The sequence below is a fragment of the Acinetobacter sp. MB5 genome, assembly GCF_003261585.1.
Lineage (GTDB): Bacteria > Pseudomonadota > Gammaproteobacteria > Pseudomonadales > Moraxellaceae > Acinetobacter.
On record NZ_POVU01000020.1, the window covers coordinates 1 to 42,317 of the forward strand.

Here is a 42,317-nt window from a genome sequence, read left to right on the forward strand (position 1 = left end):
GATGTGCAAGGCACGTTTCTGGGCAGTCAAACCGAGCTGCTCAAGGCTGCTGTAAATATTATTAAACACGTTTTTTTCTGCTTGGGTTTTATTTTGCGCGGTATGTTACAAGAACAAAAGAATGAAACCAACCCTTCTTTAGGATATTAACTCGCTGTTTTGTATTAAATATATAATGACCATTTAGTTAAATTACACACATATTTATGATTTTGTGAAAGAGTTTTGGTTTCTGGAGCAAGAATGTGACATTAAAATTTAGCTTTTAAATTTGTTTGATGTGATTAAATATTTGCAGCTCCAATAGGTCGGTTTTTATCCCAATATTATACCGTTATCGTTATCTATCATTTAGACAACCTTACTATCCTACCTTTATTCATTTGGGGGTATAACTGGGGGTAAAATTCAAAATACGCAGTTTTAATTTTAATTTATATCATATAGTTAATTTAAAAATATGATTCCCTCTCTCGCCAGAATTTAAAAAGGCTTAAATCTTTCGATTTAAGCCTTTTTCTTTAGTATATTTTCAGCATCACGTTGCTGAAGCTAAACGATAGTAATGATATTCAACATCTTTATCTTTATAAACGGCATAGCTGTTTTGACGGAAATCTGAAATCCACTCTGAACCTGTATACCCTGCAATATGTCCATACACATGATTGTTGGTGGCATCAATGATATAGATATCCCCTTTCTTCGGGTTATTAAATGCAGGTTTAATCTGCTTATAGCCATTTTTCTCTAAAGTATGTCCCCAATTTGCTGCTGCAATTGGGTGATTTGACACATCAGCACCCGCAGTTTGCAATGCTATACGCACATTACGTGCGCACTTCTCTTTGCTTCTACGCGCAGAAATGCTTTCAAGTTTGGTGGAGAATTTAGACACATTGATACGCTGTGCAACAGTATGATGTGTAGTCCGATGTGTTACATGATGGATAGTTTTCGCATGATGGCTTTTTGCAGCCGTGCTATGCTGCTGATGAGCATTATGTGCTTTCTTAACTGCACCACGTGAATGGCGAACGTGAACCTGAACAGAATGTGCATGGGTATCATGTGCATGAACCGCATGGTGAGCATGTATCATTACAAAAACCTATTTTTTTCCATCAAAACATCAACAGCGTGACATTCTAGTAGGAAAGTATTTAAGGTGTGTGAAAGGGTTGTAACAAAGTTTAGGCATTTCACAGGATAAAATGTACTTTTCCCACGTAAATTATCGCTATAGTTCTGATTTAAAAACGATATAACGTATCAACAAACATATTAGAAATACAATTCACACGATCAAATATTGTTCAATTTTAAATGTAACTGAATTTTTTACATCCACAAAACATCTTATTAAAAGGAATAGTATTCACGATTTGCTCACAAAATATACCAATCCTCACAAATTAAACCTATTTTATTAGCACAAATATTTTTAAGCTATTTTGAACTGCGTTTCGTTATGCCAAAGATCAAAAAGGATGATTGCTTGCTATGAAACTATGGTTTAAAAAATATGACCGACTTCTCTTAAGTGTCGGTTTGCTCAAGGTCAGTTTACTTCTAGCACTGATGCTCTCAGGCGGACACATGCGCCCCGATTTATAAAACAAAAAAACTGAACCCCTTTCGAGATTCAGTTCTTCTCATGCTTTAGTTACTTAAGCAGTAGCTGAGGTTACAGCCACGCGCTGTTTAATGAATGCATAACTCACGCCTGTTACCAAACTTCCGATTGCAATTGCCAATAAATACTGCAATGGATGATTGATTGCATTTGGAATCACCAAGGCAATAATACCGCCATGTGGCGTGACCAGTTCACATTTGAACATTGCAACTAGCGCACCTGTCACCGCTCCACCAGCAATGGTACATGGAATCACACGAATCGGGTCTTTGGCTGCAAATGGAATCGCACCTTCAGAAATGAAGCACAATCCCAAGACAATTGCTGCTTTACCTGCATCTTGCTCTGATTTCGCAAATTTATTTTTTGCCAAGAGCGTCGCGATTGCCATACCCAGTGGTGGCACCATGCCCGCGGCCATGGTAATCGCCATCGGGCCATAAGTTTGAGATGTCAGCAAACCCACCGTAAAGGCATAGGCTGCTTTATTGATCGGGCCACCCAAATCAATACACATCATACTGCCCAAGACTACGCCCATGATCATGGCATTGGTTGTACCCATCGTGGCAAGAAACTCTTTTAACAAATCAAAGAGTTCAGCAACTGGATGCCCCACGATATAAATCATGATCAGTCCAACTGCCAAACTTGCCAGTAAAGGAATAATCAAAATCGGCTTTAAGGCTTCCAAACTTGAAGGCAGTTTAACTTTTTTGGCAAGAAACAACGCAATATAACCCGCCAAGAAACCTGCAACCAAACCACCCAAGAAGCCTGCTTGCAGTTGCGCTGCCAGTAAGCCACCAATCAAACCAGGGGTCAAACCAGGACGATCAGCAATCGAATAGGCAATATAACCTGCCAGCATCGGTACCATGAGGGTAAATGCAGCAACACCAATCTGTTTTAAGGATGCTGCAAAACTACCATCAACAGGGTTTAAACCAAACATGAAAGAAATCGCGATGATTAAACCACCCGCGACGACCATTGGCAGCATGAAAGACACACCAGTCAGCAGGTGCTTATAAATGCCAACTTTTTCTTTCTTCTCCGAGCCTTCGCTGTTTGCAGTTGCTTGCTGTTTGCCTGACTCAAGTACTTTTGCTTCTTTGATCGCGCTAGCAAATGCTTTATCAGTTTGCTTGAGCGCAAAGCCTGTACCACAACGATACACGCGCTTGCCCACAAAACGGTCGGTATTGACTTCAATATCAGTCGCCAAAATCACGATATCCGCATCAGCAATGGCTTCAGCAGACAAAATATTCTTTGCGCCAACAGAACCTTGAGTTTCCACATGAATCTCATAGCCCAGTTTCGTTGCACCATGTTGTAGTGCTTCGGCCGCCATAAAGGTATGGGCAACCCCTGTTGGGCAAGCGGTAATCGCGACAAATTTGCGTGCTTCTGTGTTAGCTTGTTGCGGTTGTTCAGCAAGCTCTGTAACTGTTTTAGCAGTCGCCAAAGCCTGTTGCAATAACGCATTTGGATCTTGCTGTGCCTGATCCAAATCAATCAAGGCCACTTTTTGCGTGTCAGCAAGCTGTAAATGAGGTAATTTCTGTCCAAGCACCACAACCACATCCGCAGGCAACGAAGCGACTTGCTCAAGCTCTTCAACAACCTGAGCCTGATGCCCTGCTTTTTGAGCAGCCTGTGCAAGTTTCTTTGCCAAAATCAATGCATTGATGGATTGTTCAGCACTATGCGGCACAAATAAAATCTGATGAATGTCTGACATGGTCTTAACTCAATGAATTGATGGCAATTTGCTGTTTCAGGTTTTCAATCACGGATAAATCTGGCACTTGAAAACCAATTTGGGTCACAGCATGACTGGCAATCGCAGTCGCAGTTTTTAAAATGTCTTCGGCACTTGAATCACTCAACAAACCATGAATCATTCCTGCAACCAAAGAGTCACCTGCACCGACTGTACTTTTAACTTGTACACGTGGTGCTTGAGCATGCAATGGATGGGTTGGATGTAACCAGTTCACACCACCCTCACCCATCGAAACAAGAATATGCTCAATCTGCATATGATCCATCGATTGGAAAAGTTGCTGCTGCTCAGTATAAGTACTTGCAGGCAGATGATAGGTTTCCGTGAGCTCATCACCATTCGGTTTAATCAACCACGGATTCGCTGCAATTGCTGCACTTAACGCCTGACCACTGGTGTCTACAGCGACTTTTTTACCTTGCTGATTCAACCATTCAATCAGTTGTTTCAACTCATTGGCATCAAAACCTGGCGGCAAACTGCCTGCGATCACCACAATTTCGATCTCAGCGAGAACGCTTTGAATCTTGTCAAATAATTGCTGTTTGGCAAGGGCATCAATCTGGACGCCTTTGCCATTAATATCGGTCATACGACCTGAAGCTTCCGCAATTTTAATGTTTTGGCGGGTTTCGCCTGCCACATAGACAAACTGATTTTCAAAGCCTTCTTGGGCAAAGTGTGCATCAAAAATTTGACGATTGTCTGCACCTAGAAAGCCTGTCACGATGACATCATGCCCTAAATCTTTCAGCACTTGCGCAACATTTAAGCCTTTACCCGCAGCATGGGTTTCAACCGCATGATGGCGATTGACTTCACCGACCTGCAAGTTGTCTAGCTGCAAAGTGACATCAATCGCAGGATTGAGGGTCACTGTTAAAATTTTTGCCATACCACTTACTCAACTAAATTACGGACTGCGGTTGCAGTGTCACAAGCTAACGCACGTTGTGCCAATTGCTGACAGTCAGCAAAATTTAACTGTCGAATCTGTGCTTTGACCAATGGAATGCGGGTACTCGACATACTCAGCTCATCCACCCCAAGCCCCATCAATACTGGGACAGCTTTAGGGTCGCCTGCCAATTCACCGCAAATACCGACCCATTTACCATGCTGATGTGCAGCACGTACAGTTTGGTCAATCAGTAATAAAACGCTTGGATGCAAACCATCCGCCTCAGCCGACAACACAGGATGTCCACGGTCAATCGCCATGGTGTACTGGGTCAGGTCATTGGTGCCGATACTAAAGAAATCGACTTCCTGCGCCAAAATTGGCGAGAGCAATGCCGCCGCAGGCACTTCAATCATGATACCCACTTCAAGGTGCTCACACGGATGCGCTGCACGGACTTCATCCAAAATGGCTTTGGCTTCACGCCATTCTTCTACACGTCCAATCATCGGGAACATAATGCGTAAAGGACGATTATCCGCAGCCTTAAGCAACGCGACCAGTTGCTGACGCAGTAATTCCGGTTGACGCAAAGTCAAACGAATGCCGCGTAAACCCAAGAACGGGTTTTCTTCAGGTGCAATCGGTAAATATGGCAATGGTTTGTCACCACCGACATCGAGAGTACGCACCACCAACGGACGACCTGCCAAAGCATCAAACACCACACGATAATCTGCTTCTTGAACGGCTTCGTTTGGCGCGCTGTTATGCGACATAAATACCAATTCAGTCCGCAGTAAACCAATGGCTTCTGCACCATGTTCAACTGCTTGAGCGGTCGCTTGTACTTTGCCGATATTGGCTGCAATCTCGATTGCATGCTGATCCAGCGTAATTGCAGGTTCCAAACAATGCTGCTCGGCCTGCTCACGCAGTTGGCGTTGACGCTCACGCTCAGCAATCGCCTGTTCGATGCGCTCAGCTTCAGGCTTGACGATGAATTCGCCTGTATCGCCATCAATCAGCACAACGCTGTGATTGGGAATATTCAGCACTGCTGAGCCTGCTCCAACCACCGCAGGAATGCCTAAAGCACGGGCTACAATCGCACTATGCGCGCTCGCACCACCAACAGCCGTTAAAATCCCTGCAACACGGTCTTTGTTGAGACGTGCCACATCACTTGGCCCAACATCATGCATCACCAAAATATACGGTTCTTGCGGCTCGGTAATTTCTGGCGCACCACACAAGACCGCAAGGACACGCTCACCAATATCACGTAAGTCTGCGGCACGTTCAGCCAGCAAATGGTCATTCAGTGATTCTTGCGCTTTGGCAGCCGCTTCAATATGTTCATGCCACGCAGCGGCAGCGGATAAATTTTGCTGTACACCGCGTTGTACACTTTGGATTAAATCTGGGTCATCCAGCATTTCCAAATGTGCCATGAAAATCTGTTTGATCGCTTCAATCGAGCTTTGAGCAATAAACTGGCGAATGCTATTTTTGACCTGACGAATCGCGATATCGAGCTTTTCGCTTTCCGCTTTCAGGCTTGAACCAAAACGGTCATATTTAAACTTGCGTGGTTTCACCACATGCGCAGGGCCAAACGCCAAACCAGCCGATGCTGCAATCCCGTGACTTTGATCAGGTACTGCTTGGATTTCTTCTTCAACCACAATGCTCGGAACAGGCTGCGCTGCTGTCGCAGTTTCCTGAACTGGCTCAACTTCTTCACCCAAGCCGTGTTGAACGGCAGCAATCACACTTGCTAATCCCGCAACAGCATCGGTTTCAGGTTCAGCAATAAACGTCAGGGTTTGTCCACGTTTACAGCCCAACGACAACAATTTAGTTAGACTTTTTGCCGAAACAAACTGCCCACCATCGACAGACACCTGAATCTCACCTTGGAAAGCCTTACAGGTATTCACCAACTGCGTTGCAGGTCGTGCGTGCAACCCATGTGCATTGGCCAGTACCACGCGCTGCGATACCCAATCAGGAATAATTTCTGCACCAATCAACTGGGCAATTTGCTGCGCATCTTTTTGCTGACTCAAGCTTTGTAACTGCTCAGGATCAAAGAAAATGTCCATAAGTCGGTTAAACTGGGTCATATCGAGTTGTGGATTGCTGGCAATACACAACAACGTGCCGAGTTGCTGACCTTGATACTGAATCGGCTGTTCAGCCTGAATAATGCTGACCGCAGGGCTCAACACATGCTGGCTCGCAGTAATCGACCATAAGTCTTCACCCAAATGAATCATATTTTTGGGTTGTAACTGGCTCAGGAAGCCACATTCCACCATTTTTTGTTGTTTCAACAATTGGCTGGCTTGCCAGATAAAATCATCCAGATCAGACACAGCCACTTGAGTGGCAATCAAGTTTTCATGCAATGCCAAAGATGGCGGCTGTGCCTGTAAAAGTTCAATAATTTGCTGAGCCGATTCGGCATTTTTCACGCGCTCAGAAACATCATCGAGCAAAGCTCGGGTCAGAATTTGTAAAACTTGTAAATGTTCATCTGACTTTGCAGCAATCACCACTGCCAAATAAATTTTATTTTCACCATCCCAGACCACACCTTCAGGAAAGTGGGCTAAACGCACCCCAGTCTCTAAAATATACTGGCGCGACTGTGGTGTTCCATGCGGAATGGCAATGCCTTGCCCCAAGTAAGTTGCACTTTGTTGCTCACGTCCAAGTAAACCCTGAATATATTCAGGCGTAACCAGTTGATCTTCAACCAAAATATCCACTAGACATTGCAACGCCTGAGCTTTATCTACAGCATGCTGATTCATCCGAACATGTTGTGTATCTAGCGCTAACATAAGAATTCCTTGAAAAACATCATAAGTCGAGTTGAGGCGGTGCCTTTCTAGAGAAAAAACGAAAGGCGGATTCTACTCGGGTTTCCTCTGAAAATCAGTTTTTTTGATCATCATCGCTTGGATTTTTGCGGGGTAAAATCATAGCTTTTAAATATTAATTGAGAATTAAGCTTTTGAGTGTAACGATTGTACAAAAGCGCACCACACTTGCATCTGACTTGGCTGATTCAGGCATTTATCTATCAATCTGCAATGCTCAAGTGAAAACAGGACTATAATGCCGACATTCTTATTTGCATCAGAGTTTTGCGATGACCCCTGCCTGTAAATTACTCCAATCGAAAAAAATTACATTTAGCGTGCATGAATATGAGCACGATGCCAATGCCAAAAGCTTTGGACTTGAAGCGGCTGAAAAGCTGAATTTAGCCGTCCATGAAGTGTTTAAAACTTTATTGGTGACGGATGATAAAAATCACTTTGTGGCTATCTTGCCTGTACAACATCAGTTGAACTTAAAAAAAGTAGCGACCGCATTAGGTTGCAAAAAACTGCACATGGCAGACCCGAAAGATGCTGAACGCCTCACAGGTTACTTGGTCGGTGGAATTAGTCCATTGGGACAGAAAAAACGTCTGAAAACCGTGATTGATACCAGTGCACAAGTTTTAGGGAAAATGTATGTCAGCGGTGGCAAACGTGGTTTGGATATTGGCTTGTCCCCACAAGATTTGGCTCAATTACTCGGAGCAAACTTTGCCGATGTGGTCGATGTCTAAAACAAAAAAAGACCTCTGATGAGGTCTTTTTTTACAGCGAGTTATCTCTTAAACGAATTGTAGAAATACCCAGAATAATGAAGCAGAAAGCACCATTGCACATGGCAAGGTCAATACCCATGCCATCAGGATGCTTTTCACCGTTGCCCACTGTAAACCTGATTTGTTGGCGGTCATGGTTCCTGCCACTGCACTATTCAAAACATGCGTGGTGCTGACAGGCAAACCAAACTTATCCGCAGCAATGATCGTCCCCATCGCGACTAGCTCAGCCGACATCCCTTGACCATAAGTCAAATGCGTCTTACCAATACGCTCACCAACCGTCACCACAATACGTTTCCAACCGACCATGGTCCCTAGGCCGAGCGCCAACGCTACAGCCACTTTCACCCATGTTGGAATATATTGGGTGGCTTTATCGATATTCTGACGATAGTCATCAACCGTTGCTTTTTGCTCAGCTGACAATTGTGCCAAGTGATTACCTTTATCCAACTCTTTCAAACTGGCATTGCTCAAGTACATATCATTGCGCAAGTTGACTGTTGCTTTCTCAGGCACTTTTGACATGCTGCCATAGCTTGCAACTGCCTCACCCAAATGGTTCGACAAACTTGCAACTGCTGGCATGACTTGCTGGTTATATTGATGCGTTTGAATAAACTTGGTTAAAACATCACGGGCTTGCAGCTCAGGCATATTCGGTTGATCAGCCACCAGAATATGCGCGGTTTTTTCTGACAATGCTGCAAAAGACTGAACTTGTGCAGGATCCATGGTTTTATTGAGTGAATAGGCAAGCGGTACAATCCCGATCAAAATCAGCATGATCAAGCCCATACCCTTTTGACCATCGTTTGAACCGTGGGCAAAACTCACCCCTGTACAGGTACAAATCAGTAAAACACGTACCAAGAATGAAGGTGGTTTATTGCCCTCAGGCGCAACAAACAATTCCTTTTGGCGTTTTTTCATTACCAGCTTTAACAACAAGAACGCTGCTGCTGCTAAACCAAAACCAATCAACGGTGAGAAGAACAATGCTTTGGCAACCTTAAGCACTTGCCCCATATCAACACCACTTACCCCATCTGTTGCCGAGTGCAACAACTGGTTCATGATGCCTACACCAATAATGGAACCAATCATGGTATGTGAACTTGAAGCAGGAATCCCAAAGAACCATGTGCCCAAGTTCCAGATAATCGCTGCGATTAATAATGCAAACACCATGGCAAAACCAGCGCCACTGTCCACATGCAGAATCAACTCAACAGGCAATAACGCAATGATGCCGTAAGCCACTGCACCACTCGCGGTTAAAACACCGAGAAAGTTAAAGAATCCAGACCACATGACTGCAACAGGCGCAGGCATGGCGTTGGTATAAATCACGGTTGCAACCGCATTGGCGGTGTCATGAAAACCATTGACAAACTCAAAGCCCAAAGCAATCACCAAAGCCATACCGAGCATGATGAATGAGAACAGGCTTAAAGGTGGAACTTGAGATAAATCAAATGTGAGCTGTACACCGATATAGGTCAGTGACGCCAAAACCACCACAGCAAAAACGTATTTAAACCAGCTTGGTGAAGGAGCATGAATATTATTAGAAGAAGAATTTTTAATCGTTGGGGCAATTACTGGCGTTGAATTCGCATCAGTAATAATAGATGCCTGTTGATTCATGTGATCTGCGACATATCATAAAATTGTGCAAATTTTGCGACTGTATTATGACAATTAAATGACATTTGTAACTTAGACGACATAAAATTTTGCGAGTTAGGCAAACCTAGGTTAATAGTTCCAATAAATTTCAATTTAAAATGTCTTTTTAATGAAGATAAAGTTTAATTTAAACAATAAATTTCAAAAACTTAATTTAATTACTGATCAAAAAAACCTTATATTTTTACTTGAAAAGCAGATTATTATTTTTTTGCACCATTACAAAACATTATTCTGACACCTAAAATAGAAATCACGTCTCGCGCTTAATTTTAAAGCACAAGCTTCCCTTCAACTTTTATGCACTTATTTAGAGCAAGAATCTTTTTAATCATTTCCTCACAAAATACCCTATCTTTTTTGATGCACATCATATTTTTTGCACAATTTTGTGCCAATTTTCATATTTTTTTATAATTCACGGTGTCAAGCAAAAATATTTTTACATCACCCTATAAAATTAAATAAATTTTAATTAATTCAGTCATAATTTAAAAAAACTTGATTAGATAATCTCATGCTCGATAGTAAACAATGCCAAGCTTTTTTGGCCGTTGCCGAAACAGGTAGCTTTGAATATGCCAGCTTACAGTTACATCTAACAGCATCGGCAGTGTCTCTTCGTGTACAGGCCCTCGAACGTCAGCTCGGACAAATGCTACTGATTCGCGGACGCCCTTGTCAGACAACACCTGCTGGTGAACAGCTTTTGCAGCACCTACAACGCCAACGTTTTACAGAACAGAATTTCCTGCAAAACCTACAAGGAAAACAAGACAATTCAGAGTTCATCAAAGTCACTATTGCCAGTAATGCAGATTCTCTCGCCACTTGGTTACTGCCTGCATTGCAACAAACTGTCATTCAACAAAAAATTGCTTTAGAGATTCGCTTAGACGATCAATCTCTGACTCATACCTTACTTGAAGCTGGTCAAGTACATGCCTGCATTTCAGTTGAAGCTCATCCATTGCGGGGTTGTCTAGCCAAACCTTTGGGCTATATGCGTTACAAGATGGTCGCTACGCCTGCTTTTGTTGGAAATTGGTTTAAAAATGGCATTTCTAGACAAAGCTTAATGCAAGCTCCTGCCGTGATTTTTAATCAAAAGGATCATATGCATCACAATATCTTGCTTAAGCTCCATGGTCTCACTTCAAACTGCTATCCACACCACTTTATTCCCTCTTCAGAAACCTTTGTACATGCGATTCATCGTGGGCTCGGCTATGGCTTAGTCCCTGATTTACAAATAGGTTCTGCACTTGAACTCGGTGAATTGATTGAAATCATGCCCGAAGCGCAAACCGATATCTTGCTGTATTGGCATCATTGGCAACAACAATCTACACAACTCCAGCAGCTCACCAAACAGATTTGCCAAAATAGCCAACGTTTTTTATACCCCGCCTAACATTTAAACAAAAAATAATTTTTTTTAGATATATAACTGCTTCTGCAACAAAACCCCTCAATACCTCCATTTTTCAGGCGTTATCCTATTGTATTGTAGCGCCGAGTTATAAGGAGAGATTCATGAACAAAGTCAAAGTGGTCTTAGGGAGCTTAGCTGTCATCTCAGTATTGAGCTTATCAGGCTGTTGTCTACTAGATCCATTCTGGTGGGCAGATGGTCCACATGGTGGTGGTCATTATGATCGTGGTTATCATGATGGTGGTTATCATGGTGGTGGTCACGGTGGCCATGGCGGTGATCGCGACTAGAGGTAAGTAGATAAGTCACACTTGTCAACAGCAGTGCCTGATTGTATTTCCTACAAACGAGCACTGCTTTTTTACACTCAAAATATATTCTATAAATAATTTATATTTTTTAAAAAAATTATGAACATTTTTAAATAAAATTAAATATTATCTTTTCCCGCTATACCCTCCAAACCAACAAATAGCTAAAAAATTAAAAATAAACCAATTAAAACAAAATCTTATTTTAAATTAAAAATCCATCCTCCAACAAATAAAGACTTAATTTTTTTAAGGCTTTAGTACCAATTTTTGCATCATTTTTTTACATTGGCCCTTCCCCCTTATTTAGAAATGGCTCTCGTTTATTGGCCTCTTAAACGACAAATTAAAGTTACTGGAAGTATGCATACTCGACTGTTTGTTGTTCATCTTGTTGTAAAAAAAGCCAATTCGACTTTAGTCCAACACCATGTACAACAACACATTTGCAGGACATTTGCGCTCAAATGCGCAAAATCCTAAGTAATGAATTAAGGAAAATCTTATGACAACACATCAAGCGCTTTATGTGCATGTTGCTACAGGCAGTTGTCATTTTTGTGGTCATCGAACGACCTTTTAAGGTCGCCTCCGTTCCAATGCTGCTGTAATCACTGTCTTGCATGACTCAGTGAACCTACAGATACAACATCCTTTTCTTCTTACGACAGGATCGTTTAGGCATGTCCTTGCTGCGTACGTACACACTCATTCTGATGAGCCTGTACGTTTTATAGATTCATTTTTTTCTTTTTTTGAAGGTTGTTTATGACGCAGACAAATGAGGCCAATCCCTCCTCTCAAGATTTAAAACACGGGCTTAAGTCACGTCATCTCACCATGATCTCAATTGCTGGTGTAATTGGGGGATCATTATTTATTGGCTCAGGAAGTGTAATTTATTCTGCTGGTCCAGCTGCTGTTATTGCCTATGGATTAGGTGGCTTACTTATTCTCTTTATTATGCGTATGTTGGGTGAGATGGCTGTTCTCAACCCAGATACTGGTTCATTTTCAACGTATGCTGACCGCGCAATCGGACGTTGGGCTGGCTTTACGATTGGCTGGTTGTACTGGTGTTCATGGGCACTTCTGATGGGCTGGGAAGCCTATGTTGCAGGTAAAATCCTCAACAGCTGGTTCCCACTGATTCCTGTCTGGATCTACATGATGGCAGTCATCATCACATTAGTCCTAGTTAACCTGCAAAATGTGAAAAACTACGGTGAATTTGAATTCTGGTTTGCTCTCATCAAAGTCATTGCCATTATTATCTTCTTGGTGATTGGTAGTGCTGCTGTCATGCATATTTGGCCATGGGGTGAGGCATCTGCTCAAGGCTTTACCAACCTAACGTCTCAAGGCTTTATGCCTAACGGCTTCTCATCGATTATTACTGCACTTTTAGGTGTAATGTTCGCTTATATCGGTGCAGAAATCGTGACTGTTGCTGCAGCTGAATCAGACAACCCTTCACGTGAAATCCGCAAAGCATCTAACTCTGTAGTTTGGCGTATCCTATTGTTTTATGTAGGTTCAATGTTCATTACTGTGTGTTTGATTCCACACAACAACCCATTACTTAAAGATGCAACTTGGGGTACATACAGCGTAACGTTAACAGCATTAGGCATTCCTGGGGCACGCCATATTGTGAACTTTGTTGTACTGACTTCTGTATGTAGCTGCTTTAACTCTGCACTTTATACCTGTTCACGTATGTTGTTCTCTTTATCTAAACGTGGTGATGCGCCGAAAAACTTTGGCTCAATCAACAGTAAAGGCAGTCCTTGGGTTGGTGTATTGGTGTCTTGTACCTTTGCCGTATTTGCCGCGATTCTAACAGCAACAGGCAGTATGGATGTTTATGACATCTTCATGCTCGCAACAGGGACTGCTGCACTGTATGTTTACCTGACCATTGCCTGCTCACAACTTCGTTTGCGTAAGAAACTAGAAGCTGAAGGCCAAAAAATCGACTTTAAAATGTGGCTATTCCCTTGGTTAACCTACGGTGTGATTTTCACGATTGTGGGCGCAATTATCGCAATGCTCATTGAAGGCACGTACTTCAAAGAAGTGATCTATACTTCAGGCTTAGCTTTATTTATCGTAGCTGTTGGTTTATTGGCTCAGAAATATAACTGGGGCAAGCAGCATGAACAAAATGCAGAACTGAATTTGGATAAAACTTCAAATTAATCTGCTTGTATTTAAAAACCCACCCTGTGTGGGTTTTTTTATGTCTTTAAATATGATGTCAAGCCATCAGCCATCAGCCAAAAATAGCTTTTCCATGCACAACAAACACGAGCATCCCTTTATTTTCTGAGAAAATAGTTTCTAATTTCACTTCGCATCATTTAAGTGCATAAATAAGAAATACATCTCTAAGATTTACATTATCCTGCAATGTTTCACCCAACCAATTTTACGCACCAAAATAAAGCAAAACCAACTTCTACAGATCTGTCAACGTATTGTTAAGATGCCTGTCCTCTTATTCAGTATGCTGTCCACAATATTTCATTTTATTTGGACTTTCCCCTCAATGTGACTATAACAGCCTTCAAAAATTCGCATTTCCATCAAAATTTCTTGAGATCAAGACAAAATGTCATATTTATGCAAAAAATTTTAAGTATTTTTTTAAATGATTTTTATTTGAATTTTCACGCTTAATTAAAACCACAAAAACAATCAAGTAATTTTTTGTATATTATTAATATTAATACAAATATAAAAAACCAAACGGTCAAAACAAATAAGAAAAGTCACTCTCTTTTTATGGGTAAAGAACCAATTTGTACAGTTATTTATAGAATTGGCTCTTTCCCCATGTCGAAAAATGGCTCTAGTTTATTGATCAATGAAACGACAAATTAAAGTTACTGGATGTACACATACACAAACATGACTGTACAAAAAATTGTTTACTTCAATTTGGCGTCAGTTCAAGAATTTGTAGGATGTCTGTATTACTCATACGGCGTTCTAAATGAATTAAGGAAAATCATATGGCAACACATCAAGCTCTTTATGTGCATGCCGCTCAAAGCGGTTGCCATCTCGTAGCGACTGACCTTTTCAGTCAATCAGCTTGTTTTTTCTCTCTTGGGGTCATTGGTTCTCTCGCCAATGAAATTGCATTGCCAAGTTTAAGCAATGCAGGTTTTCTCTCTCCTTTTTCCTTGCAGAGTAGTTAAGGCTCGCCCTTGCTGCGTAACGTGTAATTCCTTCGGGCAATTGGACGTTCAATCTAGATATTTTTTAATTTGAAGGTTTTTTTATGACGCAAGCAAATCAAGCCTCTCTCTCTCAAGGCTTAAAAAATCGCCATGTCACCATGCTTTCTATTGCAGGTGCAATTGGCGCAGGTTTATTTGTCGGTTCAGGACATGCGATTGCTGCTGCTGGACCTGCTGCTATCTTGGCTTATATTCTTGCAGGAACGCTGGTCGTACTCGTGATGCGTATGCTCGGTGAAATGGCCGTTTCTCAACCAGATAGTGGTTCTTTCTCAACTTATGCTGATCGCTCAATTGGTAAATGGGCTGGATTTACCATTGGTTGGCTGTACTGGTGGTTCTGGGTATTGGTGATTCCATTTGAAGCCAATGCTGCTGCTTCCATCATTAACTCTTGGATGCCAGATGCACCTATTTGGCTACTTGCTTTCCTTATTACTGCCGCTCTGACTGTCACGAACTTATTTAGCGTAAAAAATTACGGTGAATTTGAGTTCTGGTTTGCATTAATCAAAGTTGTTTCAATCATTGCATTTATTATCTTTGGTTGCGCAGCTGTCTTTGGTTTCTCTCCAAATCCAGAAGTCAGCGGGGTTAAACACCTATGGGATCATGGTGGTTTTATGCCAAATGGTTGGGGGCCAGTCTTGGCAGCTCTTTTAACCACCATGTTCTCATTTATGGGTTCTGAAATTGTCACGATTGCTGCAAGCGAGTCAAAAGACCCTGAACATCAAATCACCAAAGCAACAAATTCTGTGATTTGGCGTATTGCATTGTTCTATATCGTATCAATCTTCATTGTAATTGCACTTGTACCGTGGAATGACCCACGCTTACCAGACATGGGTTCATATCAAACTGTATTGGCATCACTACAAGTGCCACATGCAAAACTTATGGTTGATATTGTGGTTCTGACTTCTGTTGCAAGCTGCTTGAACTCAGCACTCTACACAGCATCTCGTATGGTGTATTCATTGGGTGTTCGTGGTGATGCACCTGCATTCACCAAACGTGTGAACAAACAACATACCCCTGTCGCTGCTGTATTACTTTCAACTGCTGTGGCATTCATCTGTACCTTTGCCAACTACGCAGCACCAAAAGCCGTATTCAACTTCTTGCTTGACAGCTCTGGCGCGATTGCATTGTTGGTTTACTTGGTGATTGCATGTTCACAATTGGCAATGCGTAAGAAACTGGTTGCTGCTGGCAAACCATTGACAATGAAAATGTGGTTCTTCCCTTACTTAACTTGGGCAGTGATTGTCTTCATCATCGCAGCACTTGTGATCATGGCATTTGACCCAGCACATACCCATGAAATCACTTCAACCGCAATTCTCAGCGTACTGGTTGTGATTTCAGGTCTGATTGTGACTAAACGTCGTAGCGAAAAAACAGTTTCTGCTGCTGCCGAGAGTAAATAATCCTCTTAGCAAATTAGAGATCATCCACCCAATTCATACAGGCAGATTCTTCTGCCTGTATGCACAAGATTGATGTTAGATAAAAAGTAAATCTGTGAGGTTATTTTTTTTTAAAGTTACTGGGCTTGGCATGGGTTCAGTAATGTTAAGTCTCCAATTCCAGACTTGACGAACTGACACAGCAATTATTTTTAATGACATCAAGGCGGTCTACGGACCAAGGAAAACAAGGAGATTTGGCGATCTCCTTGTTTTTTTTATTTTAGTTCAGTGTCGGCACACCCGCTTCACGCAAGCACTGCAACAACACACCAAATGCCATCACCATGTCTTTTTCATTGACACAGGCAAAGCCCATCAGCAAACCACGCTGCGCACGCGCATGAGACTGCATATAGTATTGCGACAACGGACGTACCTTCACTCCACGTTCCAAGGCTGTCGTCGCAATCGCAACATCATCACAGTTGGTTGGAAGTTTCATCACCAAATGCAGACCTGAAGCTTCATCGTACTCATGCAAAAACTCTTTGCCTAAATAACGATAAATCAAGTCAATCAGGAATGAACGGCGCTTGCCATACAACAGACGCATACGGCGAATATGCGCTTCATAATGCCCTTCGCGAATAAATTCAGCCAATGCCTTTTGAACCAGCAAATGCCCACCGCGATACAGCTCAGCCGCCACAATTCGTAAAGGTGAAAATAATGATTTTGGCACCACCATATAACCCACGCGCAATGCCGGATAAATGGTTTTACTAAAAGTTCCCATATAAATCACAGGTGCATCAGGTTCCAAGCCTTGTAAAGATGGATACGGCTGTCCTGAAAAACGGAATTCACTGTCGTAATCATCTTCAATAATCCAACTTCCATGCTGACGTGCAATACTCAAGAGCTGCTTACGACGTGCCAGACTCAGGTGTGAGCCAAGCGGATACTGATGCGATGGCGTCACAAAAATCAGTTTGGGTGCTTGCTTTGGGTTTTCTTCAGGAATAATCCCTTCAATATCGACAGGCATTGGACGCAAGTGCAATCCGTTAATCCGTAAAGTATTACGCATTCCCCAATAAGCAGGATCTTCAATCCAAACATGATCACCAATATCACTCAGCGCACGAGAGACTAAATCAATGCCCTGATGAATGCCTTCGGTAATAATAATCTGGTCGACATCACACTGGACTGAACGCGCCACACGCAGATAATCTGCCAGAGCACTACGCAGCTCGACACAGCCCCCAGCATTACTGTAAATCAGGCGGTTAATATCTGGTTCACGGCTTAAACGGGCTTGAATTCGGCTAAAAACATGATGCGGAAATTCGGTGACATCGGGTGCACCTGGCACAAAAGCCCCCCACTGATGCGGAGATGCAGCCGCATAGCCGACCAGACTTGCACCACGGTGTGACAAGGTATAACTATGCTGTGGGAGCTCTATCTGTGGTTGGCGTTTCTTTTGCTGACTATTTAAAAACGCTTCTGGCAGTTTCTCTGCCACCCATGTGCCATGTCCTGTCCGTGCCTCAACATAACCTTCGGCTTGCAGCTGCTCATAGGCTGAAAGCACCGTATTGCGGGACACATGAATTTCACCCGCCAAATCACGCGAAGCAGGCAACCGAGTTTTAGGTTGCAATACCCCTTCCACAATGGCACTACGCAAACAACGAAACAACCGTTGATGTAGCGTACCCTCGGTGTCTTGTTGTAATCGTTGCAACAAATGATCTCCAAGCAGGCTACGCAATTGGCTCTCTCCTTCTGTATTAAAGTGGCTCTCGTTACTTGCCGCCTAAAGCGCGAAATTATAGCGATACACAGTTATTGTAAACCATCATGACTGATCATGATGCTATACATACGTACAAGCTGTAACCGATGACGAAAATGAGGGATTAACATGAGCGATAAACATACTGCACTGAACGAGCGCAAACAACAAGCGACTCCACGTGGCGTAGGTGTAATGTGTCAGTGGTATGCAGAAAAAGCAGAAAACTCAACTCTTTGGGATGCTGAAGGCAATCAATTCATCGACTTTGCTGGTGGTATCGCGGTACTGAACACGGGTCACCGTCACCCGAAAGTGATCGCTGCTGTAACTGAACAGTTAACTAAATTCACGCACACTGCTTACCAAGTTGTTCCTTACGAAAGTTATGTGGCTTTAGCTGAACGTATCAACGAACGTGCTCCAATCGAAGGCCCTGCAAAAACTACATTCTTCTCTACAGGTGCTGAAGCTGTAGAAAATGCGGTGAAAATTGCACGTGCTTACACTGGTCGTCACGGCATCATTACTTTTGGTAACGGTTTCCACGGTCGTTCTTTCATGACTATGGCAATGACTGGTAAAACTGCACCTTACAAACGTGACTTCGGTGTTATGCCTGCTGGCGTATTCCACGCACGTTACCCAGTTCCTGCAAAAGGCGTGTCTATTGATGATGCGATCGAAAGCATCGAAAACATTTTCAGTGAAGACGTTGCAGCGCATGACGTTGCAGCAATCGTTCTTGAACCAGTTCAAGGTGAAGGCGGTTTCAACGTTGTTCCTGCTGAATTCTTAAAACGTCTTCGCGCACTTTGTGACAAACACGGTATCTTAATCGTTGCTGACGAAGTTCAATCAGGTTTTGCACGTACTGGTAAATTGTTCGCAATGAACTACTACGAAACTAAAGCTGACTTGATCACTATGGCGAAAAGCTTAGGTGGTGGTTTCCCAATCTCTGGTGTTGTTGGCCGTGCCGAAGTCATGGACGCTCCAAACCCAGGTGGTTTAGGTGGTACTTACGCAGGTAGCCCAGTTGCAGTTGCTGCTGCTCACGCAGTAATTGACGTGATTGAAGGCGAAAACCTTTGCGAACGTGCAAACGAATTGGGTGCTGAGCTTGTTGCAACTTTAGAAGACATCAAAGCAGCAACTGGCGACGTCGTGACTCACATCCGTGCTTTAGGTTCAATGATTGCTGTTGAACTTGAAACTGCTGACCAAGCAAAAGCAGTTCAAAAACATGCAATGGACAACGGTCTATTGATCCTAACTTGTGGTAAATACGGTAACGTGATCCGCTTCTTGTATCCATTGACTATTCCAGTTGAACAATTCCGTCAAGGTCTAGACATCTTGAAACAAGGTTTTGCAACTTTGAACGCAACAAATGCAGCGGAGCAATCTGCATGATCCAAGCTAACTTGCAGTATTTGCTAAAGCACGCTGATATTTCGTTTGAAGCACCTGCTTCAGACGACTATATCAAAGTGAATGACGCTGCTACAGGTGAAACGCTGGCGTGGGTGAAAACCTACGACAGCGCAGCTGTTGAAGCCGCAATTTTACGTTCTGAAAAAGCACAGGCAGCTTGGAAAAAGCAAACTGTGACTGCACGTGCAGACGTACTCTGGGCATGGTACAACCTCATGCTTGCTCACAAAGAAGATTTGGCACAAATCTTAACGGCTGAGCAAGGTAAACCACTGGCTGAAGCACGTGGTGAGATTGGTTATGCAGCATCTTTCGTACGTTGGTTTGCTGAACAGGCACGTCGTATTGATGGCGAAGTTTTACCATCAACTCAACCACAACAACGCTTACTTGTGATTAAACAAGGCATTGGTGTGACGGCAGCGATTACGCCTTGGAACTTCCCAGCGGCAATGATCACCCGTAAAGCAGCGCCAGCCATTGCAGCAGGTTGTTCGATGTTGGTTAAACCAGCAGAACAAACGCCGTTAACTGCGTATGCCCTTGAAGTTCTTGCACTGCAAGCTGGCTTACCTGTAGATGTTCTGATCAACATTAGCGGTGATGCAGCAGAAGTCGGCAAAACTTTATGTGACAGCGACATCGTGCGTAAACTCAGCTTCACAGGTTCAACCCAAGTGGGTCGTATCTTGATGCAACAATGTGCACCAACCATCAAGAAACTTTCTCTTGAATTGGGCGGTAATGCACCTGTCTTGATTTTTGATGACGCAAACTTGGATCAAGCGGTTCAAGGCATCATGGCAAGTAAATACCGTAACAGCGGTCAAACTTGTGTATGTGCAAACCGTATCTATGTTCAAGATGGCATTTATGATGCATTGGCTGAACGCCTCGTTGAAACTGTGGCTAAACAGTTGAAAGTGGGTGACGGTCGTCATGAAGGTTCAACTCAAGGTCCGTTGATTGACGAAAAAGCAGTCGCTAAAGTTCAATCACACATTGATGATGCAGTGGCTAAAGGCGCTCAAATCCGCATTGGCGGTCAGCGTTCTGAGCTTGGTGCAACATTCTTTGAACCAACCGTGTTGACTGGTGTGACTCAAGACATGAAAGTCGCTAAAGAAGAAACTTTTGGTCCGCTTGCTCCATTGTTCCGCTTCAAAACTGAAGACGAAGCTGTGGCGATGGCAAACGACACTGAGTTTGGCTTGGCAGCTTACTTGTTCACTCAAAACACAGCACGTCAATGGCGTGTGGGTGAAGCACTCGAATACGGTATGGTCGGCATCAACACTGGTGCGATCTCCAACGAAATTGCACCTTTTGGCGGTGTAAAACAATCAGGTCTTGGACGTGAAGGTTCAAAGTTCGGCATCGAAGAGTATCTCGAAATGAAATACTTGTGTGTTGACCTTTCTGAATAATCGTTCAGACAGCCAATTAAAGAAACCAGTCTCGCCCATTCGATGACTGGTTTTTTTATGCTTGCTGTTTAGCTTGGTTTGATGATTGATTTTGATTTTGTTTTCGAGAAGCCACCATGGCCCAATAACTGGCCAGTGCTGGCCCCGAAATGTTATGCCACAAACTGAAAATAGCACTCGGCAAGGCCGTTAATGGCGATGCCGCAAAATGTACGGCTGCCAAGGCAACACCCAAACCTGAGTTTTGCATACCCACCTCTATCGCCACCGCTTTACTGTCAAAATAAGACAAGCCTAAAAAGCGGCTCGCGCCAAAGCCCAATAAAAACCCAAAACCATTATGTAACGCTACAATCAGCAAAACCAATAAACCTGATTGCAACAACGCCGCTTTACTGGCCGCAATAATCGCTGCGACAATCAGCACAATCGCGATGACTGAAATCAATGGCATGATTTCGACATAAGTTTTGATCTTATTTTTCAGCACTATACGTACCACCAAACCCAAAGCAATTGGACACAGCACTACCTGCAAGATTGACAGCAGCATGGAACTGGCATGAATCTCAATCCATTGACTGGCAAGCACATAGAAAATCGCTGGGGTTAAAATTGGGGCAAGCAAAGTCGAGACTGAGGTACATGCCACCGACAATGCAGTATTACCTTTTGCCATAAAGGTAATCACGTTCGAAGCGGTTCCACCAGGACAGCAACCCACCAAAATCACCCCAATTGCCAATTCAGGTGGTAACTGAAATAGCTTGCACAACAAATACGCCAGACTTGGCATCACGACAAAATGTGCAGCAACCCCAATTAGCACCGCTTTAGGATTTTGGGCGACACTTTTAAATTCGCCGAGCGTCATGGTCATGCCCATCCCGAACATGATAATCCCGAGCATGAACGGAATATAATGCGTCAGCCAGACAAAATATTGCGGCAGAGATAATGCAATGGTGGCAAACAACACCACCCACAGTGCAAAACTTTTCTGAACAAACTGAATAATGGATAAAAATAATTTCATGAAATCACGCTGCAAACGAGGCTTGCAGCATCATCTCAGAAATAAAACAGAAAGAAATATCGGTTTTTTACCGTTCGATAGAATAAAACGCAATTTTTTATCAAAAAGTATCCACCTCGGCAGAGATTAAACACGACCAAGGTGGATACTGAACATTGAATTAATGATGTTCGTCAGATGATGAACTCTCTGCTGTCGATGTCATCGGGTTGGACTGATTGGCTTGTAAACTTGGCGTATGATCGAAGAAATTCCATGGTTTCAACAAGACATTCACCCATTCGGTCGGCATCATCGGCCATTCTTCCGCACGCGCTACATGCGTTGTTCCTGTGGTTATCCAGACCACCAAATCTTGGTTATTAATATTGTCATTGTTTTTGACAAACTGTCCAAGCCCTGTGTCATGGTCAGAACGGTTTGGATACGCCCCTTCAGGATACAGCTCATTTGGATTGTATTTGGTCACCCAAATCTGCTTATCCATAAAACTTAAGCGTTTAAACAACCACTCATCTTTCGAGAAGTTCGCACCTTTGGCAACTGGATGCGTCCCACCTGCATAAGGCATGATCTGGTAAGACACAGGGTTGCCCATCGCATTTTCTTTACTGTAGTTACTAATCAGGCGAATGGTACTTGGGTCAAACTTCTCCGCGGCATCTTGTTCTTTACTAACAGTACTGGTCTCTAGCTCCATGGCACTTTTACGCAATCCTTTGCTATTTTTCACCACCACAGGATTCATACGTGTCAGGGTGTTATTGGTGCCGTCCACATCCATATCTAAACGGAAGTTATAGATATGTTGATGGGTTGTTCCCACAATATTGTGATCAATCAATGTCCCATGAACAGTATCGGCTTTGGCTGTTGCATCGTGCATGGTCCGTGATTTCACACCTTTCACCGCCTCAATGCCTGTCGCGCCAGCATTAATCCCAATCGTGCCATTTTCTGACAGTACCCAGTCAAACATATAATCATAGTTACCCACGGTACTGACCCAACGCACCACCAGTTCTCGGCGTGCCACGCTGACATTTGGCTGTCCCATTTCCTGATGCTTATAGTCAGGCCCAGAATAGCGCTCAAAGATCGCAAAGGCATTTGGAATCGTGACAGGGTTGCCCTGATAATCGGCAATCACGGCATCAAACATCACCGCATTTTCAGGGACATCAGTCCCACGGTGTAATGATGAAGTCAGCGTTCCCATACCGTATTCACCCGAATCGAGATAGGATTTGAAATACCAGCCCATGTCAGGATCACCATAAGGCACCACCATACCACCTAGGTTGCCCTCGTACATGATTTTGCGTTTAACGCCTTTATCTTTATAAGTCAGCGTCGATAACTGAATCCCGACACGTGAGTCCAGTCCAACATGGAAGCACCAGTTACCCCAATGTACATATTGTCCTGTGACGGTAAAGTTTTTGCCTTCAGGCTCAGTGATACGTAATGGCTTTTTGGCAACCACTGCCTTGTCACGACCATCATATGGACGCGCTGCCATTGGAATCGGGATTAAATCACCATCTTCAATTTTAATAATTTTTTTCTTGTCAAGATCGACCACGGCCACCAAGTTTTCAATTGGATGTGCCCAGTAGTTGCCATCGCCAGTATCTAAATACGATACGACTTTGAGCAGATTCAGCTCTTTACTTAAACCATCTTCACCACCAAAATAGCCCACGGTCAGCGGCGTTGCCACCACTTTACTGATGTCAGTCACACCGCGTTTTTTCAGTGCTGCCGCATATTCAGGACTTTCCTTAATCACTTGCTGCACCAGTTCGAAATTATCGAGTAGCACCATACCGTGAGTATTTTTAAGAATGTTCCATTGGGTGACTTTCTGGGTTTTTAGATCCACCACACCTTCAATGATGTTGTTATTTTCAAGTAAGGAAAATACCGCCTGACGATCACCCGTATACGCCTGATGGTTCAAGACACTATTCCACACCACGTTTTTATCGGGTTCTTTGAGTGCCAAACGACTAAAACGCAAGGCTTTAGGTGCACGTGCATCGGCTTTAATAATGGCTGTCACTGAACGAATTTCATCAGCTGATAAGGTATTTAACGGATGTGGGACACTTTCGACCTGAAAGGTTTGATCGAGTTTCGACTGGAAAATTTCATTGGCGAGTTCGTCAGATGCCATCGCCTGTCCATTTTTAATGATGACAGGCACACTAATTTTCAGCGGTTTGCCATTGACCAAAATAGTGTTGCTGTTCGGTTTAATCCGAACATAAGTTGAATTTTTGGTCACGGTATACACATTAGCATACTGATCTTGTTCAACATGTGCCCCAACGGCTTGCATCGCTTGAGCCAAAGGCAACATTTTAGCAGCCTGCCCGTGTGCCAAGGCATGTTGGGTCAGCAATGCCATCGACAAACCCATACCCAGCATTTTGAGCTGACCCATTCCTTTGAATCCCATCTTCCCTTTACTCCATTTCATCTGATTTCCCCAAAAGATCGTCCTGATATTGAGTAAACTTAAATTTAGACTGGAGAAAAGACATCATCCAAAAGAATGATTTTAATCGAGCGATAAGAACTGACTCATCATTTGCTGGCGACTATTCACTTGCATTTTCTGGAAAATATGCTGCACATGGGTTTTTACTGTTGGCACACACAGACAAACATTGTATTGGCAATCGCCTGATTGCTCTTCCCTAAGAATTTTCTGATTTTATAAGTGATTTAGGCCGTGTTTTCGCATGACAACCCTTGCCCAAATAAATTCTAAAAAAGTTCAATTCATTCGTAAAATAAACCATGAAATTGAGCTAACTAATTAACAAGTAAGTGTTTAATCCGACGATTTGTGCGTAACGTTTCAGACGGCGATTCAGCAAACAGGCGCTTATAATCTGATGCAAATTGCGAAAGATGCCAGAATCCAAAATTCATTGCGACATCACTAATTGAAAGCACTTCTTCGGCCTGTGCAAGAATTTTTCTCACTGTATTTAAGCGTAAATATTTCAAAAATAATGCAGGACTAATTCCCGTCACTTGTTCAAAGCAATTTTGGAGTGTTCTTCTTGAGGTATGCGTCAGGGCACATAATTCTTCAACGGATAATGATTGTTCCTGTGAGTTTTCAACTGCATCCAAAGCAAGTCTCACAACCTGATTGGCCTTTTTTGTTGAAATTCGAAAATCATTGGGATATTGATCCAGACCATTGATGTAGTCCGTAATAATTTGAAGTATCTCAGATTTAACCTGTATTCGTGCAGCTTTGGTCGCGACTAATAATGGCTGATTAAGCAATGTCGAAAAAAGTGAACATAATTTTGGATGTAATTGATTGATGACACTCGCATCTGCAAGAATTTTAGAAGAATGTTGCAACATTTCAGAGTACTGTTCCTGCAAGAGTTCTAAAGGCATACTCAGTGCAAAAAAGGTGCAATCTTGTGGCGTGTGCAACATGATTTCTTCACCAGGAATAATCGAGAGAATTTCCTTATTTTTAATTTCCTTGCCCCGCCACACCGCAGCTTTATCCAGATGAGGAAATAAACCTAGGCTAATACAGGAGGGTTTGGCTGAACCTTTTTGGAAAATAGAAGGGGAAAAACTTTCTTTATATAACTGAATTCCCTCAAAACTGAGTTCATTTAGTGAACTGATAAATTTTCCAGACGTAATCTGATTGTAAGATAAATCCCAATCTTTCAGCAGCATCGTATGATAGGACGCCTCCTGAATATTGGATGCCGTATGAAAATTTGCCCATTCGTTATTTGACATTTTAACTCACAATCAGACAATAACTTGATATAGATCAAGCAAAATACATACCAAAAACAAATCAAAAATTTATTAATAAATCACTGATTTTAAATTCAAAAAAAAGCCACCTTTTCAAATTTTGATCGGATGGCTGAGGGGGAAAGTTTTTATTAAAGGTCAGAAGAAAATATCTGTTTTTAATGAATATTATGGATGGTTAGATAAATTCTATCATTTGCCCTAAAGTCGTATAACGCTGTGGATTTTTGCGTTTTAAATATTGAACCGTGATGATGGCAATCACAAAACACAGCACAATTAACCAAGGCAACAATACAATCACAGAAGAAGACGAACCGCTGAGAACCTGAAGGTTTTTCAATACATTCCATAAAATATACATCATGCCAACCGTTGCCAGTAATGGCGCAATCAGTCTGCTCCATAAAGAGACTGGCAAGTGTTTATTGTTATAAAAGAAACGGATAGCTGCGATAGAAACGCCAATTTGTAAGGTCAATACCGTCATGCTGCCAAGCACAGATGACCAAGCAAATACATCTGTCATGGGATCAAGGTGCAACATACCAAAAACAACCAGCATGCCCATCATAAATATGCCCTGCACAATACTGGCAATATATGGGGTTTGATGTACAGGATGAGTTTTCGCGATTTTAGACCAAATCAATTGATCACGAGCCATCGTAAACAAATAACGAGACAGCGAATTATGGAAAGCTTGAGATGCAGCAAATAAACTGGTCACCAACAAAATAGACATTAACTGCACAGCCCAGCCACCCAACATTTGTTTCGCGATATTAAAAACAAATGAATTAGGATCAGCTGCTGCTATCTTCGCAATATTGTTGGCACCGAGAAATTCAACAAAAGCCCATGAGCTAAAGGCAAAGAATACCGTAATCAAAGTTACTGCAATAAAAGTTGCACGGGGAATGGTCACTTGTGGGTTTTTACATTCTTCGGAATAAATCGCTGTTGCTTCAAAACCAATAAATGAGCAAATGGCGAAAACCATGGAAATACCGAAATTGCCACTCAAAAAGGTCGATGGTGCAAAAGAACTAAACTCAAATGTATGTTGCACCAGCATGACATGCCCATCAAGCAACAGTACCACACCAATTTCACAAGCCATTAATAAGCCTAAAATTTTCCCACCAATTTCGACTTTGGCAACGCCCAGTAATACCACCACAACTTGCATTAAGATGGCATACATCCACCAAGTCAGGGGAACATTCAAGTGAAAAGACTGTACCAGTTGTTCTGTAAAGAGACCAAACATTGAGCTGATCGCCAGTTGCATACAGGTATAACCCAGCAAAGCCAAATTCAGCCCAGACAATCCACAGGTAATTCCAAGACCTTGAATAATATAGGCATAAAATGCACCTGAGTTAATCACATATCGGCTCATGGCAACAAAGCCAAAACTAAACAGAATCAACAATATGCCAGCGAGTAAAAAAACACCTGGCACGCCAGCCCCATTTCCAACAAAAAAGGCAACGGGTAATGCACCGACAACACCTGTTAAAGGCGATGCCGCAGCGATAACAAAGAAAACGATAGATAAAAGTCCAAGACTTCCCTTTTTGAGCTGATTCTCAGTTGACATTTTAATACTTCCAGAAAGGATCTTGAATTTCAGTCTAGATATCAAAACCGCAAGCTGTTATCAAAATTAGGCAAAAATCAAACCGAATAAAAGAAGTCTCAGAGTCCCATAAAGATTTGCCGTTTTTTGATAGTCAAGCCCGATGAATCAGAATAAAAGAATAAGCATGACTGACTGATCTACACCGATAAGATTCCTTTCTTAGCTCATCTTATCCAGTATTCCCAATTCCACATTTACACACGTTATAGGTCGATCCATGAAAAACTATTTCCATATCCCTTTAATATGTAGCCCATTATTGCTCACAGGGACTTTGGCACACGCAGATATCTCACTGTATAAAGATGATAGTACTGAGGTGAATGCCAATGTGAATCTTGCTCTTGCTGCTTTTCACAGTGATCGTGGATATATTCCAGGCCAAGAAAATAAAAAATATGACTGGCAAGAAGGATATATCCAATACGGTTTAGGCCTTTCTCACAAAACAGAAAATGCTGGAACAATCTATGCAAAAGCAAATCTGGTCAGCGCTGCGACATGGGGAGATGGTGATGCAGGTGGATATACAGATGGATCCGAATCTGCAACAAAGGTTGAAGATGCATATATTGGCTGGAAATCGGGCAATTTATTTCCGCTTTTAGGCGATGACGGCCTAGATATTTCGTTTGGACAACAAAGTCTTTGCCTTGGCGATGGTTTTTTAATTTGCTCAGATGCGCCGAATTTAGGAAATGCACCCGCTTATCCTCAGCAATATCATCGCAATAGCGGAGGAACCTATTATCTTGCCGCACACCGTGATTTTAAAGATACAGGTATTATTAAGTTCGGCCAAAACCTGCCTGTTTATGGCAGCATCTTCACGTTTAAATCCAATAATGCGATTCAAATGTATGCTCGTTTTACAGGAGCAAATGTCGGGTATCACAACAAAAACAATAGCCTAGAATTAACCTATCTACACAACAATTCAGTTGATCGTAGCTTGGCCGATCCAGACATTCTGGGAGCAAATGCTTTCCGTGAGAACATGAATGTCTATAGTCTACGCGGTACAACAGATTTGAATCTGAAAAACACCAGTTTTGCATTTGAATATGCTTATCAGGACAAGAAAAATGGCGATACCGCCAGTGCAGGCTATATAAAATCGCAATATGACTTTGCTGATCTAAAATGGAAACCGTCTATTTCTGCAAGATACTCCAGATTCTCTAAAAATTGGGACAATTTATTTATTGGTGCATCACAATATGGCACATGGTTTCAGGGTGAAGTTGCCTATAATTATTCTGGCCCATTCAACAATAATACCCAAATCTTTAATTTAGGCTTTAGTGTTTCTCCAGCAGAAAACCTGACCTTGGGTGTCTTAGCTTATAAATTTGATACCTTAAATAAAACCGATACGATTAATTTCTCTGGCAAAGAACTCGATCTTTACGGGGTGTGGAATATTAAGAAAAATCTGATGCTCTCCCCTGTCCTTGCATTTTATAAACCGAAATACAGTGACTTAGATGGTGGTTTTCAAAATGGCAATAACCACCTCAATGTTTATTCAGCTCTAGTCCTTACAGCCAACTTTTAAAGATTTATCCCAGTCATTCAAGTCTTGATCCAACCTTATATTGAACAACAATCTAAGGTTGATTTTGGCTTTTCAGCCCGCTGTTTATCACACAATCTCTCTAGACATTTTGGAATATAAATATGAAATACAATCAATGGGTTTCATTTGTCGACCATTTTGTTTTTTCAATCAGTAAAGCCGTTCCATTTACACGGTTCTTTGCCTATGAAGTGACTCCCGATGCTCAGCAAATCTATGCCTACCATTCAAGAAATCTGAGTGAACATGCCATCGAAGATTATCTACAAAACATGTATGAATACGATCCTGTTTATATCAAGAACAATTCAGTGCACAGCATGGAAATGGCACATTTACTGAAAAATGAAATTCCAGACCCATATCAGGATTTTTTACACAGCAATAAAGTCATTGATAATATTGAGTTATTCTTTAAAGAAGAACAGGGTTCTATCCGAGGAATTAGCCTGATTCGCTCACTAGATGAAGGACATTTTAGCGATCAAGAAATCACGATTCTGGACAGCTGTTATTCTCTCGCCAAGTTTCAAATGAAATCAGTCGAAAATCATGATGAACCAGCTTCATCGCAGTGCTTGGTCAATGACTTGACCAATAAAGAACGGAAAGTGCTGGACTTGGTTTTAAAAGGTAAAAAAAATCAAGATATTGCGAATGAAATGTTTATTAGTCTGGCAACAGTGAAAACTCACATTCAGCATATTTTCCAAAAAATGATGGTCACTAACCGTCAAGAATTAATCTTAAAAACCTTTTGTTCATGAGCTTCATGCCATCCATTCAATACAGCTTCCCCAAAAGTATTGAATGAGCCGTAGCTCATTCATTTCACATTAAAAACGATTAAATCGGTATGGATGTGGATCAACAATTGGTTGATGCCCCATCACAAGATCTGCTGCAAGCTGACCCGCCGCAGGTGATGTTCCAAATCCATGCCCAGAAAAACCTGTAGCAAGTGTCAATCCTGGAATTGAATCAACAGTATCAATCACAGGATTTGAGTCTGGTGTCACATCAATCACACCTGCCCAGCTATTGGCAATCTCCGCAGAGGAAAAACTCGGCCAAGCCGCTTTCAAGTTTGCCAGTGCTTCATTATTTAATGACTGGTTTGCAACAGGATCCATAATCCGAATTTTTTCAAATGGAGAAGTATTGTGCTCAGACCAGCGGCGGGATAAACCCAGATCATTCAAGCCATATTTACTCAATAATGAAATACGTAGAAAATCCCGTTGTCCTTTAAGCTGTTGTAAATAGCGTGTTCCAATCAATAAATGATCTAGGGTTAAAGGCGCGTCCAAAGCACCACGCTGGGTAATGATAAAACCGCCATCTTTGTGTTTACGGAATGAAAAATCTGGTGCACCAACTGCAATATCAGTTGGGCCTTGCATCGGTTTAGTTCGTAGTACTGAACATATCAATGGTAGCGTTGGTAAAGTAATGCCGAGATTGCCCAAAAAACGTCTAGACCATAACCCACCAGCCAACAACACCTGATCACAACGAATTTCACCTTTCTCTGACACAACACCACTAACTTTACCTGCAGTTAAACTCAATGTTCGCACCGCACAGTCTTCAACGATAATTGCCCCTTTCGCCATTGCTGCTTTTGCAATTGCACTAGATGCCAAGGTCGGTTCAGCACGACCATCTGAAGGTGTATAAATACCGCCCTGCCATTTTCCTTGACCTGTTGGAACAAGCTGGTCAATTTCTCTGGCAGATAATAAACGTGAATCTAAAGGCAAATGATCAACTGATTTTAACCAGTTTTCATACATCCCCATTTGCATCTCATTGCGTGCAACAAACATGATGCCAGCTTGACGATAACCGACATCGGTGCCTACACGCTCTGCCATACCTGCCCATAACTGGTCAGATGCCCGTGCCAATGGAATATCTTCAGCCAAACGACTGGTTTTACGCACCCACCCCAAGTTCCGAGAGGATTGTTCTGCCGCAATCTTGCCTTTTTCAAGCACGACAACAGGAACTCCCCGTTCAGCCAGTGTAAGTGCAGCCGTTAAACCAACAATTCCACCGCCAATAATCACAACGGTTGTTGATGAAGGAAATGATGCTGATGTTTGTATTGGAGATATCGTTGGTCGCATGGCTGAATCCTCTTTTAAACTCGTTATTTACAAAATATCAATCGGTTCAAAACATCAGACTGCGACTGTAATCTCTTCAACTTCGGCTTGTGCAGCCCCACGATATGCTGTGACTTCCAATTCAACTTTGTACACAGTCGAACCGAGTGGTGGGCATGTCACTGTTGTGGCAGGATTAATCCCTCGAAATTTTTCGCCAACAATTCCCATCACAGTTTCAGTATCAGCAGGATCTTGGATAAAAACTCGCGAAAATACGACATCTGCCAGACTAGACTGCACGGCAGCAAGTGCTTTCTCAATATTGGCAAATACCTGTAAGGTTTGTTCTTTTACATCCTCTGGAATTTGCTTGGTTTCTGGGTTTCGACCTGCCGTATTTGATACAAAAATCCAGTTATCTAACGCAACAATACGTGAATAACTGCCTTTCTCCTCAAATTTTGAACCCGTTTTTACTTTGATTAGCTTGGTCATGGAATTACCTATTTTGAAAATATGGAACAATAAGAAAGTGGTTGACGAGAAGGGCCATGCCTTCTCGCATGCGGAATTAACGTAAAGTTGGGATGTCCCAAAGATTTAATTTGACCCCAATACCTTGTTTAACGGCATTGCGATAGACCACCGTTCCCCAAGCCACATCTTCAACAGGCATACCACCAACAGACATCATGATAATTTCCTCATCATTTAAACGTCCTGGTGCTTCACCTGAAACAATTTTGCCCAAATCTTCTAATTCTTCATGAGCCATTTTCCCCTCTGCAACCATATCGAGGAATTTAACGCCAATTAATGGAATATGGACATGCGCAGGCTTTGGCACTTCCTCAAACCATGCTTCATACATGCCTGGATTATCTAGAACCTTACGGACATGTTTTTGCTTCATGTCATCATCAATATTGCAATATGCAGGCATTGCCAAATATGCACCTGGTTTAACCCATTCATATTTCACTAAAGGATATAAATCTGGATTACCTGTTTCTCCAGAATTACAGTAGGTAACGATGTCAGAATCACGAACAACGTCTTCAATAGAGTCAACAATTTGAATATTTTTAATTTGAGGGTGTTCTTTTGACAACCAATCAATAAAGTCATTGATACTGCTGGTACTACGACCTTTAATTTTAATCGTATCAAGCTCTGGGCACACCGCAACAAAAGCCGAAACTGACGTTTTACCCATCACACCTGGACCAACCAAACCAATCACTTTGGCATCTTTACGCGCTAAATGACGGGCGCCAACACCCGGAATTGCACCAGTACGATAAGCAGATAATAAGTTTGCAGACATATAAGCCATCGGTGCGCCAGTATCTGCATCGTTTAAGGTAAACATCAAAATGGAACGAGGGAGTCCTTTCTGACGGTTCTCAATATTTGAGCCGTACCATTTCACCCCTGCGGTTTGAAAATTCCCACCCAGATAAGCAGGCATGGCCATAAAGCGACGATCTGCTGTTGGTTTCGGCATTGTCGGAAATGGTGAAGTTTCAGGAAAAGTCACCATTGCGCCATGCGAGTCACTGTTTGGACCTGCCATACGATAGTCGCCTTTATAAAGCAGACCAAACATCTCTTCCATCGTATCGACACAGGCAGGCATATTGGTCACACCTGCTTGAATCATGTCCTGTTCAGATAAGTAGATAAAATCAATTTGAGTATCGAATTCCATGTGAATTTTGCCTTTATGTTTAAATGCATCATGGATTCAGACTATGAGAAGGCAGCTTAAAAAAAATCACTCCAAAGTATGATTTTTAAAAACGTCTGTGAAGTTTCATTCAGCAAGAATCTGATTGGCTTGTATCCGATACACACCCAAACCCTGCATCGCCGCCCATGCCTGCTGTAATGAACCATTTAAATCAATCGCTGCCGTGGCATCTTCTATGACATAGGTTTTAAAACCCAGTTTCACGGCATCCATTGCTGTCCATGCCACACAGAAATCTGTTGCAATTCCAACCACATAAACTTTTTCAATCCCTGACTCTCTCAAATAGCCTGCCAAACCAGTCGTGGTTTTCTGGTCTGCTTCTAAAAAAGCCGAGTAACTGTCAATTTCAGCATGCCAGCCTTTACGGATAATGAGCTGTGCATGTGGAATATTTAAGTCAGGATGCAGCTCTGCATCATGTGTTCCCTGTACACAGTGACTTGGCCACAGCACTTGTGTTCCATAATCGAGCTGAATGGTTTCAAAGGGTTGCTTGCCCGCATGATTTTCAGCAAAGGAAATATGGTTGGCAGGATGCCAGTCCTGAGTCAGCACCACATGCTGGAATTTTTCAGCCAACTGATTGACCAGTGGAATGATCTGATCACTGTTTGCGACAGCCAAATGCCCGCCTGGGGTAAAGCCATTTTGAATATCGACCACAATCAGGGCGCTATGTTGCAGATCCATTTTTATTTTCCTCCAAATATGAGCTTGCCGAGATTTCAAGCAGTGCTTTACAAAACAAAACCTGCATGACATGGTTTAAGCCAATCTTTTTGTTAAATTTATCAACACTGAGAATTTACTCTTGAACTGATTAAAAAATGTCTCAAAAGTTTTCTCAAGCTTTAACGAAAGTATATTGTTCTTCATACCATGTTCAGTCATAATTTGACTAAGCAACATTCAACGTTGCCGCAAAATTTCGTTGAATTTCCCGCTTAAATTCAAAAAATCAGTAACCATCCTTTTTAAAATTGCATGGATGGTCAAATAGGATATTTTTTCAAAATGACTCAGCAAGCTCAGAATATTCAAGGCTCAATTGTCGCACTTGTCACCCCTATGTTTGAAGATGGCAGCGTAGATTGGAAGAACCTTGAAAAGCTCGTTGAGTGGCACGTCGAACAAGGTACTAATGCAATTGTTGCAGTCGGCACTACAGGTGAACCATCAACCCTAAGTATGTCTGAACACACACAAGTGATTAAAGAAGTCATTCGTGTGGTGAACAAACGCATCCCTGTTATTGCTGGTACTGGTGCAAACTCAACTCATGAAGCCATTGAACTGACCAAAGATGCGCAAGCCCTCGGTGCAGATGCCGCACTTTTGGTGACACCTTATTACAACAAGCCTACACAGGAAGGTTTATACCAACACTTCAAAGCGATTGCTGAAACTGTTGATTTACCAATTATTGTGTACAACGTTCCTGGACGTACAGGCGTCGACATGCAGAATGAAACTGTACTTCGTCTTGCCGATATTCCAAATATCATTGCGGTGAAAGATGCGACTGGCGATACGGCGCGTGGTAAAGCACTGATCGATGCATTAAAAGGTCGTATGTCAGTTTTCTCAGGTGACGATGAAACAGCTGCCGAACTGATCCGTCTTGGCGCAAATGGTAATATTTCTGTGACTGCCAATGTTGTACCAAAACTCATGAGCGAGCTTTGTGCAGCAGCATTACAAGGCAATCAAGACCTTGCAAATCAGATCAACAATAAGATTGCAAATTTAAACAATATTTTATTTTGCGAATCGAACCCAATTCCTGTGAAATGGGCATTACATGAAATGGGGAAAATTGGTTCAGGAATTCGCCTACCTCTCACCCCTCTTGCAGAACAATATCGTGCACCATTGCGTGATGCGTTAAAAGACGTCGGTATTATTTAAAGAGCAGAAGATTATGCAGTTACGTTTAGGTTTAACCCTTGCACTTTCAGTTTTAAGTTTGGCTGGTTGTAGTACCTTGGGTAATATGCTCAGTATTAACAATGGTTCTTTAAACTATAAAAAGTCAACCGATCAAATCGAACCCTTAAAATATCCTGAAGGTTCAACGGCTCGATCTGCAACACCACTGTATCCTGCACCGATTATTGATCCAGTGGCATTACAGCATGCGCCTGATTTTGAAAATCAAAAAGGCAATCGTTTTGTGATGCCACGCCCAGGTGAGGTCGTTCCAAACCGCACTTTGGCTGAAGCTCAGAATAATTATCCAAAACCAGTGGTTTTAGTTGACGGAAACCAAAATCCGTTACTGAAAGTTACGGGTAAATCTGATACAATTTGGGCGTACACGCTTGCAACACTAAGCAGTCTAAATTACAGCGTGATTAGCCAAAGTCAAACACGGTATGAAGCGACCATCAAGATCGATGATCATACCTATGTCTTAAAGCTTTCCGCTGTTGGTAAAACCAATACCCTCGTTTTATTTAATCCTGATAACAGTTTTGCTGATCAGGCTAAAGCGAAAGCATTGTTAGACCAGATTTCTCAAAATTGGCCAGCCTAGTTACCCTAGGTATATTTTTGAAAACAGGTTCATCCCATGTTAAAACAAACCTTGCTCTATACAGGTAAAGCAAAATCTGTTTATGAAACAGATAGTCCAGACCACTTGATTTTAGTCTTTCGTGACGATGCTTCGGCGTTCAACGGCGAAAAAATCGCGCAACTAGATCGTAAAGGCAAGGTGAACAACCGTTTTAACGCCTTTATTATGGAAAAACTGGCTGCTGCTGGTATTGAAACCCATTTTGAGAAATTGCTTACTCCAACAGAAGTGTTGGTGAAAAAGCTAAAAATGATTCCTGTAGAGTGCGTGATTCGTAACTATGCAGCAGGTTCTTTATGCCGTCGCTTGGGCATTGAAGAAGGTAAAGAGTTAACTCCTCCTACTTTCGAATTGTTCTTTAAAGATGACGCGCTTGGCGACCCAATGGTCAACGAATCTCAAGCGATTGCTTTAGGTTGGGCAACTGCTGAACAACTTGAAAGCATGAAAGAACTGACTTACAAAGTAAATGACGTTCTTAAAGCTTTGTTTGATCAAGGTGATATGCTTTTGGTTGACTTCAAACTTGAGTTTGGTGTGTTCCATGACCGTATCGTACTTGGTGATGAATTCTCTCCAGACGGTTGCCGTTTGTGGGACAAAGAAACGAAGAAAAAACTCGACAAAGACCGTTTCCGTCAAGGTTTAGGCGGTGTTGTTGAAGCTTATGAAGAAGTTGCAGCACGCTTAGGCATTAACTTAGAAGACATCTAAGTTTAAACTGCAAAAAAACCGAGTCTTGTGGCTCGGTTTTTTATTATTCATATAAAATAATTTTAATTTTCAAAATCCTATTACTTCTACACCACAATATTTTTTAATTTATAAGCTAAGCAATGAAAAACAATTTTTTTAAATCCCTCTGCCTAGGTCTCATGCCTTTCATTTGCCTGACAGGCTGTCAAACCGTTTCCAAAGCCACGCATAAAGTCGGAAATATGATTGGACTCAGTCAAGAAGACGTTCCGCAAGCCAACAAAAAAGGCGTGGTTGATGTCAGTGATAGTAATATCAGCCAGTTAGAGCAGCTCACTGAAAACCTGCCAAATGATCAATGGTCTTATATTGAGAATAAAAAACAGGACATTTATAACCTGAAAAATAAGACCAAAACAGGCGATGTTCTCTCGCTTAAACTGAACTGTAATGTTGCAAATCAAAAGCCAACGTTCTCCATTGAGAATAGTGATGGCCAAGTCGTTCTCAAAGCCTATGATGAACAGGCAGGACAAATCCAGTTTCTGCTCGACAATAAAAACTACGGCAATATTTTTGGATTAGGTCAGGCAAAACAACTGGCTGCCTTTAAAACTCAAGTCACACAGGCCAAAGTCATCAAAATCTATAATAAGGGCAAACTTTACAGCTTTAACAATCACAAAGCCGAACTGCTGAGTAAGCCTGTGTCCTGTAGAACCAATTCATCTTTAAGATAATAAAAATGAAATGCCAAGTGAGCTTGGCAATCTCGTTTATTGTTGCTGCTGTTCTTGCTGCCAGCGACGCTGTTGTAAACGCTCACCTTCCACCTCTCGCTTATTGCGAGCTGACTCATACAACTTTGTGCCTTTGAGTTCTGGTGGCAGATAATCCTGCATGACAAAATGCTCTGGATAATCATGTGGGTAGAGATAATCCACACCATAACCCTGTTGTTTCATCAGCTTGGTCGGTGCATTGCGTAAATGTAGTGGGACAGACAGGTTTGCAGTTTTCTCTGCCAATTCCATGGCTCGGTTAATCGCCAAGTAGGTACTGTTACTTTTAGCACTGGTCGCCAAATATACCGCACATTGTCCCAAAATAATGCGGGCTTCAGGCATCCCTATCACCTGCACAGAGCGGAAACACTCCCCTGCCAGTAACAACGCATTTGGGTTAGAGTTACCAATATCTTCCGAAGCTGCAATCAGCATACGGCGTGCAATAAATAGAGGGTCTTCCCCGCCTTTGAGCATACGTGCCATCCAGTACAAAGCTGCATCTGGGTCACTACCACGAATCGATTTAATGAATGCTGAAACCAGATCATAATGCTGCTCGCCTGACTTGTCATAGCGTGCAATATTTTGCTGAGCGACACGCACCACCAGTGCATTATTGACATGATTATCTTGCTCTGGTTCAAAGGTACTGGCAATTAAATCCAGTAAATTAAGTGCCTTACGTGCATCACCTGCTGCAAATTGAATTAGCGCATCAAATTCATCAATATAAATCTGACGATCTTTTAAGAAACGATCTTGCTGTAGTGCCTTATTTAATAAACTTTCAATCGCTTCATTCGACAAGGCATTTAAGCTATAGACCTGACAGCGTGAAAGCAAAGCACTATTCACCTCAAAAGACGGATTTTCTGTGGTCGCGCCGATTAAGGTGATTTTGCCTTTTTCGACTGCGCCCAATAATGCATCTTGCTGAGATTTATTAAACCGATGAATTTCATCAATAAAAACCACGGGTATCAGTAAGTCACCACTTTCCGCGATCACTTCACGTAGCTCTTTGACCCCAGTATTCAGTGCCGACAAGCTGATAAAAGGACGATCCACTGCTTGCGCCAAAAGTAAGGCAATTGTGGTTTTTCCAACACCAGGTGGCCCCCAAAAAATAATTGAAGGTAAATGCCCCTGATCAATCATCTGCCGCAAGGGCGCACCATCTCCCAGCAAATGTTCTTGCCCAATAATTTCAGACAGATCACGTGGACGCAAACGCTCGGGTAATGGAATTTGGCTCTCTGACATATGGTTTCAGTTCATTGTTTTGGCTTTGCTATAGTCTACAAGATTGAAATACCCATTCAATAGCGTTGTTCGATGATTACATTGAGCAAGGAGGCAGGAAAAACTTCGCCATGTCTTAAGTCGGGATACACTACCAGTTTGACATCCGCCCCTTTACGATGCAGTAGCCGCACAATCTCACGATTTTGATCAATTAATTGATGAATCTGCTTGTCTTGGTCATCAGCCACAACAGGAGTTTGAACATCGCCTTCAATCATTGATAAACAGCTGAGCCTGTCTGGGTAATATTGGCAGATAAAGGTTGAATATTTGGACGGGCAATCGCAACCGTGCTGGTTAAACTGAACAAGCAGCCCAATAAGATGCCACTCGCTCGGTAGGAAAATTTCATCATGATAAATCTATAAAAAATGTTTTCTTACTAAGAATCATTCTTTTGGCTTTTTAGAATTCTATAGCTTTCGACCTAGGGCTGCTGAGCTAATGCATTTAAGTCATTCTGTGCATCTTGATCGCCATTTTCAGCCGCTTTCGCAAACCATTTCATGGCTTGTTTTTTATCCATCGCAACACCTTTGCCATCACGGTATAACGTGCCTAGATTATATTGTGCAGTTGAGTTGTCGAGATTTGCCGCTTTTTGATAATAATCAAAGGCTTTTTTAAAACTTTGCTGAACGCCACGCCCATAAAAATACATCACGCCCAGATTGTTTAAAGCTTCACACTGGCCACGCTTTTCGGCTTGACTATACCAAAAAAACGCTTGGTTATAATTCGGTGGATCTTGTTCAATTTCATACATATAGCCAAGGTTATACATACCATCGGCTGAGCCAAGCATGGCGGCTTGATTGTAGTACGCAAAGGCTCTTTTTGAGCTTTGCTCAACACCTTGACCTTGGTCATACATTACTCCAAGGCTATAGGCAGCATCGTCATTATTTTGTTGAGCTGCTTTTTCATACCAAATCCGTGCCTGATGAAAGTCCTGTTCAGTTTCATCATCACCGTAATAATATAAATCACCGATTTTATACTGCGCTTCAGCATCACCATTTTGAGCAAGGCTCATAAGCTGAGCATCACTCAAATCATTGAGATTTTCAGCTGCAATTGCAGGGGTAATGAGCAAGCTTCCAAGAACACAAGAAAATATTATCTTTTTAATTTTATTCATAAAAATCCCGTTCTAAAATAATTACTCTGCGTTATTGTTCATTCATTCTAAGTCAGTTTTTCATCAAAATGAAAAACTGGCATAGTTTACTGCAATTTCAGCAAGGCTGCATTCTCACCATCTTCAATCACCCACAGATCACCTGTTGGCGTTTGCAGTAAGCCACGAATTCTCTGCCCCATTTCAATTCGTTCCAGTTCCTTAATCGGTTTCTGCTGAAGATCCACCACAATAATCGACTCTGAGGATAAACCGCCAATTAGGGCTTTACCCGTCCATTGTGGAATGCGTTTTCCTTGGTAAATAATTAAACTTGAAGGAGAAATCACAGGTGTCCAGCTCAGTACAGGGGCTTGAAATTCAGGTCGGGTACGATGCCGTGGAATTTTAATTCCTGAATAATGATCACCATTGGATACCAAAGGATAACCATAGTTCCGACCTTTATAGATTTGATTCAGTTCATCGCCCCCTTTAGGGCCCATCTCCACTTCCCAAAGCTGACCCTGACTGTCAAAAGCCATCCCGAGAGGATTACGATGCCCCCAAGACCAAAGCTGGGCGGCAACACCCCCTTTCGCATATAACGGATTATCGGTAGGGACGGAACCATCCGCATTCAGACGCAAAATTTTTCCTAAATGACTATGTAAATCTTGGGCAGGGCTAAACTGCTGGCGTTCTCCCGAACTGATCCAGAGTTTTCCATCTCGGTCAAACAGTACCCGATAGGCAAAATGCCCATTCCCTCGAACTTTGGGTTGCTGTGTCCAGATTCTTGTTCGATTAACTAAACGTGGTTGTGTAGGATGTGAAAGATCCAGTTCAGCACGATCAACGGCTGCCCCTGTCCCCTCGCTCGATGCTTCTACATAACTAAAATATATCCAGTGATTCTGTTTAAAGTTTGGATGTAACACGATATCACCCAAACCACCTTGCCCAGCATCAACCACTGGCGGCACGCCAGCGACACTAAAAACCTGCTGGGTGACAGGATCAAAAAGTTTGATAACCCCTGCTTTTTCAGTCACCAGCAACCGACCATCGGGCAATGCTGCCAGTGCCCAAGGCGAATTAAAATGACTGACTTTCTGAAAATGCAGCAATGCAAATTTTGAACTGGACTCTTCATCAGGTCGATTAAAATATTCTGCAATACTTTTTAAATCGCTGAAATCTGATGAACTACAGGCACTCAGCCAACTCACTGACATGAATAACAAAAGATGTTTAAATCTTTGCATAAATACATCCTTTAACAACCACTTTCATGCATCTTGAGATGAATGATTTTTTTATCTTTTTCGTCTTAATCAGCATCCAGCTGATGTAGGGTTTTGACAATATTGCAATCCTGAATACTGGCTTGCGAATTACAACTTTGACGTAATTGTTGTAACTGCTGACTAAATTTCTGCAATTGTTGAATCTTATCTTGAATATGTTGCAAATGACTTTCCACCAAAGCATCCACGACGGCGCAATTGTCCTGTGGATGATGCATCAATACATTCATTTCTTCAATTTCTTTTAATGACATGCCCAACTCTCGGCAATGTCGGATAAAAATAAGTTGTTGTAATGCCTGATCATCGTAATAACGGTAGTTGTTATTGGCTCGCTGCGGTGCATTCAGCAACTGCTTTTTTTCATAAAATCGGATGGTGTCTGTTGAAAGTTTCGATTTTTTTGCCAATTCACCAATCGTAAAAAACATATTCACCTCACTTGACCTTAGAGTTACTCCAAGCTTTTAAATCAGTGTATGTAGATTAATCAGGATTTTCAAATGGCAGGCTGTCAATGTGAACATCACAGCTCAAAACATGAGATGTCGAAAAAATTTCGCAATGCATTGTGGATTGCACTCATACTGAATTTAAGCTTATTTATCATCGAAGTTGTGGTCGGTGTGCAAGCAGGTTCGACTGCACTTTGGGCGGATTCACTCGACTTTGCGGGTGATGCATTTAATTATGCCATTTCAATTATGGCACTCGGCATGAGTCTGTATTGGCGTGCCAGTATCGCACTGGTCAAAGGCTACACCATGGTGTGCTTTGCGATTTTGGTTTTGGTCAAAGTCATCTGGGCATACTGGTCTGGCGTACAACCTGAAGCCTTAACCATGGGTTTAATCGGGTTTCTGGCCTTAGCAGCCAATGTGGTCAGTGCTCTTGTACTCTACACGTTCCGCGATGGGGATGCCAACATGACCTCCGTGTGGTTATGCAGCCGCAATGATGCAATTGGTAATATTGCCGTCATTTTGGCTGCAATCGGTGTGTTTGGTACACACAGTAGCATTCCAGATTTATTGGTTGCTGCCGTTATTGCCAGTTTGGGCTTTAGTTCAGGTTATCACGTGATTCAAAAATCAAGAGCTGAGCGTCAAGCCAACAAATCTCAGCACTTAGCGTAATGCACCAATGTAATGATGTGGAACTTCTTCTTTAAGTACGGGCGTTGGCAGATCGTCAAGAGCAGGGCTTGAAGCACCCACAGGGGCAACAAATTTAACGTTTGCCACCTGAGTTGCGACGGTTCCACCTGACAGTATCGCATCTAAACGGGATCCCAAACGGTGTAATTCTGCATCGCCTGTTGTAAGGGCAAGTTTAACCACTTCTTGAGCATATTCCAGATTATGTTCCAAATACACCACATCAATTACACGTCCTGCAATACGTCTTAAACGCACATATAACTGAGTGGCGATGTCAAAGATCTCTTTTTCAACTTTCTTATCTTTGCTCAACATGGTCTTCATACTTTTCTCCAAGTTGTGGTTCAAGTCAGCCTTGAACCAGTTTTTTATGCAATACGGAAGCGTTTAAGGAACATGCTCACCGTGTTGCGCTAAATCCAAACCGATTTGTTCTTGTTCCGCATCGACACGTAAACCAATCACTTTATTAATCACAAATAAAATAATGACCGAGACGATTGCGCTATATAAAAATGTCGTGACTGCACCAATCACTTGAACCAGTAAACTGGCATCTAATCCTGAAATATTTTTTTGAGCAAAAACGCCCGTTAAGATTGCACCCACAATCCCACCCACCCCATGAATCCCAAAA

Annotated in this window: 36 protein-coding genes and 3 pseudogenes; 15 read left to right on the forward strand and 24 right to left on the reverse strand. The window is 42.3% G+C overall.

Annotation, left to right across the window (positions count from 1 at the left end):
• Positions 1-538: 538 nt before the first annotated feature.
• From C1A47_RS15215 to fruB, 5 genes and pseudogenes are all read right to left on the reverse strand, one after another.
• Entirely contained in the window at positions 539-1,102 is a 564-nt protein-coding gene (locus tag C1A47_RS15215) for a CHAP domain-containing protein (protein ID WP_111895874.1), read from the reverse strand.
• A 568-nt stretch (positions 1,103-1,670) separates the two neighbouring features.
• A complete protein-coding gene (locus C1A47_RS15220; protein ID WP_111895875.1) occupies positions 1,671-3,386 on the reverse strand; it encodes a fructose-specific PTS transporter subunit EIIC in 1,716 nt (571 codons plus the stop codon).
• A 4-nt stretch (positions 3,387-3,390) separates the two neighbouring features.
• The gene (gene pfkB / locus C1A47_RS15225) at positions 3,391-4,326 is read right to left on the reverse strand and encodes a 1-phosphofructokinase (protein ID WP_111895876.1); all 936 of its coding nucleotides are present in this window, start codon (positions 4,324-4,326) and stop codon (positions 3,391-3,393) included.
• A 5-nt stretch (positions 4,327-4,331) separates the two neighbouring features.
• A pseudogene (ptsP, locus tag C1A47_RS18035) lies at positions 4,332-5,981 on the reverse strand (phosphoenolpyruvate--protein phosphotransferase); the annotation flags it as partial.
• A 77-nt stretch (positions 5,982-6,058) separates the two neighbouring features.
• Positions 6,059-7,184: pseudogene (gene fruB / locus C1A47_RS18040) on the reverse strand (fused PTS fructose transporter subunit IIA/HPr protein); the annotation flags it as partial.
• A 311-nt stretch (positions 7,185-7,495) separates the two neighbouring features.
• Here fruB and ybaK point away from each other — a divergent pair.
• On the forward strand, positions 7,496-7,963 hold the full coding sequence (gene ybaK, locus C1A47_RS15235) for a Cys-tRNA(Pro) deacylase (protein ID WP_111895878.1): 468 nt from the start codon (positions 7,496-7,498) through the stop codon (positions 7,961-7,963).
• A 48-nt stretch (positions 7,964-8,011) separates the two neighbouring features.
• Here ybaK and C1A47_RS15240 read toward each other — a convergent pair whose 3' ends face one another.
• A complete protein-coding gene (locus C1A47_RS15240) occupies positions 8,012-9,658 on the reverse strand; it encodes an inorganic phosphate transporter (protein WP_111895879.1) in 1,647 nt (548 codons plus the stop codon).
• A 559-nt stretch (positions 9,659-10,217) separates the two neighbouring features.
• Here C1A47_RS15240 and C1A47_RS15245 point away from each other — a divergent pair.
• The 5 genes from C1A47_RS15245 (at position 10,218) to gabP (ending at position 16,127) form a co-directional block, all read left to right on the forward strand.
• Positions 10,218-11,114, forward strand: a complete 897-nt coding sequence (locus C1A47_RS15245; protein ID WP_111895880.1) for a LysR family transcriptional regulator ArgP — start codon at positions 10,218-10,220, stop codon at positions 11,112-11,114.
• 122 nt (positions 11,115-11,236) lie between these two features.
• Positions 11,237-11,425: a hypothetical protein gene (locus C1A47_RS15250; RefSeq protein ID WP_111895881.1), complete on the forward strand. Its 189-nt coding sequence runs from the start codon at positions 11,237-11,239 to the stop codon at positions 11,423-11,425.
• Positions 11,426-12,214: 789 nt separating this feature from the next.
• Positions 12,215-13,648, forward strand: a complete 1,434-nt coding sequence (locus C1A47_RS15255) for an amino acid permease (protein WP_111895882.1) — start codon at positions 12,215-12,217, stop codon at positions 13,646-13,648.
• Positions 13,649-14,463: 815 nt separating this feature from the next.
• Positions 14,464-14,652, forward strand: a complete 189-nt coding sequence (locus C1A47_RS15260) for a hypothetical protein (RefSeq protein ID WP_111895883.1) — start codon at positions 14,464-14,466, stop codon at positions 14,650-14,652.
• A gap of 83 nt (positions 14,653-14,735) precedes the next feature.
• On the forward strand, positions 14,736-16,127 hold the full coding sequence (gabP, locus tag C1A47_RS15265; protein WP_111895884.1) for a GABA permease: 1,392 nt from the start codon (positions 14,736-14,738) through the stop codon (positions 16,125-16,127).
• Positions 16,128-16,389: 262 nt separating this feature from the next.
• On the opposite strand, the gene C1A47_RS15270 is transcribed toward gabP, so the two are convergent.
• Positions 16,390-17,889, reverse strand: a complete 1,500-nt coding sequence (locus C1A47_RS15270; protein ID WP_111895885.1) for a PLP-dependent aminotransferase family protein — start codon at positions 17,887-17,889, stop codon at positions 16,390-16,392.
• Positions 17,890-18,042: 153 nt separating this feature from the next.
• Between C1A47_RS15270 and gabT the strand changes: the two genes are divergently transcribed.
• Complete coding sequence (gabT, locus tag C1A47_RS15275; RefSeq protein ID WP_111895886.1) at positions 18,043-19,329, forward strand: 4-aminobutyrate--2-oxoglutarate transaminase; 1,287 nt, start codon at positions 18,043-18,045, stop codon at positions 19,327-19,329.
• A complete protein-coding gene (locus C1A47_RS15280; protein ID WP_111895887.1) occupies positions 19,326-20,777 on the forward strand; it encodes an NAD-dependent succinate-semialdehyde dehydrogenase in 1,452 nt (483 codons plus the stop codon). Before gabT ends, C1A47_RS15280 begins: the two co-directional genes overlap by 4 nt.
• Before the next feature lie 55 nt (positions 20,778-20,832).
• On the opposite strand, the gene C1A47_RS15285 is transcribed toward C1A47_RS15280, so the two are convergent.
• The 5 genes from C1A47_RS15285 to C1A47_RS15305 form a co-directional block, all read right to left on the reverse strand.
• Positions 20,833-21,813: a bile acid:sodium symporter family protein gene (locus tag C1A47_RS15285; RefSeq protein WP_111895888.1), complete on the reverse strand. Its 981-nt coding sequence runs from the start codon at positions 21,811-21,813 to the stop codon at positions 20,833-20,835.
• Between the two features lie 160 nt (positions 21,814-21,973).
• The gene (gene tynA / locus C1A47_RS15290; protein WP_111895889.1) at positions 21,974-24,277 is read right to left on the reverse strand and encodes a primary-amine oxidase; all 2,304 of its coding nucleotides are present in this window, start codon (positions 24,275-24,277) and stop codon (positions 21,974-21,976) included.
• 102 nt (positions 24,278-24,379) lie between these two features.
• On the reverse strand, positions 24,380-24,475 hold the full coding sequence (locus C1A47_RS15295) for a LuxR C-terminal-related transcriptional regulator (protein WP_162625965.1): 96 nt from the start codon (positions 24,473-24,475) through the stop codon (positions 24,380-24,382).
• A 161-nt stretch (positions 24,476-24,636) separates the two neighbouring features.
• Positions 24,637-25,605 carry a helix-turn-helix domain-containing protein gene (locus tag C1A47_RS15300; protein WP_111895891.1) on the reverse strand — a complete coding sequence of 323 codons (969 nt, stop codon included), beginning with the start codon at positions 25,603-25,605 and terminating at the stop codon, positions 24,637-24,639.
• 199 nt (positions 25,606-25,804) lie between these two features.
• On the reverse strand, positions 25,805-27,232 hold the full coding sequence (locus C1A47_RS15305) for an APC family permease (RefSeq protein ID WP_111895892.1): 1,428 nt from the start codon (positions 27,230-27,232) through the stop codon (positions 25,805-25,807).
• Positions 27,233-27,491: 259 nt separating this feature from the next.
• Between C1A47_RS15305 and C1A47_RS15310 the strand changes: the two genes are divergently transcribed.
• Positions 27,492-28,832, forward strand: coding sequence for a hypothetical protein (locus C1A47_RS15310; RefSeq protein ID WP_227539800.1), 1,341 nt, complete (start codon positions 27,492-27,494; stop codon positions 28,830-28,832).
• 122 nt (positions 28,833-28,954) lie between these two features.
• Positions 28,955-29,620, forward strand: a complete 666-nt coding sequence (locus C1A47_RS15315; RefSeq protein WP_111895893.1) for a response regulator transcription factor — start codon at positions 28,955-28,957, stop codon at positions 29,618-29,620.
• A 69-nt stretch (positions 29,621-29,689) separates the two neighbouring features.
• Here C1A47_RS15315 and C1A47_RS15320 read toward each other — a convergent pair whose 3' ends face one another.
• The 4 genes from C1A47_RS15320 to pncA all read right to left on the reverse strand — a co-directional run bounded on the left by C1A47_RS15320 (position 29,690) and on the right by pncA (position 33,413).
• The gene (locus C1A47_RS15320) at positions 29,690-30,985 is read right to left on the reverse strand and encodes an NAD(P)/FAD-dependent oxidoreductase (RefSeq protein WP_111895894.1); all 1,296 of its coding nucleotides are present in this window, start codon (positions 30,983-30,985) and stop codon (positions 29,690-29,692) included.
• A gap of 54 nt (positions 30,986-31,039) precedes the next feature.
• Positions 31,040-31,462: a RidA family protein gene (locus C1A47_RS15325; RefSeq protein WP_111895895.1), complete on the reverse strand. Its 423-nt coding sequence runs from the start codon at positions 31,460-31,462 to the stop codon at positions 31,040-31,042.
• Positions 31,463-31,538: 76 nt separating this feature from the next.
• The gene (locus tag C1A47_RS15330; RefSeq protein WP_111895896.1) at positions 31,539-32,678 is read right to left on the reverse strand and encodes a tyramine oxidase subunit B; all 1,140 of its coding nucleotides are present in this window, start codon (positions 32,676-32,678) and stop codon (positions 31,539-31,541) included.
• Positions 32,679-32,783: 105 nt separating this feature from the next.
• A complete protein-coding gene (gene pncA, locus C1A47_RS15335; protein ID WP_162625966.1) occupies positions 32,784-33,413 on the reverse strand; it encodes a bifunctional nicotinamidase/pyrazinamidase in 630 nt (209 codons plus the stop codon).
• A gap of 324 nt (positions 33,414-33,737) precedes the next feature.
• Here pncA and dapA point away from each other — a divergent pair, with 324 nt between their 5' ends.
• The 4 genes from dapA (at position 33,738) to C1A47_RS15355 (ending at position 36,737) form a co-directional block, all read left to right on the forward strand.
• Positions 33,738-34,631, forward strand: a complete 894-nt coding sequence (gene dapA, locus C1A47_RS15340) for a 4-hydroxy-tetrahydrodipicolinate synthase (protein WP_111895897.1) — start codon at positions 33,738-33,740, stop codon at positions 34,629-34,631.
• A gap of 13 nt (positions 34,632-34,644) precedes the next feature.
• Positions 34,645-35,259, forward strand: coding sequence for a lipoprotein-34 precursor (NlpB) (locus C1A47_RS15345; RefSeq protein WP_111895898.1), 615 nt, complete (start codon positions 34,645-34,647; stop codon positions 35,257-35,259).
• A gap of 36 nt (positions 35,260-35,295) precedes the next feature.
• Entirely contained in the window at positions 35,296-36,015 is a 720-nt protein-coding gene (gene purC / locus C1A47_RS15350; RefSeq protein WP_111895899.1) for a phosphoribosylaminoimidazolesuccinocarboxamide synthase, read from the forward strand.
• A 161-nt stretch (positions 36,016-36,176) separates the two neighbouring features.
• Complete coding sequence (locus C1A47_RS15355) at positions 36,177-36,737, forward strand: hypothetical protein (protein WP_111895900.1); 561 nt, start codon at positions 36,177-36,179, stop codon at positions 36,735-36,737.
• 36 nt (positions 36,738-36,773) lie between these two features.
• Here the strand turns inward: C1A47_RS15355 and C1A47_RS15360 are convergent, their stop codons facing one another.
• The 6 genes from C1A47_RS15360 to C1A47_RS15380 form a co-directional block, all read right to left on the reverse strand.
• The gene (locus tag C1A47_RS15360; protein WP_111895901.1) at positions 36,774-38,048 is read right to left on the reverse strand and encodes a replication-associated recombination protein A; all 1,275 of its coding nucleotides are present in this window, start codon (positions 38,046-38,048) and stop codon (positions 36,774-36,776) included.
• 56 nt (positions 38,049-38,104) lie between these two features.
• Positions 38,105-38,308, reverse strand: a complete 204-nt coding sequence (locus C1A47_RS15365) for a hypothetical protein (protein ID WP_111895902.1) — start codon at positions 38,306-38,308, stop codon at positions 38,105-38,107.
• Complete coding sequence (locus C1A47_RS17695; protein WP_162625967.1) at positions 38,305-38,445, reverse strand: hypothetical protein; 141 nt, start codon at positions 38,443-38,445, stop codon at positions 38,305-38,307. The genes C1A47_RS15365 and C1A47_RS17695 overlap by 4 nt, the downstream gene beginning before the upstream one ends.
• Before the next feature lie 72 nt (positions 38,446-38,517).
• A complete protein-coding gene (locus tag C1A47_RS15370) occupies positions 38,518-39,231 on the reverse strand; it encodes a tetratricopeptide repeat protein (RefSeq protein ID WP_111895903.1) in 714 nt (237 codons plus the stop codon).
• Between the two features lie 86 nt (positions 39,232-39,317).
• Positions 39,318-40,478, reverse strand: coding sequence for a PQQ-dependent sugar dehydrogenase (locus C1A47_RS15375; protein WP_111895904.1), 1,161 nt, complete (start codon positions 40,476-40,478; stop codon positions 39,318-39,320).
• A 65-nt stretch (positions 40,479-40,543) separates the two neighbouring features.
• Complete coding sequence (locus C1A47_RS15380; RefSeq protein WP_111895905.1) at positions 40,544-40,951, reverse strand: MerR family transcriptional regulator; 408 nt, start codon at positions 40,949-40,951, stop codon at positions 40,544-40,546.
• Positions 40,952-41,023: 72 nt separating this feature from the next.
• Here C1A47_RS15380 and C1A47_RS15385 point away from each other — a divergent pair, with 72 nt between their 5' ends.
• Positions 41,024-41,656 (forward strand): cation transporter, encoded by a 633-nt coding sequence (locus tag C1A47_RS15385; protein WP_111895906.1) that lies wholly within the window; start codon positions 41,024-41,026, stop codon positions 41,654-41,656.
• On the opposite strand, the gene C1A47_RS15390 is transcribed toward C1A47_RS15385, so the two are convergent.
• Entirely contained in the window at positions 41,648-42,004 is a 357-nt protein-coding gene (locus C1A47_RS15390; protein WP_111895907.1) for a hypothetical protein, read from the reverse strand. The genes C1A47_RS15385 and C1A47_RS15390 overlap by 9 nt on opposite strands.
• Before the next feature lie 63 nt (positions 42,005-42,067).
• Positions 42,068-42,317: pseudogene (locus C1A47_RS15395) on the reverse strand (ammonium transporter); the annotation flags it as partial.

What these genes read in the sequence shown, in the direction of transcription:
- C1A47_RS15390 (WP_111895907.1), bottom strand. Translation starts at nt 42,004, where the DNA reads ATGAAGACCATGTTGAGCAAAGATAAGAAAGTTGAAAAAGAGATCTTT.
- pfkB (WP_111895876.1), bottom strand. Translation starts at nt 4,326, where the DNA reads ATGGCAAAAATTTTAACAGTGACCCTCAATCCTGCGATTGATGTCACT.
- C1A47_RS17695 (WP_162625967.1), bottom strand. Translation starts at nt 38,445, where the DNA reads ATGATGAAATTTTCCTACCGAGCGAGTGGCATCTTATTGGGCTGCTTG.
- dapA (WP_111895897.1), top strand. Translation starts at nt 33,738, where the DNA reads ATGACTCAGCAAGCTCAGAATATTCAAGGCTCAATTGTCGCACTTGTC.
- gabP (WP_111895884.1), top strand. Translation starts at nt 14,736, where the DNA reads ATGACGCAAGCAAATCAAGCCTCTCTCTCTCAAGGCTTAAAAAATCGC.
- C1A47_RS15360 (WP_111895901.1), bottom strand. Translation starts at nt 38,048, where the DNA reads ATGTCAGAGAGCCAAATTCCATTACCCGAGCGTTTGCGTCCACGTGAT.
- C1A47_RS15385 (WP_111895906.1), top strand. Translation starts at nt 41,024, where the DNA reads ATGGCAGGCTGTCAATGTGAACATCACAGCTCAAAACATGAGATGTCG.
- C1A47_RS15220 (WP_111895875.1), bottom strand. Translation starts at nt 3,386, where the DNA reads ATGTCAGACATTCATCAGATTTTATTTGTGCCGCATAGTGCTGAACAA.
- gabT (WP_111895886.1), top strand. Translation starts at nt 18,043, where the DNA reads ATGAGCGATAAACATACTGCACTGAACGAGCGCAAACAACAAGCGACT.
- C1A47_RS15215 (WP_111895874.1), bottom strand. Translation starts at nt 1,102, where the DNA reads ATGATACATGCTCACCATGCGGTTCATGCACATGATACCCATGCACAT.
- ybaK (WP_111895878.1), top strand. Translation starts at nt 7,496, where the DNA reads ATGACCCCTGCCTGTAAATTACTCCAATCGAAAAAAATTACATTTAGC.
- C1A47_RS15305 (WP_111895892.1), bottom strand. Translation starts at nt 27,232, where the DNA reads ATGTCAACTGAGAATCAGCTCAAAAAGGGAAGTCTTGGACTTTTATCT.
- C1A47_RS15310 (WP_227539800.1), top strand. Translation starts at nt 27,492, where the DNA reads ATGAAAAACTATTTCCATATCCCTTTAATATGTAGCCCATTATTGCTC.
- C1A47_RS15320 (WP_111895894.1), bottom strand. Translation starts at nt 30,985, where the DNA reads ATGCGACCAACGATATCTCCAATACAAACATCAGCATCATTTCCTTCA.
- C1A47_RS15365 (WP_111895902.1), bottom strand. Translation starts at nt 38,308, where the DNA reads ATGATTGAAGGCGATGTTCAAACTCCTGTTGTGGCTGATGACCAAGAC.
- C1A47_RS15240 (WP_111895879.1), bottom strand. Translation starts at nt 9,658, where the DNA reads ATGAATCAACAGGCATCTATTATTACTGATGCGAATTCAACGCCAGTA.
- C1A47_RS15380 (WP_111895905.1), bottom strand. Translation starts at nt 40,951, where the DNA reads ATGTTTTTTACGATTGGTGAATTGGCAAAAAAATCGAAACTTTCAACA.
- C1A47_RS15375 (WP_111895904.1), bottom strand. Translation starts at nt 40,478, where the DNA reads ATGCAAAGATTTAAACATCTTTTGTTATTCATGTCAGTGAGTTGGCTG.
- tynA (WP_111895889.1), bottom strand. Translation starts at nt 24,277, where the DNA reads ATGGGATTCAAAGGAATGGGTCAGCTCAAAATGCTGGGTATGGGTTTG.
- C1A47_RS15245 (WP_111895880.1), top strand. Translation starts at nt 10,218, where the DNA reads ATGCTCGATAGTAAACAATGCCAAGCTTTTTTGGCCGTTGCCGAAACA.
- C1A47_RS15345 (WP_111895898.1), top strand. Translation starts at nt 34,645, where the DNA reads ATGCAGTTACGTTTAGGTTTAACCCTTGCACTTTCAGTTTTAAGTTTG.
- C1A47_RS15355 (WP_111895900.1), top strand. Translation starts at nt 36,177, where the DNA reads ATGCCTTTCATTTGCCTGACAGGCTGTCAAACCGTTTCCAAAGCCACG.
- C1A47_RS15315 (WP_111895893.1), top strand. Translation starts at nt 28,955, where the DNA reads ATGAAATACAATCAATGGGTTTCATTTGTCGACCATTTTGTTTTTTCA.
- C1A47_RS15255 (WP_111895882.1), top strand. Translation starts at nt 12,215, where the DNA reads ATGACGCAGACAAATGAGGCCAATCCCTCCTCTCAAGATTTAAAACAC.
- C1A47_RS15370 (WP_111895903.1), bottom strand. Translation starts at nt 39,231, where the DNA reads ATGAATAAAATTAAAAAGATAATATTTTCTTGTGTTCTTGGAAGCTTG.
- C1A47_RS15280 (WP_111895887.1), top strand. Translation starts at nt 19,326, where the DNA reads ATGATCCAAGCTAACTTGCAGTATTTGCTAAAGCACGCTGATATTTCG.
- C1A47_RS15300 (WP_111895891.1), bottom strand. Translation starts at nt 25,605, where the DNA reads ATGTCAAATAACGAATGGGCAAATTTTCATACGGCATCCAATATTCAG.
- purC (WP_111895899.1), top strand. Translation starts at nt 35,296, where the DNA reads ATGTTAAAACAAACCTTGCTCTATACAGGTAAAGCAAAATCTGTTTAT.
- C1A47_RS15285 (WP_111895888.1), bottom strand. Translation starts at nt 21,813, where the DNA reads ATGAAATTATTTTTATCCATTATTCAGTTTGTTCAGAAAAGTTTTGCA.
- C1A47_RS15330 (WP_111895896.1), bottom strand. Translation starts at nt 32,678, where the DNA reads ATGGAATTCGATACTCAAATTGATTTTATCTACTTATCTGAACAGGAC.
- C1A47_RS15325 (WP_111895895.1), bottom strand. Translation starts at nt 31,462, where the DNA reads ATGACCAAGCTAATCAAAGTAAAAACGGGTTCAAAATTTGAGGAGAAA.
- C1A47_RS15260 (WP_111895883.1), top strand. Translation starts at nt 14,464, where the DNA reads ATGGCAACACATCAAGCTCTTTATGTGCATGCCGCTCAAAGCGGTTGC.
- pncA (WP_162625966.1), bottom strand. Translation starts at nt 33,413, where the DNA reads ATGGATCTGCAACATAGCGCCCTGATTGTGGTCGATATTCAAAATGGC.
- C1A47_RS15250 (WP_111895881.1), top strand. Translation starts at nt 11,237, where the DNA reads ATGAACAAAGTCAAAGTGGTCTTAGGGAGCTTAGCTGTCATCTCAGTA.